33 protein-coding genes and 1 rRNA gene (1 of these 34 cut by a window edge) are annotated in these 46533 nt (G+C 72.7%); 14 read left to right on the top strand and 20 right to left on the bottom strand.

Annotated features, from left to right (window positions below; all coding sequences use genetic code 11):
- Positions 1 to 147: 147 nt before the first annotated feature.
- Positions 148 to 264: ribosomal RNA gene (gene rrf, locus IE316_RS04215) — 5S ribosomal RNA — on the top strand.
- A 102-nt stretch (positions 265 to 366) separates the two neighbouring features.
- Here rrf and IE316_RS04210 read toward each other — a convergent pair.
- Genes IE316_RS04210 through IE316_RS04190 form a run of 5 tightly spaced genes read right to left on the bottom strand, consistent with a single transcriptional unit; the run spans position 367 to position 6115 of the window.
- Positions 367 to 1677 carry a DUF58 domain-containing protein gene (locus tag IE316_RS04210; RefSeq protein WP_190202706.1) on the bottom strand — a complete coding sequence of 437 codons (1311 nt, stop codon included), beginning with the start codon at positions 1675 to 1677 and terminating at the stop codon, positions 367 to 369.
- Positions 1677 to 2666, bottom strand: coding sequence for an AAA family ATPase (locus IE316_RS04205; RefSeq protein WP_190202705.1), 990 nt, complete (start codon positions 2664 to 2666; stop codon positions 1677 to 1679). Before IE316_RS04205 ends, IE316_RS04210 begins: the two co-directional genes overlap by 1 nt.
- Entirely contained in the window at positions 2666 to 3907 is a 1242-nt protein-coding gene (locus IE316_RS04200) for a DUF4350 domain-containing protein (RefSeq protein WP_190202704.1), read from the bottom strand. Before IE316_RS04200 ends, IE316_RS04205 begins: the two co-directional genes overlap by 1 nt.
- Positions 3904 to 4656, bottom strand: a complete 753-nt coding sequence (locus IE316_RS04195; RefSeq protein WP_190202757.1) for a DUF4129 domain-containing protein — start codon at positions 4654 to 4656, stop codon at positions 3904 to 3906. The genes IE316_RS04200 and IE316_RS04195 overlap by 4 nt, the downstream gene beginning before the upstream one ends.
- Before the next feature lie 22 nt (positions 4657 to 4678).
- On the bottom strand, positions 4679 to 6115 hold the full coding sequence (locus IE316_RS04190) for a proline-rich domain-containing protein (RefSeq protein ID WP_190202703.1): 1437 nt from the start codon (positions 6113 to 6115) through the stop codon (positions 4679 to 4681).
- A gap of 140 nt (positions 6116 to 6255) precedes the next feature.
- On the opposite strand from IE316_RS04190, the gene mtnA reads away from it, so the two are divergent.
- From mtnA to IE316_RS04155, 7 genes are all read left to right on the top strand, one after another.
- Positions 6256 to 7398: an S-methyl-5-thioribose-1-phosphate isomerase gene (gene mtnA, locus IE316_RS04185; RefSeq protein ID WP_190202702.1), complete on the top strand. Its 1143-nt coding sequence runs from the start codon at positions 6256 to 6258 to the stop codon at positions 7396 to 7398.
- 168 nt (positions 7399 to 7566) lie between these two features.
- Complete coding sequence (gene mtrA, locus IE316_RS04180; RefSeq protein WP_003975799.1) at positions 7567 to 8256, top strand: two-component system response regulator MtrA; 690 nt, start codon at positions 7567 to 7569, stop codon at positions 8254 to 8256.
- A gap of 1 nt (position 8257) precedes the next feature.
- On the top strand, positions 8258 to 10366 hold the full coding sequence (mtrB, locus tag IE316_RS04175) for an MtrAB system histidine kinase MtrB (RefSeq protein WP_190202701.1): 2109 nt from the start codon (positions 8258 to 8260) through the stop codon (positions 10364 to 10366).
- Positions 10356 to 12185 carry an LpqB family beta-propeller domain-containing protein gene (locus tag IE316_RS04170; protein ID WP_190202700.1) on the top strand — a complete coding sequence of 610 codons (1830 nt, stop codon included), beginning with the start codon at positions 10356 to 10358 and terminating at the stop codon, positions 12183 to 12185. Before mtrB ends, IE316_RS04170 begins: the two co-directional genes overlap by 11 nt.
- Positions 12186 to 12397: 212 nt before the next feature.
- Positions 12398 to 13294, top strand: a complete 897-nt coding sequence (locus tag IE316_RS04165) for a ComF family protein (RefSeq protein WP_190202699.1) — start codon at positions 12398 to 12400, stop codon at positions 13292 to 13294.
- Positions 13295 to 13605: 311 nt separating this feature from the next.
- Complete coding sequence (gene hpf, locus IE316_RS04160) at positions 13606 to 14298, top strand: ribosome hibernation-promoting factor, HPF/YfiA family (RefSeq protein ID WP_190202698.1); 693 nt, start codon at positions 13606 to 13608, stop codon at positions 14296 to 14298.
- Between the two features lie 203 nt (positions 14299 to 14501).
- Entirely contained in the window at positions 14502 to 15248 is a 747-nt protein-coding gene (locus IE316_RS04155) for a response regulator (RefSeq protein ID WP_190202697.1), read from the top strand.
- 19 nt (positions 15249 to 15267) lie between these two features.
- Here IE316_RS04155 and IE316_RS04150 read toward each other — a convergent pair whose 3' ends face one another.
- Positions 15268 to 16443, bottom strand: coding sequence for a winged helix-turn-helix domain-containing protein (locus IE316_RS04150; protein ID WP_190202696.1), 1176 nt, complete (start codon positions 16441 to 16443; stop codon positions 15268 to 15270).
- A 67-nt stretch (positions 16444 to 16510) separates the two neighbouring features.
- Positions 16511 to 17080: a GNAT family N-acetyltransferase gene (locus IE316_RS04145; protein ID WP_190202695.1), complete on the bottom strand. Its 570-nt coding sequence runs from the start codon at positions 17078 to 17080 to the stop codon at positions 16511 to 16513.
- Between the two features lie 287 nt (positions 17081 to 17367).
- Between IE316_RS04145 and secA the strand changes: the two genes are divergently transcribed.
- The gene (gene secA, locus IE316_RS04140) at positions 17368 to 20187 is read left to right on the top strand and encodes a preprotein translocase subunit SecA (RefSeq protein ID WP_190202694.1); all 2820 of its coding nucleotides are present in this window, start codon (positions 17368 to 17370) and stop codon (positions 20185 to 20187) included.
- A 92-nt stretch (positions 20188 to 20279) separates the two neighbouring features.
- Here secA and IE316_RS36375 read toward each other — a convergent pair whose 3' ends face one another.
- On the bottom strand, positions 20280 to 20645 hold the full coding sequence (locus IE316_RS36375; protein ID WP_434094272.1) for an Rv3235 family protein: 366 nt from the start codon (positions 20643 to 20645) through the stop codon (positions 20280 to 20282).
- Positions 20646 to 21368: 723 nt separating this feature from the next.
- On the opposite strand from IE316_RS36375, the gene IE316_RS04130 reads away from it, so the two are divergent.
- The 3 genes from IE316_RS04130 to IE316_RS04120 all read left to right on the top strand — a co-directional run bounded on the left by IE316_RS04130 (position 21369) and on the right by IE316_RS04120 (position 28162).
- Positions 21369 to 21884 (top strand): DUF6912 family protein, encoded by a 516-nt coding sequence (locus tag IE316_RS04130; RefSeq protein WP_190202692.1) that lies wholly within the window; start codon positions 21369 to 21371, stop codon positions 21882 to 21884.
- Between the two features lie 34 nt (positions 21885 to 21918).
- Positions 21919 to 22584 (top strand): HAD family hydrolase, encoded by a 666-nt coding sequence (locus IE316_RS04125; RefSeq protein WP_190202691.1) that lies wholly within the window; start codon positions 21919 to 21921, stop codon positions 22582 to 22584.
- 628 nt (positions 22585 to 23212) lie between these two features.
- The gene (locus IE316_RS04120) at positions 23213 to 28162 is read left to right on the top strand and encodes an NAD-glutamate dehydrogenase (RefSeq protein ID WP_190202690.1); all 4950 of its coding nucleotides are present in this window, start codon (positions 23213 to 23215) and stop codon (positions 28160 to 28162) included.
- An 82-nt stretch (positions 28163 to 28244) separates the two neighbouring features.
- On the opposite strand, the gene IE316_RS04115 is transcribed toward IE316_RS04120, so the two are convergent.
- Positions 28245 to 29222: an ABC transporter ATP-binding protein gene (locus tag IE316_RS04115; protein WP_308438887.1), complete on the bottom strand. Its 978-nt coding sequence runs from the start codon at positions 29220 to 29222 to the stop codon at positions 28245 to 28247.
- Positions 29215 to 30138, bottom strand: coding sequence for an ABC transporter permease (locus tag IE316_RS04110; protein WP_190202689.1), 924 nt, complete (start codon positions 30136 to 30138; stop codon positions 29215 to 29217). Before IE316_RS04110 ends, IE316_RS04115 begins: the two co-directional genes overlap by 8 nt.
- A 324-nt stretch (positions 30139 to 30462) precedes the next feature.
- On the opposite strand from IE316_RS04110, the gene IE316_RS04105 reads away from it, so the two are divergent.
- Complete coding sequence (locus IE316_RS04105) at positions 30463 to 31089, top strand: TetR/AcrR family transcriptional regulator (protein ID WP_190202688.1); 627 nt, start codon at positions 30463 to 30465, stop codon at positions 31087 to 31089.
- Between the two features lie 93 nt (positions 31090 to 31182).
- Here the strand turns inward: IE316_RS04105 and galE are convergent, their stop codons facing one another.
- Together galE and IE316_RS04095 are read right to left on the bottom strand one after the other, a co-directional pair.
- The gene (gene galE / locus IE316_RS04100) at positions 31183 to 32163 is read right to left on the bottom strand and encodes a UDP-glucose 4-epimerase GalE (RefSeq protein WP_190202687.1); all 981 of its coding nucleotides are present in this window, start codon (positions 32161 to 32163) and stop codon (positions 31183 to 31185) included.
- A gap of 137 nt (positions 32164 to 32300) precedes the next feature.
- The gene (locus tag IE316_RS04095) at positions 32301 to 32750 is read right to left on the bottom strand and encodes a MarR family winged helix-turn-helix transcriptional regulator (protein ID WP_190202686.1); all 450 of its coding nucleotides are present in this window, start codon (positions 32748 to 32750) and stop codon (positions 32301 to 32303) included.
- 117 nt (positions 32751 to 32867) lie between these two features.
- Between IE316_RS04095 and IE316_RS04090 the strand changes: the two genes are divergently transcribed.
- Positions 32868 to 33281, top strand: coding sequence for an organic hydroperoxide resistance protein (locus IE316_RS04090; RefSeq protein ID WP_190202685.1), 414 nt, complete (start codon positions 32868 to 32870; stop codon positions 33279 to 33281).
- A 33-nt stretch (positions 33282 to 33314) separates the two neighbouring features.
- Here IE316_RS04090 and IE316_RS04085 read toward each other — a convergent pair whose 3' ends face one another.
- From IE316_RS04085 to IE316_RS04050, 8 genes are all read right to left on the bottom strand, one after another.
- Entirely contained in the window at positions 33315 to 34886 is a 1572-nt protein-coding gene (locus IE316_RS04085) for a hypothetical protein (protein ID WP_190202684.1), read from the bottom strand.
- 81 nt (positions 34887 to 34967) lie between these two features.
- The gene (locus tag IE316_RS04080; protein ID WP_190202683.1) at positions 34968 to 36326 is read right to left on the bottom strand and encodes a hypothetical protein; all 1359 of its coding nucleotides are present in this window, start codon (positions 36324 to 36326) and stop codon (positions 34968 to 34970) included.
- Positions 36323 to 38542, bottom strand: coding sequence for a bifunctional glycosyltransferase/CDP-glycerol:glycerophosphate glycerophosphotransferase (locus IE316_RS04075; RefSeq protein WP_190202682.1), 2220 nt, complete (start codon positions 38540 to 38542; stop codon positions 36323 to 36325). Before IE316_RS04075 ends, IE316_RS04080 begins: the two co-directional genes overlap by 4 nt.
- Before the next feature lie 7 nt (positions 38543 to 38549).
- The gene (locus tag IE316_RS04070; protein WP_190202681.1) at positions 38550 to 40760 is read right to left on the bottom strand and encodes a CDP-glycerol glycerophosphotransferase family protein; all 2211 of its coding nucleotides are present in this window, start codon (positions 40758 to 40760) and stop codon (positions 38550 to 38552) included.
- A gap of 162 nt (positions 40761 to 40922) precedes the next feature.
- Positions 40923 to 43193 (bottom strand): bifunctional glycosyltransferase/CDP-glycerol:glycerophosphate glycerophosphotransferase, encoded by a 2271-nt coding sequence (locus tag IE316_RS04065; RefSeq protein WP_190202680.1) that lies wholly within the window; start codon positions 43191 to 43193, stop codon positions 40923 to 40925.
- A gap of 145 nt (positions 43194 to 43338) precedes the next feature.
- Positions 43339 to 44223: a carbohydrate ABC transporter permease gene (locus IE316_RS04060; RefSeq protein WP_190202679.1), complete on the bottom strand. Its 885-nt coding sequence runs from the start codon at positions 44221 to 44223 to the stop codon at positions 43339 to 43341.
- Positions 44220 to 45503, bottom strand: coding sequence for a carbohydrate ABC transporter permease (locus tag IE316_RS04055; protein ID WP_308438888.1), 1284 nt, complete (start codon positions 45501 to 45503; stop codon positions 44220 to 44222). Before IE316_RS04055 ends, IE316_RS04060 begins: the two co-directional genes overlap by 4 nt.
- Before the next feature lie 67 nt (positions 45504 to 45570).
- Positions 45571 to 46533: the 3' portion of an ABC transporter substrate-binding protein gene (locus IE316_RS04050; RefSeq protein ID WP_190202677.1), read on the bottom strand. 414 nt of this gene lie beyond the right edge of the window; the window shows 963 of its 1377 coding nt (coding positions 415–1377); its start codon lies beyond the right edge, outside the window — the gene reads right to left on this strand; the stop codon is at positions 45571 to 45573.

The raw sequence follows: 46533 nt of genomic DNA, 5'->3' as shown, positions 1-46533 counted from the left end.
GGGTTGATAGGCCAGATATGGAAGCACCGTAAGGTGTGGAGTTGACTGGTACTAATAGGCCGAGGGCTTGTCCTCAGTTGCTCGCGTCCACTGTGTTGGTTCTGAAACCACGAACAGCCGAAGTGCCGGTTGTCAGTTTCATAGTGTTTCGGTGGTCATAGCGTAGGGGAAACGCCCGGTTACATTCCGAACCCGGAAGCTAAGCCTTACAGCGCCGATGGTACTGCAGGGGGGACCCTGTGGGAGAGTAGGACGCCGCCGAACAATTATTCAAGGGAAACCCCGCACCTTCCGGTGCGGGGTTTTTCTGCGTTCCGGGATCATTGCGGGATGGGGGACCTATTCGGGTCCCCCTTTTTGTTGTCTCTACAGGCGTCCCGCTGACTTCAAAGCGAGGTAGGCGTCGGACAGGGCCGGGGCCAGTTCATCCGGGGTCGCGTCGACGACCGTGACGCCGTGGCGGCGGAGTTGTTCGGCGGTGCGATGGCGTTCGTTCTGGGCCTGGGCGGCGGCTGCGGCGTCGTAGATGGATTCCACGGTGCCGCGGGACTTCGCCATGGTGGCGATATGGGGGTCGGCCACCGAAGCCAGGACGACCGTGTGGCGCTGGGTGAGTTGCGGAAGGACGGGGAGGAGGCCCTCCTCGATGGGGGCGGCGTCCAAAGTGGTGAGCAGGACGATCAGGGAACGGCGGGCGGCCGTGCGGAGGGCGGTGGCCGTGAGGCCGCGCGCGTCGGTTTCCAGCAGCTCGGGTTCCAGTGTCGCCATGGCGTTGACCAGGGACGGGAGGACATCGCCTGCTGTGCGGCCCTGGACCAGGGCGCGTACGCGGCGGTCGTAGGCGAGGAGGTCGACGCGGTCGCCGGCGCGGGAGGCCAAGGCGGCGAGGAGCAGTGCCGCGTCCATCGAGGCGTCCAGGCGCGGGGCGTCGCCGACGCGGCCGGCCGAGGTGCGGCCGGTGTCGAGGACGACGAGGATGTGCCGGTCGCGTTCGGGACGCCAGGTGCGTACCGCGACCGTCGTGTGCCGGGCGGTGGCGCGCCAGTCGATGGAACGGGTGTCGTCGCCGGGAACGTACTCGCGCAGGCTGTCGAATTCGGTGCCCTCGCCTCGGGTGAGGACGCTGGTGCGGCCGTCGAGTTCGCGGAGGCGGGCCAATTTGGCGGGGAGGTGCTTGCGGCTGTTGAAGGGAGGCAGGACACGTACGGTCCAGGGGACCTTGTGGGTGCTCTGGCGGGAGAAGAGGCCCAGCGGACCGAACGAGCGGATGGTCACGCGGTCGGCCTGGCGGTCGCCGCGGCGGGTCGGGCGCAGGCGGGTGGTGACACGCCGGCGTTCGCCCGGCGGGACCGTCAGGGCGTGCCGGGAGGCCGCGGTTTCCGTCCCGCGCTGCCAACTGCTGGGCGGCCACGCGTCGCGGAGCTGGGCGCGCAGGGGGCGTCGGGACGGGTTGTCGACCGTGAGGGTGACGTCGGCGGTGTCGCCCAGGCGTACGGAGGTGTCGCCGGAGCGCGTGAGGCGCAGCCGGCGTACGGGAGCGGCCAGGGCGTAGTCGCAGGCGCAGGCCAGGGCGAGGGGCGCGTTGACGGCCAGGATGCCCGTCCAGCCCGGTTCCCAGATGCCGACGGGGAGGGAGCCCAGGGCCGCGAGGAGCGCGGCGCGTCCGGTGGGTGCCATCAGCGGGGAACGGGGACGTGGGTGAGGATCGCGTTGATCACGGAGTCGGCCGTCACGCCCTCCATCTCGGCTTCCGGGCGGAGCTGGACGCGGTGGCGGAGGGTGGGCAGGGCCAGGGCCTTCACGTCGTCGGGGGTGACGTAGTCGCGGCCGGTCAGCCAGGCCCAGGCGCGGGCGGTCGACAGGAGGGCCGTGGCACCGCGCGGGGAGACGCCGAGGGTGAGCGACGGCGACTCGCGGGTGGCACGGCAGAGATCGACGACGTACGCCGTGATCTCCGGGGAGACGGTGGTCTTGGCGACGGCCGCGCGGGCGGCCTCCAGGTCGGCGGCGCTCGCGACGGGGCGTACGCCGGCGGCGTGCAGGTCGCGTGGATTGAAACCCGCGGCGTGCCGGGTGAGGACGTCGATCTCGTCCTGGCGGGAGGGGAGCGGGATGGTGAGCTTGAGCAGGAAGCGGTCCAACTGGGCTTCCGGGAGGGGGTACGTGCCCTCGTACTCGACCGGGTTCTGGGTGGCGGCGACCAGGAACGGGTCGGGGAGCGCGCGGGGGGTGCCGTCGACGGTGACCTGGCGTTCCTCCATGGCTTCGAGGAGGGAGGACTGGGTCTTCGGCGGGGTGCGGTTGATCTCGTCGGCGAGCAGCAGGTTGGTGAAGACCGGGCCGGGCTGGAAGGAGAACTCGGCGGTGCGGGCGTCGTAGACCAGGGAGCCGGTGACGTCGCTCGGCATCAGGTCGGGGGTGAACTGGACGCGCTTGGTGTCGAGCCGGAGGGACGCGGCGAGGGCGCGGACCAGCAGGGTCTTGGCGACGCCGGGGACGCCTTCCAGGAGGACGTGGCCGCGGCAGAGCAGTGCCACGACGAGGCCGGTGACGGCGGGGTCCTGGCCGACCACGGCCTTGGCGATCTCGGCGCGCAGGGTTTCCAGGGCGGCGCGGGCGGCGCCCGGGTCCCCGGTCTGCCCGGCGTTGTCAGTGGTCGGGTCCATCATGGACGGCGTACCTGCCTTTCGAGGGCGTCGAGGTGATCGGCGAGGGAGACGAGGGCGGCGTCGTCGCTGGGCGGCGGGCCGAAGAGGAGGGCGTGCAGGGACTGTCCGTCGCCGTGGAGGTGGGCGGACAGGGCGGGGAGCAGGGCTTCGGGCGCGTGTGCCTGGGCCACGGGGACGCCGACCAGGGGGGCGAGGCGCGTGCGGGTGGTGGAGCGAAGAGCGGCGGCGGCGCGGTCGCGGGCGTCGGCCTTGCGGTAGAGGCGGGCGCGGCCTTCGACGGTCTCGGAGGCGCGGATCGCGACGGGGAGTCTTTCCGGCACGAGGGGGCCGAGTCGGCGTGCCCTCCAGAGGGCGGCGACGGCCGCGGCGAGGAAGAGCTGCAGGGTGCCCCAGAGCCAGCCGGAGGGGAGCAGGTCGAACAGGCCGCGTTCGTCGTCCTGGGCGGTGGGGTCGGACAGTGTGGGGAGGTACCAGACCAGATGCGGGCGGGAGCCGAGGAGTTGCAGGGCGAGCGAGGCGTTGCCGTGCTCGTCGAGACGGTTGTTGAGGAGGATGTCGGGGGCGCCGAGGACGATCGTGTCGCCCTCGGGGGTGTCTCCCGTGGGGTTCCCGTGGTTCTCGTCGTTCCCGTGGTTCTCGTCGGTCGTCTCGGGGAGGCGCAGCAGGGTGGCCAGGCGGTCGCTGGGGTAGCAGGCGTCGGCGTCCGGGCGGATGGCGGTGTAGCGGATGCCGCCGGTGTCGGCGGTGCCCGCGCGGCGGGCGGCGGGCAGGTCGCAGTCGGGGGACAGCGTCGAGTCGAGACTGGTGGCGGGGTCGGCGGTGACGCCGGGGGCGAGCCGTTCGACGGCCGGGCCGCCGGGCGCCACCAGGACGGTACGGCCGCCGGAGCCGGTGATGGCCGCGTGCAGGTCGGTCTGCTGCCGTTCGGTCAGGCGGTCGGGGACGGCCACCAGGAGGGTGGTGTCGGGGCCGGTCGCCGCGCGGGCGGCGGACAGCGTGGTGACGACCCGGGTGGACACGCCCCGGTCGGCGAGGAGTTCGGCGACGGCCCGGCTGCCGTAGGGATCGGCCGAGCGCGGGTCCAGCTCCCCGTGCCGGGCGTCGGAGCGGACGACGGCGATCGCGACGGCCCCGGCGAGGAGCACCACCAGGGCGAGGGCGACTCCGCGCGCGCGGGTCCACACCTGGCGGGCGGTGGGCGAGGCCGAGGTGTCCGGGAGCGTGGCCTCGGTGGTCATCCGGCGGCTCCCTGGCGGGTGTGGTGGTCCGTGCTGTGCGCGGTGCTGTCCGCCGGTCGCGGTCTGGTGCGGGCCAGGTCCTGGTCGAGGCCGGCCATGCGCCGGTACGCCGGCTCGGTGGCCGGGCGGCCGCCGTACGTGACGTCGTCGAAGTCGCGGGCGGCGGCGCGCAGCCGGTCGCTGTGGGCGGGCAGGGCGCGGCCGGCCTCCGTGGCGGCCTCGTCGGCGGTGCGGCCGGGGCGCGGGTCGAGCAGGGCGCGTTCCTCCAGGGACCGGACGATGGCGCGCATGCGTTCCTGGACGGCCCGGTTCCAGTGGCCCTGGACGGCGTGGGCCTCCGCGGCGGCGCGGTGGTCGGCGGCGGTGCGGGGGCGGTCGTCGAAGAGCGCGGCGGCGGAGACGGGCGGGCGGCGGGGGGTGCCCAGGCGCCACCACAGGGCGCCGGCGACCGCGAGGACGGCGACGACGATGACGACCAGGCCGAGCGTGCCGCCGGGGGCCGCCGTCGCGGCGGTGCTGAACAGGTCGTCGATCCAGTCCCAGAAGGCGTTCAGGGCACGCTGGAACCAACTGGGGTCGTTCTCGTGGTACATGCGCTTGGACAGCTCACGCCGGGCCGCCTCGCGGGCGGGGTCGCGCGGGACGGTCAGCGGCGGCCGGTCGTCACCGCGCGACAGTGCGGGCGCCATGTGGTCGCCGGCGCGCAGCAGCCCCCGCAGGGCGGTGCCCGGCAGCACCTCGGTGAGCATTCCCCCCGTCCTGCTCACCGCATCAGCTCCCCGGGGTCGCGCCGGGGGTGCCGTAGCCCTGGACGCCGGCGGCGCGGGCCAGTTCGAGGTCGAGGGCCTCGCGGCGGATGCGCTGGTCGATGTAGAGGAGCACGGTGACGCCCGCCGTGATCGGGAAGGTGAGCATCGAGCCGATCACCGAGCCGATCCCGCTGATCACCAGGAAGGTCCAGCCGAGGCCGCCGGTACCCTCGACGAACCCGCCGACCCCCTCGCCGCTGAGCGCCGCGGCGAGGAAGGTGAACGGGATGACGATGATCGACGCGACGACGTTGGCGATGATCGTGGCGAGCAACTGGATGCCGAAGACCCGCCACCAGGAGCCGCGCACCAGCTTGACGGAGCGGCTCATCGCCTTGGCGATGCTCTGCTTCTCCAGCATCAGCGCGGGCGAGGCCAGCGAGAAGCGGACCATGAGCCAGACGGTGACGACGGCGGCGGCGAGGACACCGAGGACGGTGAGCGCGACGGCCGCGTCGCCGCCCACGGTGAACCCGACGATCAGACCGGGCACGGCGCCGGCGGTGAGGACGGCGGCGATGATGAGCAGCAACAGGACGATCAGGCCGAACAGCCGCAGGATCTGGGGACGGGCGTCCCGCCACGCCTCGGCCGTGGTCACCGGCTTGCCGAGGACGGCACGGCTGGTGACGGCGGTCAGCAGGGCGGTCGCCACCACCGTGCCGACCAGGGAGATCACGAAGACGACAGCCGAGCCGATCATGGCGTCGGCCATGGCGTCGCCCAGTTCGCTCAGAGTGGCGCTCGGGTCGTTGAGGGCGTCGGTGCTCGCGCTGTCCAGGACGAGGCCCTGGAGCAGCACGACGATGATCTCGGTGACGACGGCGACGGTCAGGGAGATGCCGAGGACCGTGCGCCAGTAGGTACGCATGGTGGAGACCGCGCCGTCGAGGATCTCGCCGACGCCGAGGGGGCGCAGGGGGATCACGCCGGGCTTGGCCGCGGGCGGGGGGCCGCCCCAATTGGCACCCCAGCCGCCGTATCCGCCGGGACCGCCGTATCCGCCGGGTGCTCCCCAGCTTCCGCCGGGACCGCCGTAGCCGCCTCCGTTGCCCGGGGCGCCGGGACCGCCGTATCCGCCAGGGCCGCCGGGGCCGCTCGGGCCGCCGGGGGGAGGGGTGCCCCAGCCCGGGCCGGGTGGCGGGGGAGGCGGCGGGGTGGCGGGGCCGGGCGCGGTGGGCGGCGGGGTGCCCGCGGGCGCGGACCACTGGCCGGGGGGCGGCTGCTCCTTGGACCACTTCGTGCCGGGGCCCGTCGGCTCCGCGTCCGGCTGGTCCGCGGGCTGCGCGGGCTGGTCGGTTCCGGGGCGGTCGGCGGGCTCGGCGGGGCCGGACGCGCCGGGCTGCCGCCCGTCGGACGGGGCGGATCCGGGCGAGGCCCAGCCCGGAGTGTCGTTCATCGTCGCTCCTTCACGGTGCCCGTCCGCGTTCGCGGCGGCGGGTTGGCGCCCATCGTGCCATGGGGCGGTGCGGTGCGGACCGGCCGAGGTAGGGGCTGCGCACCTTCAATTGTCCGACGGATAGCGGGCAGACTGACCGCATGGCTGATCAGTACGCGCGAACCGGCGAGGACAAGCGGCCCCACGAGATCCCGGCCATCCGCTGGGAGGAACCACCTGAAGGTCCGGTGCTGGTCCTGCTGGACCAGACCAGGCTGCCGGCCGAGGAGGTCGAGCTGGTCTGCACGGACGCGCCCGCGCTGGTGGAGGCGATCCGTTCGCTCGCCGTGCGGGGAGCGCCGCTGCTCGGTATCGCCGGCGCGTACGGGGTCGCGCTCGCCGCCGCGCGGGGCTACGACGTGGACGACGCCGCGAACGCCCTCGCGGAGGCCCGGCCCACCGCGGTCAACCTCGCCGTCGGCGTGCGCCGGGCCCAGGCCGCCCACCGCGCGGCGCTGGCCAAGGGCGGCGGTGCCGGTCAGGCCGCCGCGGCGGCGCTGGCCGCGGCGCGGGCGCTGCACCGGGAGGACGCCGAGGCCAGCGCCCGCATGGCCGAGCACGGGCTGGCGCTGCTCGACGAACTGCTGCCCGGCGGCGGGCACCGCATCCTCACGCACTGCAACACGGGCTCGCTGGTGTCCGGCGGCGAGGGCACGGCGTTCGCCGTCGCGCTCGCGGCGCACCGGGCGGGGCGGCTGCGGCGCCTGTGGGTGGACGAGACCCGGCCGCTGTTCCAGGGCGCCCGGCTCACGGCGTACGAGGCGGCGCGCAACGACATGGCGCACACGCTGCTCACCGACAACGCGGCCGGTTCGCTGTTCGCGGCCGGCGAGGTGGACGCGGTGCTGATCGGGGCGGACCGGATAGCCGCCGACGGTTCGGTGGCGAACAAGGTGGGGAGCTACCCGCTGGCGGTGCTGGCGCGCTACCACCACGTGCCGTTCATCGTGGTGGCACCGGTGACCACGGTGGACCCGCAGACACCCGACGGCGCGTCCATCGAGGTCGAACAGCGGCCCGCGTACGAGGTGACCGAGGTGTCGGTGCCGCAGGTGCCGGTGACCGGGGCGGGCGGCGGCGTGCCGGTCGCGCCGCTGGGCACGCAGGCGTACAACCCGGCGTTCGACGTGACGCCGCCGGAGCTGGTGACGGCGATCGTCACCGAGGAGGGAGTGGTGTCGCCGGTGACGGCGGAGGGCCTGGCCGAGCTGTGCGCGAGGTCGCGCCGGGTCACCATCGGCTGACGCGGCGGAGCCGGCCCGCCGGACGCGTCCGAGGGACATCCGTCCACGGCTCGTACGCACAGGGGCGCAGGCCACAGGACGGGGGCAGACAGTGACCGTCCCCTACGACTATGGTCACAGGCCAGTGACCTGCCTCACCTGCGCCTCTGTGTCCGTTATGAGAATGGGATGATGTCGTTTATGAAGGGACGAGTCCTTGTCGTCGACGACGACACCGCACTGGCCGAGATGCTCGGCATCGTGCTGCGTGGTGAGGGTTTTGAGCCGTCTTTCGTGGCCGACGGCGACAAGGCGCTGGCCGCCTTCCGTGAGACCAAGCCCGACCTGGTGCTGCTCGATCTGATGCTGCCGGGCCGGGACGGTATCGAGGTGTGCCGTCTGATCCGGGCGGAGTCCGGGGTGCCGATCGTGATGCTGACGGCCAAGAGCGACACCGTCGACGTGGTCGTGGGCCTGGAGTCCGGGGCCGACGACTACATCGTGAAGCCGTTCAAGCCGAAGGAGCTGGTGGCCCGGATCCGGGCCCGGCTGCGCAGGTCGGAGGAGCCGGCGCCCGAGCAGCTCGCCATAGGCGACCTGGTCATCGACGTGGCCGGGCACTCCGTGAAGCGGGACGGGCAGTCGATCGCGCTGACGCCGCTGGAGTTCGACCTGCTGGTGGCGCTGGCCCGCAAGCCGTGGCAGGTGTTCACCCGCGAGGTGCTCCTGGAGCAGGTGTGGGGCTACCGGCACGCGGCGGACACCCGGCTGGTCAACGTACATGTGCAGCGGCTGCGTTCCAAGGTCGAGAAGGACCCGGAGAAGCCGGAGATCGTGGTGACCGTCCGGGGCGTCGGGTACAAGGCGGGGCCGAGCTGACATGCCCGGGGACAGTGCCGCTTCGGCGCCCGGGACGTCCGGGGCCCGCGCCGGGCGGCCTGTCGGCCGGAAGCCGGGCGGTTCCCGCTGGGGACGCCTGGTGGAGGGCGGGTTGTTGCAGGGGGGCGTGCAGGGCAGCCCGGTGCTCCGCCTGTTCATGCGCTGGGTGCGCCGGCCGCTGCTGCCGGTCATGCGGCTGTGGCGGCGCAACATCCAGCTCAAGGTCGTCGTCACCACCCTGCTGATGTCGCTGGGCGTTGTCCTGCTGCTCGGCTTCGTCGTCATCGGCCAGGTGCGCAACGGCCTGCTGGACGCCAAGGTGAAAGCCTCGCAGAGCCAGGCCACCGGCGGGTTCGCGGTGGCCAAGCAGAAGGCCGAGGAGTCGGCGGCCGTGACCGGCGACGACGGTACGGCGGTCGACGGCCGCCCCGCGCAGAACGTCATCCAGTGGATGAGCGATCTGGTCAAGTCGCTGTCCAGCGGCGGTCAGGGCGCCTTCGACGTGGTCACGCTGCCGGTGGGCGGCGAGAGCGGCAGCGGGCGCGGACCGCGCGCCTCCGGTCTGGTCGACCCCTCCTCCAGCGTGCCCGAGGAGCTGCGCGAGCGGATCGACTCCAGTACGGCGGCGGCCCAGAGCTACACCCGGATCGTCTACAACTCCGCCCAGGAGTCCCAGCCCGGCCTGGTCATCGGCAAGCGGGTCAACGACCCCAACGGGGACCCGTACCAGCTCTACTACCTCTTCCCGCTCACCCAGGAGGAGAAGTCGCTGAGCCTGGTCAAGGGGACGCTGGCGACGGCGGGGCTGTTCGTCGTCGTCCTGCTCGGGGCGATCGCCTGGCTGGTGGTGCGCCAGGTCGTCACGCCGGTGCGGATGGCGGCGAGCATCGCCGAGCGGCTGTCCGCCGGGAAGCTGCAGGAACGGATGAAGGTCACCGGCGAGGACGACATCGCCCGGCTCGGCGAAGCCTTCAACAAGATGGCGCAGAACCTCCAGTCGAAGATCAGCCAGTTGGAGGACCTGTCGCGGATGCAGCGGCGGTTCGTCTCCGACGTGTCGCACGAGCTGCGGACACCGCTGACGACCGTGCGGATGGCGGCCGATGTCATCCACGACGCGCGCGTGGACTTCGATCCGGTCACCGCGCGGTCGGCGGAACTGCTCGCCGACCAACTGGACCGGTTCGAGACGCTCCTCGCCGACCTGCTGGAGATCAGCCGCTTCGACGCGGGCGCGGCGGCGCTGGAGGCCGAGCCGATCGACCTCCGCGAGGTCGTACGGCGGGTGGTCAGCGGCGCCGAGCCGCTCGCCGAGCGCAAGGGCACCCGCATCCGGGTCGTCGGCGACCAGCAGCCCGTGGTCGCCGAGGCCGACGCCCGGCGCGTGGAGCGGGTGCTGCGCAACCTCGTCGTCAACGCCGTGGAGCACGGCGAGGGCAGGGACGTCGTGGTCAAGCTCGCCGCGGCGGGCGGGGCCGTGGCGGTGGCGGTGCGCGACTACGGCGTCGGGCTCAAGCCCGGCGAGGCGACCCGTGTCTTCAGCCGCTTCTGGCGGGCGGACCCGGCACGCGCGCGTACCACCGGCGGTACGGGACTGGGGCTGTCGATCGCCCTGGAGGACGCCCGGCTGCACGGCGGCTGGCTCCAGGCGTGGGGCGAGCCGGGCGGCGGTTCGCAGTTCCGGCTGACGCTGCCGAGGACCGCGGACGAGCCGCTGCGGGGCTCGCCGATCCCGCTGGAGCCCACCGACTCGCGGCGCAACCGCGGTGTGGGCGACGCCGGTGCGGCGCAGGCGGGTGCGGTACGGGCCGACGACCGGACCGTCACCGTGCCGGCGCAGGGTACGGCCGGGCCGGCGGCGGGGTCGCCGGGCCGGGACCCGATACCGCCCAGGTCGGCCGCGGCGGCACCGGTGGCCGACCCGACGGCACTGCCCGGCAGCGGCGCGCGCGTGGTGCCGCGGCCCGCCTCGGGCACGGCACCCGGGGAGGCCCCGCGGGCCCAGGACGGTTGTGCGCCCGCCGGGGAGGCGCGGGGCGGCACGGACGCCGGAGCGGAGGGTTCCGCGCAGGAGTCGAGCAGGCAAGGGGAGGCAGCACGTGGGCGCTGACCGCGAGGGGGCCCGCCGGCCGGCGCCGGCGCGCGCGGTGGCGTACGCCGCCTGCGGTGCCGTACTGCTGGCGGGGTGCGCGTCGATGCCCGACAGCGGGGACCTGCGGGGCGTGGAGTCGACGCCGCGGCAGGACACACAGGTACGGGTGTTCGCGATGCCGCCGCCGAAGGACGCCCCGGCCACGGAGATCGTGCAGGGCTTCCTGGAGGCGCTGACCAGCGACGATCCGCATTACGAGACGGCCCGCAAGTACCTCACCGAGGACGCCGCGAAGAGCTGGCGGCCGGAGCTGTCCACGACGGTGCTCGCGGGCGGGCCGGGCGCGCTGTCCGACCACTCCGGGAGCCGCGAGGAGGCCAGCGACTACGCGGTGACCCTGACCGGCACCAAGGTCGCCACGGTGGACGCGCGCCAGTCGTACGCGCCCGCCCAGGGGGAGTACCGGGAGCCGGTGCACCTGTCGCGGGACGCCAAGACCGGGCAGTGGCGCATCGACGTGCCGCCGAAGGGCGTCGTCATGGGCAAGTCGGACTTCCAGCGCAACTACATGTCCGTCAACAAGTACTACTTCGCCGCCGACGCCCCCGACACCGGGGACGGCGCCGGTCCGCGCACCGCGGCCGTCGCCGATCCCGTCTATGTGCGACGGCGGGTGGAACCCGTGACGCAGGCCGTACGTTCTCTCCTCAACGGCCCGACGAGCCTGCTCGGGACCGGGGTCACGTCGAGCTTCCCCGTCGGCACGGCACTGGCCAAGGGCGTCACCTCGCTGACGCCGGACGAACACGGCAAGCTCACGGTCCCGTTGAACGACCGGGCCGTCGGGGTCGGCGCCAAGAGGTGCGACCAGATGGCGGCCCAACTGCTGTTCACCCTGCAGAGCCTGACGGCGGCGGTGGAGGAGGTGCGACTGAGCTCGGGCGGCGACCAGGTGTGCTCGCTCTCGGAGAATCGGGCCGACACCGTGGCGGTGCGCGGTTCGGCGGAGCGCCCCGACTACCTGTACTTCGTCGACGACGAACACCGTCTGGTGCGGCTGCCGTCGGGTAGCGAGGCCACCCGGCCGGAGCCCGTGCCCGGGGCGCTGGGCGAGGGCAGCACCGAGTTGCGCTCGGTGGCGGTCTCGCGCGACGAGCACAGCGCGGCCGGGGTCGGCATCGACGGCAAGTCGCTGTACGTCGGATCGCTGGTGCCGGGCGGTTCGCTCGGGGACCCGCTGGTGGTCAGCGGGGGCGAGACCGAGGAGCAGCGGCTCACGACGCCCAGTTGGGACGCGCGGGGCGACCTGTGGATCGCCGACCGCGACCCCGACGACCCGCGTCTGCTGGTGCTGGAGAAGGGCGCGGGCGAGCCGGTCGAGGTGCGGGTGCCCGGCCTCGACGGCAGCGTCGAGGCGGTGCGGGTGGCCGGGGACGGGGTGCGGATCGCGCTCATCGTGGAGAAGGACGGCAAGCGGTCGCTGCTCATCGGGCGGATCGAACGGGGCGAGAAGGGCGAGCGGCCGACGGTCGTGGAGGCGCGGTCGGCGACACCTGAGCTGGAGGAGGTCACGGCCATGTCCTGGGCCGGTGACAGCCGCCTGGTCGTGGTGGGCCGCGAGCGCGGGGGCGTACAGCAGATCGGGTACGTCCAGGTCGACGGCTCCACACCGGAGGCGTCGGTGCCCGCCGCGCTGACCGGGGTGAAGGACATCGCCGCGGCCGAGGACGACCGTCTGCCGCTGGTGGCGTACTCGGAGGACGGGATCGTACGGCTGCCGTCCGGGATGCAGTGGCAGAAGGTGACCAAGGGGATGGCGCCGGTCTATCCGGGGTGAGTGGCCGGCGGGTGCGGCTGTCGGTCCGTGGCCGTTACGTTCCCGCCGTTACGTCCCGGCCGTTCGGTTTCGGCCGCTACGCCCGGGCCGTCGGGCCAGCTTTCGCCGCCCCGGTCGCCGCGTCCGGCCGGGGACTGGGTTTTCCACAGGCGGTGTCCAGTGGTTTTCCACAGGGCTGGCCGGGCCCGGTGGGCGTTGGCACAGTGGTGGTCATGCGGGGGTGGTGGCGGGACCTCACCGACCTGGTGCTGCCGGCCGACTGCGCGGGCTGCGGCGGGCCGCGTACGGTGCTCTGCCCGGGGTGCCGTGCGGTGCTGAGCGGCACGGGGCCGTGCCGGGTGCGGCCGGTGCCGGAGCCGGCCGGGCTGCCGGTGGTGTACGCGGCGGCACGGTACGCGGACGAGGCGCGGGCCGTACTGCTAGCGCACAAGGAGCGGGGCGCGCTGGCCCTCGCGGCACCACTGGGCGCCGCACTGGCCGGGGCGGTGCGGGCCGCCACCGAGCCCACGGCGCCCGTCGCGTCCGGCGTCGCGGACCCGCGGCGGCCGGTCCTGCTCGTGCCCGTGCCGTCCGCGCGGCGGGCGGTGCGGGCGCGGGGGCACGACCCGGCGCGGCGGATCGCGCTCGCCGCCGCCGGTGAGCTGCGGCGGACCGGGCGGCCGGCCCGGGTGGCGGCCGTGCTGCGGCAGCGCCGTGCCGTGGCCGACCAGTCGGGACTCGGGTCACGGGAGCGGCTGGACAACCTGCTCGGCGCGCTGACGGTGGTCCCCGGCGGCGCCGGGCTGCTGCGGGCCGGGGGTCCCGTGGTGCTCGTCGACGACGTGATGACGACCGGAGCGTCCCTCACCGAGGCGGCACGTGCCGTACGGGCGGCGGTGACGGACACGGCGGCGCGGGAGCGGTGTGAACGGGGGACCGGTGGGGCCGCGTACGGAACGGCGAGGACGCCCGTGTATCCCGGGGCGGTGCGGGAAGGCAGAGAGGAACAGAAGTCCGGAGCGACGGAAGTGGGGCCGGACGGAATGGGAGCCGGTGGTGCGATGCGGGATGTGATCCGGGCGGCTGTGGTCGCAGCATCACCCGATTCCTTCGAAATAAACCGGAACTGACTGAGAACTCGCATCGTTGCAGGTATTGAGAGGTCCAATTCATCGGAACGGAGGTACACCTGAAGAGAGGGTGACGACATCCGCCCGGGCGAGATATGTTCGGTCGTGAGGGAAAGCCGCAGGCCACACCCCTCGAATCCGAATGCCGTGCTGCGGGTTTTTCGGAATCACCCGCACCGGTGGAGTGGAGATCGCGCCCGTGGGGGAGGAGGTGGACGTCACCGAGTCCGAGGTTCCGGGCTCACCGGGACCTGGTGCAAAAAGGAGATGCTCCGCCCGCGAAGCGGAGCGATCCGGGAACGGAGTTCTGCGTGGACATCGTCGTCAAGGGCCGCAAGACCGAGGTGCCCGAGCGGTTCCGGAAACACGTGGCCGACAAGCTGAACCTGGAGAAGATCCAGAAGCTCGATGGCAAGGTGATCAGCCTGGACGTCGAGGTGTCCAAGGAGCCCAACCCCCGGCAGGCGGACCGCTGTGACCGAGTGGAGATCACCCTCCGCTCCCGCGGTCCGGTGATCCGGGCGGAGGCGGCGGCGAGCGACCCCTACGCGGCACTCGACCTGGCCGCGGAGAAGCTCGGCGCACGGCTGCGCAAGCAGCACGACAAGCGCTACTCGCGGCGTGGCTCGCGCCGCATCTCGGCCGCCGAGGTCCCCAACCACGTACCGGACGCCGCGACGCTCAACGGCAACGGTGAGGCGGTCCCGTCGGACGAGCGGGACGGCGTGCCCACCAAGAAGGTCGGCTCGCTGGAGATCCAGGGCGACGGACCCCTCGTCGTCCGCGAGAAGACCCACGTCGCCGCGCCGATGACCCTCGACCAGGCGCTCTACGAGATGGAGCTGGTCGGGCACGACTTCTACCTGTTCGTCGACTCCGAGACCAAGGAACCCAGTGTCGTCTACCGGCGGCACGCGTACGACTACGGGGTGATCCACCTCAGGACGGACACGATGGTCGCCCAGACGCCCTCCCCCGAGGCGGGCGGCGCGCTCGGCGGCTGACCCCGACGGGTGATGGCACAGCGGGTGCCCCTGGAGCGCGCGTGCGCCCCCAGGGGCACCGACGTGCGACCCCTCGCGCCCCGCTCCGTCATCTCGATGTCGGTCGGGCATGGAATCATGGCGGCAGCGGCCCAACAGGTGGGTCGTTGCCTTGGGTTGGCGCCGGCCGGGACCACAGGCCACAGCCTTCAGGGGGAGGAACGATGGCGGACAGCTTCGGACCGATGCGGAACGGGGACGCCGACGGCGGCATCGCCGGCATGGGCCCGGACGCGGGCTCCCCGCGCAAGGAGCCGATCAGGGTCCTGGTCGTGGACGACCACGCGCTGTTCCGCCGGGGCCTGGAGATCGTGCTCGCCGCCGAGGAGGACATCCAGGTCGTCGGCGAGGCCGGGGACGGCGCCGAGGCCGTGGAGAAGGCCGCCGACCTCCTGCCGGACATCGTCCTGATGGACGTACGGATGCCCAAGCGGGGCGGTATCGAGGCGTGCACCTCCATCAAGGAGGTGGCCCCCAGCGCGAAGATCATCATGCTGACGATCAGCGACGAGGAGGCCGACCTCTACGACGCGATCAAGGCGGGCGCGACCGGCTACCTCCTCAAGGAGATCTCCACGGACGAGGTCGCCACCGCCATCCGCGCGGTGGCCGACGGGCAGTCGCAGATCAGCCCCTCCATGGCGTCGAAACTGCTCACCGAGTTCAAGTCGATGATCCAGCGCACCGACGAGCGCAGACTGGTCCCCGTCCCCCGGCTCACCGACCGCGAACTGGAAGTCCTCAAGCTCGTCGCCACCGGAATGAACAACCGGGACATCGCCAAGGAACTGTTCATTTCCGAGAACACCGTCAAGAACCACGTGCGCAACATCCTGGAGAAGCTGCAACTGCACTCCCGGATGGAGGCCGTGGTCTACGCCATGCGCGAGAAGATCCTCGAGATCCGCTGAGCCCCGCCCTCCCGGGCTCTCACCCCAGCAGCCGGGCCAGCTCCACCGTCAGCGGTCCGCGCAGCTCCGGCGCGTCCACCCGCTCCACGCGCACGTCCGTGCAGTCCACCCAGCCCGCCGCCTCCACCAGCGCCCGCGCCACCGCCGGGACCGCCTTGGCACCGTCCAGCGTGACCTGCTTGGCCACCAGCGTGCGCCCCTCCCGGGCCGGGTCCACCCGGCCGACCAGCAGACCCCCGGCGAGGACGGGCATCGCGAAGTAGCCGTGTATCCGCTTCTGCTTGGGGACGTACGCCTCCAGGCGGTGGGTGAAGCCGAAGATCCGCTCCGTGCGGGCCCGCTCCCAGATCAGGGAGTCGAAGGGGGACAGCAGCGTGGTCCGGTGCCGGCCGCGCGGGGGCGTGCGCAGGGCCTCCGGGTCCGCCCAGGCCGGCTTGGACCAGCCCGCCACGGTCACCGGGACCAGACCCGAGTCGGCGATCACCGCGTCTACCTGCTCGGCCTTCAGACGGTGGTAGTCGGCGATGTCCGCGCGGGTGCCGACGCCCAGGGAGCGGCCGGCCAGCCGGACCAGGCGGCGCAGGCACTCGGTGTCGTCCAGCTCGTCGTGCAGCAGCTCCGGCGGAATCGCGCGCTCGGCCAGGTCGTAGACGCGCTTCCAGCTCCGGCGCTCGACGCACACCACCTCGCCGTACATCAGGGCGCGCTCGACGGCGACCTTCTCGCCCGACCAGTCCCACCACTCGCTGGTCCGCTTGGCACCGCCCAACTCGGTCGCGGTCAGCGGGCCTTCGGCGCGCAACTGCTTGATGACCCGCTCGTAGGCGCCCTCGGGCAGCTCGTGGTGCCACTGCGGGCGGGCGCGGTAGGCGCGACGGCGGAACGCGAAGTGGGGCCACTCCTCCACGGGCAGCACACAGGCGGCGTGCGACCAGTACTCGAAGGCATGGGTGCCCGTCCAGTAGGCGTCCTCGACGGTCCGGCGGCCGACCGCGCCCAGACGGGCGTACGGGACCAGCTCGTGGGAGCGGGCCAGCACCGAGATGGTGTCGAGCTGGACCGCGCCGAGCGCGCGCAGCACACCGCGGACGCCGGCGCGGCGGTCGGGGGCGCCGAGGAAGCCCTGGGCCCGCAGGGCGATGCGGCGGGCCTCGTCCGCCGACAGTTCCGTCACGGGACGCGGGAAGGTCGTCATACGTCCGCACGATAAGGGGTGCCACTGACAACGGGCCCGGCCGCGCGATCACCACCGCGTCTGTACGTCACAGCCGCGCCGGTATGTAGGGCGCCGTCGACGGCAGGCCCAGGTCGGACGGCAGCAGGGAGCCGACCCAGCAGTCCCGGCGTACGCCCTTGTTGTTGATCGCGGAGCGCAGGGTGCCCTCCATGGCGAAGCCCGCGCGTGCGGCCACCGCGCGGGAGGCCGCGTTGCCGACCTCGGCGCGCCACTCCACGCGGTCGATCGACACCCGGGTGAAGGCCCAGCGGGAGACGGCGAGCACCGCCTCGGTGACGTAGCCGCGGCCGCGGTGCTCCTTGGTGCCCCAGTAACCGATCTCCGCCGTGCCCAGCGACAGCATCGTCAGGCCCACCATGGCCACCAGGTCGCCGGCGGGCAGGAAGGCGCCGAAGGTGAACATGCTGCCGTTCGCCCAGCCGGCCGGGACCGTCCGCTCCGTGAAGCCACGCGCGTGTTCGAGCAGATACGGAGAGGGGACCGTGGTCCACCGCTGGATGTCGGGGTCCTGACAGGCGGCGTGCACGGCGTCGGTGTCCTGCGGGCCGACCGTGCGCAGCAGCAGGCGGGTGGTGGTGAGCGTGGGGGGTTCCATCGGCCGATTGTGCGCGCCGGGCCCGGCGTACGCCACGGTTTTGCCCTGCGTGCACGCATGATCACGGTCTGCGCATTTCCTCGCCGTCCGCGGCACCATCCGCGGGCGCCGGACGTTGTCCTCTGTGAAAGCGCATGGAGCAGACTGGAAGCGACGGACAACGGCGGAGGTCGCCGTCGCGGCAGCCCTCCCGGGGCGGCGGGGTCCTCGCATACGATGGCCGTTGCTCCGTCACGTCCAATGGAAAACGACCGTCCCAGGCCCGACCGGCAAGGAGACCAACCCCCGTGTCCGTCCTCTCGAAGATCATGCGTGCAGGCGAAGGCAAGATCCTGCGCAAGCTGCACCGCATCGCGGACCAGGTCAACTCCATCGAAGAGGACTTCGTCGACCTCTCCGACGCCGAGCTGCGGGCCCTCACCGATGAGTACAAGCAGCGGTACGCCGATGGCGAGAGCCTGGACGACCTGCTGCCCGAGGCGTTCGCCACCGTGCGCGAGGCCGCCAAGCGCGTCCTCGGCCAGCGCCACTACGACGTCCAGTTGATGGGCGGCGCCGCCCTGCACATGGGGTACGTGGCCGAGATGAAGACCGGTGAGGGCAAGACGCTCGTCGGCACGCTCCCCGCGTATCTGAACGCGCTTTCGGGCGAGGGCGTCCACATCGTCACGGTCAACGACTACCTGGCCGAGCGCGACTCCGAGATGATGGGCCGCGTCCACAAGTTCCTCGGCCTCGACGTCGGCTGCATCCTCGCCAACATGACGCCGGCCCAGCGCCGCGAGATGTACGCGTGCGACATCACGTACGGCACGAACAACGAGTTCGGTTTCGACTACCTGCGCGACAACATGGCGTGGTCCAAGGACGAACTCGTCCAGCGCGGCCACAACTTCGCCATCGTCGACGAGGTCGACTCCATCCTCGTCGACGAGGCCCGTACGCCGCTGATCATCTCCGGCCCGGCCGACCAGGCCACCAAGTGGTACGGCGACTTCGCCAAGCTGGTCAAGCGCCTCAAGCGCGGCGAGCCCGGCAACCCGCTCAAGGGTCTGGAGGAGACCGGCGACTACGACGTCGACGAGAAGAAGCGCACCGTCGCCATCCACGAGTCCGGCGTCTCCAAGGTCGAGGACTGGCTGGGCATCGACAACCTCTACGAGTCGGTGAACACGCCCCTGGTGGGCTATCTGAACAACGCCATCAAGGCGAAGGAACTGTTCAAGAAGGACAAGGACTACGTCGTCATCGACGGCGAAGTCATGATCGTCGACGAGCACACCGGCCGTATCCTCGCCGGCCGCCGTTACAACGAGGGCATGCACCAGGCGATCGAGGCGAAGGAAGGGGTGGACATCAAGGACGAGAACCAGACCCTCGCCACGATCACCCTGCAGAACTTCTTCCGCCTCTACAAGAAGCTCTCCGGCATGACCGGTACGGCGATGACCGAGGCCGCCGAGTTCCACCAGATCTACAAGCTCGGCGTGGTCCCGATCCCCACCAACAAGCCGATGATCCGCAAGGATCAGTCGGACCTGATCTACCGCACCGAGGTCGCCAAGTTCGAGGCGGTCGTCGACGACATCGCCGAGAAGCACGAGAAGGGGCAGCCGATCCTGGTCGGCACCACCTCGGTCGAGAAGTCCGAGTACCTCTCGCAGCAGTTGTCCAAGCGCGGCATCCAGCACGAGGTGCTCAACGCCAAGCAGCACGACCGGGAGGCGACGATCGTCGCCCAGGCCGGCCGCAAGGGCGCCGTGACGGTCGCCACCAACATGGCCGGCCGCGGTACGGACATCAAGCTCGGCGGCAACCCCGAGGACCTCGCCGAGGCGGAGCTGCGCCAGCGCGGCCTCGACCCCGAGGAGCACATCGAGGAGTGGGCCGCGGCCCTGCCCGCCGCCCTGGAGCGCGCCGAGCAGGCCGTCAAGGCGGAGAAGGAGGAGGTCGAGGCCCTCGGCGGCCTCTACGTCCTCGGCACCGAGCGGCACGAGTCGCGGCGCATCGACAACCAGTTGCGCGGCCGCAGCGGCCGCCAGGGCGACCCCGGCGAGTCCCGGTTCTACCTCTCGCTCGGCGACGACCTGATGCGCCTGTTCAAGGCCCAGATGGTCGAGCGCGTGATGTCCATGGCGAACGTGCCGGACGACGTGCCGATCGAGAACAAGATGGTCACCCGCGCGATCGCCTCCGCCCAGTCGCAGGTCGAGCAGCAGAACTTCGAGACCCGCAAGAACGTCCTGAAGTACGACGAGGTCCTCAACCGCCAGCGCGAGGTCATCTACGGCGAGCGGCGCCGCGTCCTGGAGGGCGAGGACCTGCACGAGCAGATCCAGCACTTCATGGACGACACCATCGACGCCTACGTCCAGGCCGAGACCGCCGAGGGCTTCCCCGAGGACTGGGACCTGGACCGGCTGTGGGGCGCCTTCCGGCAGCTCTACCCGGTGAAGGTCACCGTGGAGGAGCTGGAGGAGGCGGCCGGCGACCGGGCCGGTCTGACCGCCGAGTTCATCGCGGAGTCCGTCAAGGACGACATCCACGAGCAGTACGAGGCGCGGGAGAAGCAGCTCGGCTCCGAGATCATGCGTGAGCTGGAGCGCCGGGTCGTGCTGTCGGTCCTGGACCGCAAGTGGCGCGAGCACCTCTACGAGATGGACTACCTCCAGGAGGGCATCGGCCTGCGCGCCATGGCCCAGAAGGACCCGCTGGTCGAGTACCAGCGCGAGGGCTTCGACATGTTCACCGCGATGATGGAGGGCATCAAGGAGGAGTCCGTCGGCTACCTGTTCAACCTGGAGGTCCAGGTCGAGCAGCAGGTCGAGGAGGTCCCGGTCGAGGACGCCAAACCGTCCCTGGACAAGGGCGCGCAGGACCAGGTGCCCGCCCAGACCGGCGGACGCCCGGAGATCCGCGCAAAGGGCCTCGACGCCCCGCAGCGGCGGAACCTGCACCTGTCCGCGCCGACCGTGGACGGCGAGGGCGGCATCATCGAGCGGGACGTCACCGACGAGGACGAGGAGCCGGTGCGCTCCCCGTCCGACGGCCTCACCCGCGCGGAGCGCCGCAAGCAGGCCAAGGGCGGCCGGCGCCGCAAGAAGTGACGACGCGGTCGCCCGCCGCGCGGTAGCGGCGGCGGCAGGACGGTCGGCGAAGGGCCGGGACACCCGAGGGTGCCCGGCCCTTCGGGCTGTCCTCAGCCGCCCTCCCCGCGCGGGGCGCGGACCGCGCCGCCCAGTTCCACGGCGGTGCAGCGCCAGCGCAGGTCCCGGCCGCGCTCCAGCCGGAACGCCATCGCACGCAACTGGTCGCCCGCGCCGATCCGGGCGAAGACCTCCACGGCCCCCGGGCGCGGCTCGAAGTAGCCGATGGCCCGCAGGACGGGATGGGTGCCCCGGGTGCGCAGCGGGCCCCGCTCGGCGAGCCGGGACAGCTCGTCGTAGGCGCGGCCGGCGGTGTGCCGGAGCATCGAGTGCACCGGCCGCTGCCCGCTGAGCACGGCGAGCAGCCGCTCGGCGAACAGGACATCGGCGGGCAGCGGCCGGGAGGCGGCCCGCCGCACGGGGGCGGAGGCCGTCGACGGCCGGTTGTCCCGGGGGCGGGTGTGCGTGGAGGGGGCGGCCGAGGGACGCGGGGGACGGCTGGCGGCGGAGGCGGCGCGAGGGGCGCCGGGGCCGCGCGGGGGAGTACCGGCGGGGCGGGTCTGTGGGGGTGTGGGGCGAGGGGTGCCGCTGGGGCGGGCTTGTGGGGATGTGAGGCGGGAGGCGTCGCTGGGGCGGGTCTGTGGGGGCGTGGGGCGCGAGGCGTCGCCGGGGCGGGCCCGTGGGGGCGCGGGGCGCGAGGCGTCGCCCGGACGAGGCTGTGGGGGTGTGGGGCGGGGGGTGTCGCCGGGGCGGCGGGAGTCGGGGCGGTTGGGTGGGCGGGAGCCGGGGCGGCGGTGCTGCGCCCTGGTCATGACCTTGTGCATGGGATCCCCGTTCGGCGGCCCGAATTACCGGGCGGTAACTTCACTGCTTGCGGACCTTCTACTGGCAGCGGGAGCCAGGAGGCAAGCAGGTGCCGGACGTGACGCGGGGCCACGGGATTCACCTATCCGTGGGACGCGGCCCGGGCCCGGACCGGCCGCCACAGGGGTCGGCCGGGTGAATTCCTGGCGCGAAGTGGACGCTTCCGGCGTCATCCACAGGAACCCGATGGGGGACCCCGATCAGCGCCCCGCACGTATCCTGAGGACTCGCCCGGGGCTCTGCCGACGGAGCCGACCCGACCACGAAAGCGGCCTGCCATGCGCGTCTACGTCCCCCTGACCCTCCCCGGCCTCGCCGAGGCGTACAAGACGGGGGAACTGGGGACCGGACCGCTCCTCGCCTACGCCGTGACGCCCGCCCTGCGCGAGTGGTACCTCTCGGACGACATCGAGGAACTGGAGTACGCGGCCCTCAGCCGCGCCGCGCTGGCCTCGCTGCGCCTGCTGGCCGCGGACGCCGCCGCGCCCCGGCGCCGGGTCGTGGTCGCCGTCGACGTCCCCGACGGCGCGGCCTCGGCCGACCCCGACCGGGGACTGGACCCCGCCGCGCTCGGCGAGGTCCGGGTCACCGGCGCCGTACCCCTGGCCAAGGCGGCCTCGGTGCACGTCGACTCGGCCGACGCCGAGCCGGACGTGACCGCCGCCGCCGAGGCGCTGCCGGCCGCGGACGGCGGGGACGACGACGCCCAGTTCACCGTGGACGGCGCCGAGGACCACGAACTGCTGTGGTACGCCACGCAGGAGATCCCCAACCTCGTGGGGTTCGGCGGCTGACCCGGTTGTCAGTGGCGGCGGGTACGTTCTTGTCATGGGGAAGCAGACAGGGGCGCACATCGTCTGGGACTGGAACGGCACGCTGTTCCACGACAACGACGCGGTCATCGGGGCGACGAACGCGGCCTTCGCCGAGCTGGGCCTGGAGCCGATCACCCTGGAGCGGTACCGGGCGCTGTACTGCGTGCCGGTGCCGAAGTTCTACGAGCGGCTGCTGGGCCGGCTGCCCACCGACGCCGAGTGGCAGGTCATGGACGAGACCTTCCACCGCCACTACGCCGAGCACCGGGTGCGGTGCGGGCTGGCCGAAGGGGCGGCGGAGCTGCTCGCGGGGTGGCGGGCGGCGGGGCGCAGCCAGTCGATCCTCAGCCTGTACGGCCATGCGGAGCTGGTCCCGCTGGTGAGCAGTTTCGGAATAGAGACGCATTTCCTACGGGTCGACGGGCGGACCGGGCCCTCCGGCGGCGGCAAGGCCGAGCACATGGCGCGTCACCTCGCGGCGCTGGCCGGTGTGGAGCCCGGCCGTACGGTGGTGATAGGCGACGCCGCCGACGACGCGCTGGCCGCCCGGCACGTCGGGGCGCGGGCCGTCCTCTACACCGGCGGTTCGCACAGCCGGGAGAGCCTGGAGCGGACCGGGGCGCCGGTGGTGGACACGCTGGCCGAGGCGGTCGAGGAGGCGGCGAGACTGGCGGCCTGAGTGGGCGGGTTCTGACCGGCACCCCCGAGCCGCCCCGCCCTGCGCGCCCGCGCGGTCACCTGCGCGCGCCCGAGCCGTCGTACGCCCCGCGCCCGAGCCGTCGTACCCACCGCGCCCGAGTCCTCGTACCCACCGCGCCCGAGTCCTCGTACCCACCGCGCCCGAGCCCTCGTACCCACCGTGCCCGTGCCGTGGCCGTCGCTGTGCAGAACGTCAAAGTTGCACCCCCGGTTTTGTACACATACGGCTCATGACGACCCCCCTGTGAGGAGCGATAGCCTTATGGCGTGATCAGCGCGATAGTTCGCGGGGGCACCCGTGCCCCTGCCCCGCGCCCGGAGCGCACGGAGCACATCCGTGACCGGGCGGCGGTCGCTGGTCCTCGCGGGCGGGACGGGGCAGCGAAGTTCCCCGGGGCGCCGCACCTCCCCCCGGCGGTGGCACCGATGAGAGCGGCGTCACACCGGGCGGACGCGTCGAACATGGCTGATATGCCCCCGCTCATCTCACCTTGCGGCATAGCGTCGGAGCAGACCGGACACCCCGCGTCTAGGCGTCACGTCGGAAGGCAGGAGACCGTACTTTCCTTCTACGTCACGCAACGGCGCGCGACAGGAGCCAGAGGACAATGCAGACCAAGCTGGACGAAGCCAAGGCCGAGCTGCTCGACAGGGCCGCCCGGGTAGCTGAGAACAGCCCGGTCGGGGGACACCTACCGACCGGGACGACGGACAAGGGCACTCCGGACACCCCGGGAACCCCGGACCGTGAATCCGTGTTCGCGTTCCTCCAGCGCTACTACCTGCACACGGCCCCGGAGGACCTCGGCGACCGCGAGCCGGTCGACGTCTTCGGAGCCGCCGTCTCGCACTACCGGCTGGCCGAGAACCGCCCGCAGGGCACGGCCAACGTACGGGTGCACACCCCGACGGTCGAGGAGAACGGCTGGACGTGCAGCCACACCGTGGTCGAGGTGGTCACGGACGACATGCCCTTCCTCGTCGACTCCGTCACCAACGAGCTGACCCGGCAGGGCCGCGGCATCCACGTCGTCATCCACCCGCAGTTCGTGGTGCGGCGCGATGTGACCGGCAGGCTCATCGAGGTGCTGCCCGGCCCGGCCCACGGCGAACTGCCGCACGACGCGCACGTGGAGTCCTGGATCCACGTCGAGATCGACCGCGAGACCGACCGCGCCGACCTCAAGCAGATCACCGCCGACCTGGTGCGCGTGCTCTCCGACGTCCGTGAGGCCGTCGAGGACTGGGGCAAGATGCGCGAGGCCGCCGTCCGCCTCGCCGAGGGCCTGCCCGCCGAGCCCGCCCCCGCCGACCTGCGCGCCCCGGACGTGGAGGAGGCCCGCGAGCTGCTGCGCTGGCTGGCCGACGACCACTTCACCTTCCTCGGTTACCGCGAGTACGAGCTGCGGGCCGACGACTCCCTCGCCGCCGTCCCCGGCACCGGCCTGGGCATTTTGCGCTTCGACCCGCCGCACGCCGGTGAGGACAGCCAACCGGTCAGCCCCTCCTTCGAGCGGCTGCCCGCCGACGCCCGCGCCAAGGCCCGCGAGCACAAGCTGCTGGTGCTGACCAAGGCCAACAGCCGGGCCACCGTGCACCGGCCGTCCTACCTGGACTACATCGGCGTCAAGAAGTTCGACGCCGACGGCAATGTGATCGGGGAGCGGCGCTTCCTCGGCCTGTTCTCCTCCGCCGCGTACACCGAGTCCGTGCGCCGGGTGCCGGTCATCCGGCGCAAGGTCGAGGAGGTGCTGGAGCAGGCCGGGTTCTCGCCCAACAGCCACGACGGCCGGGACCTGCTGCAGATCCTGGAGACGTACCCGCGCGACGAGCTGTTCCAGACGCCGGTCGACGAGCTGCGCGCCATCGTCACCTCCGTGCTCTACCTCCAGGAGCGCCGCCGCCTCAGGCTCTACCTGCGCCAGGACGAGTACGGCCGGTACTACTCGGCGCTGGTCTACCTCCCCCGGGACCGCTACACCACCGGCGTCCGACTGCGGATCATCGACATCCTCAAGGAGGAACTCGGCGGCATCAGCGTCGACTTCACCGCCTGGAACACCGAATCGATTCTGTCCCGGCTGCACTTCGTCGTCCGCGTCCCGCAGGGCACCGAGCTGTCGGAGCTGTCCGACGCCGACAGGGAGCGCATCGAGGCCCGCCTGGTGGAGGCCGCCCGCTCCTGGGCCGACGGCTTCGCCGAGGCGCTGAACGCCGAGTTCGGCGAGGAGCGCTCCGCCGAACTGCTGCGCCGCTACGGCAGCGCCTTCCCCGAGGGCTACAAGGCCGACCACAGCCCGCGCTCGGCCGTCGCCGACCTCGGCAACCTGGAAGGGCTCGGCGAGGACCGGACGTTCGCGCTCAGCCTGTACGAGCCGGTGGGCGCCGCCCCCGAGGAACGCCGGTTCAAGATCTACCAGAAGGGCGGCTCGGTCTCCCTCTCGCAGGTCCTGCCGGTGCTCAGCCGGCTCGGGGTCGAGGTCACCGACGAGCGGCCGTACGAGCTGCGCTGCGCCGACCGCACCACCGCCTGGATCTACGACTTCGGCCTGCGGATGCCGAAGCGGGTGGCCGGCGGCGCCGAGTACCTCGGGGACGACGCCCGCGAGCGGTTCCAGGACGCGTTCGCCGCGACCTGGACCGGCAAGGCGGAGAACGACGGCTTCAACGCCCTGGTGCTGAGCGCCGGCCTGACCTGGCGGCAGGCGATGGTGCTGCGTGCGTACGCCAAGTACCTGCGGCAGGCGGGCTCGACGTTCAGCCAGGACTACATGGAGGACACCCTCCGCAACAACGTCCACACCACCCGGCTGCTCGTCTCCCTGTTCGAGGCGCGGATGTCGCCCGACCGCCAGCGCGCCGGGCACGAGATCGTCGACGCCCTCCTGGAGGAACTCGACGCGGCCCTGGACCAGGTCGCCTCGCTCGACGAGGACCGCATTCTGCGGGCCTTCCTCACCGTCATCAAGGCGACGCTGCGCACCAACTTCTTCCAGCAGGCGGCGGACGGCCGGCCGCACGACTACGTCTCCATGAAGTTCGACCCGCAAGCCATCCCCGACCTCCCGGCGCCCCGCCCGGCGTTCGAGATCTGGGTGTACTCGCCCCGCGTCGAGGGCGTCCACCTGCGGTTCGGCAAGGTCGCGCGCGGCGGGCTGCGCTGGTCCGACCGCCGGGAGGACTTCCGTACCGAGATCCTCGGCCTGGTCAAGGCGCAGATGGTGAAGAACACCGTCATCGTGCCGGTCGGCGCCAAGGGCGGCTTCGTCGCCAAGCAGTTGCCGGACCCGTCCGTCGACCGCGACGCCTGGATGGCCGAGGGCATCGCCAGCTACAAGACGTTCATCTCCGCCCTGCTCGACATCACCGACAACATGGTGGCGGGCGAGGTCGTGCCCCCCGCCGACGTGGTCCGGCACGACGAGGACGACACCTACCTGGTGGTCGCCGCCGACAAGGGCACCGCGACCTTCTCCGACATCGCCAACGAGGTCGCCGGGACGTACAACTTCTGGCTCGGGGACGCCTTCGCCTCCGGTGGCTCGGCCGGTTACGACCACAAGGGCATGGGCATCACCGCGCGCGGTGCCTGGGAGTCGGTCAAGCGGCACTTCCGGGAGCTGGGCACGGACACCCAGCGCGAGGACTTCACGGTCGTCGGCATCGGTGACATGTCCGGTGACGTGTTCGGCAACGGCATGCTGCTCAGCGAGCACATCCGCCTGGTCGCCGCCTTCGACCACCGGCACATCTTCATCGACCCCAAGCCGGACGCGGCCACCTCCTACGCCGAGCGCCGCCGCCTGTTCGAACTGCCCCGCTCCTCCTGGGCGGACTACGACACGGAGCTGCTCTCGGCCGGCGGCGGGGTCTTCCCGCGCACCGCCAAGGCCGTCCCGGTCAACGCGCACATCCGCGAGGCCCTCGGCATCGAGGAGAAGGTCTCCAAGATGACGCCGGCCGACCTGATGAAGGCCATCCTCAAGGCCCCGGTCGACCTGCTGTGGAACGGCGGCATCGGTACGTACGTCAAGGCGTCCACCGAGTCCAACGGGGACGTCGGCGACAAGGCCAACGACGCCATCCGCGTCGACGGCAAGGACCTGCGCGTCAAGGTGGTGGGCGAGGGCGGCAACCTGGGCCTGACCCAGCTCGGCCGGATCGAGTTCGCCGCGCAGGGCGGCCGGGTCAACACCGACGCCATCGACAACAGCGCGGGCGTGGACACCTCCGACCACGAGGTCAACATCAAGATCCTGCTCAACGGACTGGTCGCGGACGGCGACATGACCGTCAAGCAGCGCAACAAGCTGCTCGCCCAGATGACCGACGAGGTGGGCCGCCTGGTGCTGCGCAACAACTACGCGCAGAACACCGCGATCGCCAACGCCCTCGCCCAGTCCAAGGACATGCTCCACGCCCAGCAGCGCTTCATGAAGCACCTGGTGCGCGCGGGGCACCTCGACCGGGCGCTGGAGTTCCTGCCCACCGACCGCCAGATCCGCGAGCGGCTCAGCAGCGGCCGGGGCCTGACCGGTCCCGAGACGGCCGTGCTGCTGGCGTACACGAAGATCACGGTCGCCGAGGAGCTGCTGCACACCTCGCTGCCCGACGACCCGTACCTCAAGGGGCTGCTGCACGCCTACTTCCCCGCCGCGCTGCGCGAGCAGTTCGCCGACCGGATCGACACCCACCCGCTGCGCCGCGAGATCACCACGACGGTGCTGGTCAACGACACGGTCAACACGGGCGGTACAACGTATCTGCACCGGCTGCGCGAGGAGACCGGAGCGTCGCTGGAGGAGATCGTGCGGGCGCAGACCGCGGCCCGCGCCATCTTCCGCTCGTACCCGGTGTGGGACGCGGTGGAGAGCCTGGACAACAAGGTCGAGGCGGCCGTCCTCACCCGTATCCGGCTGCACTCACGCCGGCTGGTCGAGCGCGGCACCCGCTGGCTGCTCAACAACCGGCCGCAGCCGTTGCAGTTGGCCGAGACGGTGGAGTTCTTCACCGAGCGGGTCGAGCAGGTCTGGTCCCAGTTGCCGAAGCTGCTGCGCGGCGCGGACGCCGAGTGGTACCAGCACATCCATGACGAGCTGACCGCCGCCGGCGTCCCGGACGAGCTGGCCACCCGGGTGGCCGGGTTCTCCTCGGCCTTCCCGACGCTGGACATCGTGTCGGTGGCCGACCGGATGGGCAAGGAGCCGCTGGACGTCGCCGAGGTGTACTACGACCTCGCCGACCGGCTGACCATCACCCAGCTCATGGACCGCATCAGCGAGCTGCCGCGCGCCGACCGCTGGCAGTCCATGGCCCGCGCGGCGATCCGCGAGGACCTGTACGCGGCGCACGCCGCGCTCACCGCCGATGTGCTGGCGGTGGGCAACGGCACGTCGACACCGGAGCAGCGGTTCCAGGTGTGGGAGCAGAAGAACGCGGCGATCCTCGGGCGGGCCCGCGCCACGCTGGAGGAGATCCGCAGTTCGGACGCGTTCGATCTGGCCAACCTGTCGGTGGCGATGCGGACGATGCGGACGCTGCTGCGGACGCATTCGTAGGTTTCGTGTCCTGTCGCGAACGGCGGCCGTCCTGTGGGGCGGCCGCCGTTCGCGTACTTGTACTGCTTGCGCTGACCACCGGTCACGGAGATGCGGTGGTACGTCCGGATGTCGAGTCGGGTGCCTGGCTCTGGGCGGGGGCGGAGTCGGGGGTGGGCTTGGGCTTCGGCTTGGCCTTGGGCTTCGGCTTCGGCTTGTCGGGGCCGCCGGTGAAGGTCTCGTACTCCTTGAGTACCTCGTCCGTAGGGCCGTCCATCCGCAGCTCGCCGCGCTCCAGCCACAGCACCCGGTCGCAGGTGTCGCGGATCGACTTGTTGCTGTGGCTGACCAGGAAGACCGTGCCCGCGTGCTTGCGCAGCTCCCGGATGCGGGCCTCCGAACGCTTCTGGAAGGAGCGGTCGCCGGTCGCCAGGGCCTCGTCGATGAGCAGGACGTCGTGGTCCTTGGCGGCGGCGATGGAGAAGCGCAGGCGGGCCGCCATGCCGGAGGAGTAGGTGCGCATCGGGAGGGTGATGAAGTCGCCCTTCTCGTTGATGCCGGAGAAGTCGACGATGTCCTGGTAGCGCTCCTTGATCTGCTCGCGGGACATGCCCATGGCGAGGCCGCCGAGGTAGACGTTGCGCTCGCCGGTCAGGTCGTTCATCAGCGCCGCGTTGACGCCGAGCAGGGAGGGCTGGCCGTCCGTGTAGATGCGGCCGTTCTCCACCGGCAGCAGGCCCGCGACGGCCTTGAGCAGTGTCGACTTGCCGGAACCGTTGGTGCCGATCAGCCCGATCGCCTCACCCCGGTACGCGGTGAACGACACGTTCCGCACCGCGTGCACCTTGCGTACGCCGGACGCCTTCTCGGTCTGCTTGCGGCGCAGCATCCGGTTGAGGGCGGCGGTGGCGGAACCGCGGCCGGCGCCGGTGCCGTTGACCCGGTAGACGATGTCCACGCGGTCGGCGATGACGGTGGGGATCGGGCCGCCGGCGGCGGAGCCGGTGGTGCCGGTCGTCGCGGCCGGGTGCGGGTTCGGGTGTGTGTTCGGGTTCGTCGTCATGCTCGTCGTGTCAGCCACGGCCGTACGTCTCCTCAGCCTTCCAGAAGTAGATGAAGCCGCCGACGCCGGCCAGCAGCGCCCAGCCCAGGGCGAGCAGCCACACGTGGTCCGGGAGCTGGCTCGCGTGGAAGCTGTCGATGAGGGCGAACCGCATCAGGTCGATGTAGACGGCGGCCGGGTTGGCCTGGAGCACGGGGGCGACCCAGGACGGCAGGTCGCTGTGCTTGCCGACGAGCTGGTCGATGCTCCACATCACGCCGGAGACGTACATCCAGGTGCGCAGCGCGAAGGGCATGAGCTGGGCGATGTCGGGGAGCTTGGCGCCGAGCCGGGCCATGATCATCGAGACGCCGGCGTTGAACGTGAACTGGAGCACCAGCGCCGGTATCGCCAGCACCCAGGAGGCGGCCGGCGGCACGCCGAAGGCCAGCAGGATGACGACCAGGGCGGCCATCGAGAACAGCAACTGCTGCAACTGCTGGAGGCAGAACGAGACCGGCAGCGCCGCCCGCGGGAAGTGCAGCGCCCGCACCAGGCCGAGGTTGCCGGAGATCGCCCGGGTGCCCGCCATGATCGAACTCTGCGTGAAGGTCCAGATGAACACGCCCGTCACCAGGAACGGAACGTAGTCCGGGATGCCCTTCTTGGTGCCCAGTAGCACGCCGAAGATCAGGAAGTACACCGCCGCGTTCAGCAGCGGGGTCATGACCTGCCAGACCTGGCCGAGCTTCGCCTGGCTGTACTGGGCGGTGAGCTTGGCGGTGGCGAAGGCGCCGATGAAGTGCCGGCGCGCCCAGAGCTGTCGGACGTACTCCGGCAGCGAGGGGCGGGCGCCGCTGACCGACAGGCCGTGCCGGGCGGCGAGGGCCGCGAGGTCTTCTTCGGCGGCCGGTGGGGCCGTCGTCGGGGGCGGTGTGTGGAGGACCTGGCTCACATCCGCTGCTTTCGCTCGGGGGAGGGGCGAGACGGGGAGTGCGCGGACGATCACGGTGGATTACGTCGGGACGGCACCGTATCGTCGCAACGGGAGCGTACGACCAGTCGACGTCGGAACGCAACCGTTTCGTCGTAACGCGGGCAGCGCCGGGACGCGACCGTATCGTCGTGACGCCCGTCGACCGGCGGAACGTGAGCGTGTCGGTCGGGACGGGCCCGTCCCGTCGTGACGTCCGCGTCGCCGGAACGCAACCGTTTCGTCGTCACCCTCCCGACGTCGGAACGCAACCGTTTCGTCGCAACGCCCCTATGCTTGGTACGCATGACGACGAACCCCGACGAGCCCCAGTCGCCTCCGCGCCGCCGGGCCCCCGCGGGGGCGGCCGTACTGCGCCAGGAGGTGACGGAAGCCATCCGGGCGGCCGTCTTCGAGGAACTCGCGGCGGTCGGCTACGCGCGGATGTCCATCGAGGGGATCGCGCGCCGCGCGGGTGTGGGCAAGACCGCGGTGTACCGGCGCTGGCGCTCCAAACTGCACCTCGTGCTGGACATCGTCTCCGCGCTCGCGGTGCAGGGCCTGCCCGCGCCGGACACCGGCACCCTGGAGGGCGACCTGCGGCTGCTGTACGAGGTGACGTCCCGGGCGCTGCGGCACCCGGTCGCCTCGCAGATCATCCCCGACCTCCAGGCCGAGGCGGCCCGCAACCCCGAGATCGCCGAGGCCCTGCAGAAGGCCCTGCGCGAGGGCCAGGAGGGCGTCGCCAGCAAGATCCTGGCGGCGGCGGACCGGCGCGGTGAGCTCCGCGACGACTTCGACGAGGACCTGGCCCTCGACCTGATCTCGGGGCCGCTGTACTGGCGCTCGGTCGTGATCCGCGACCGGAAGCTGCCCAAGGGCTACCTGGCGGCCCTGACCCGCTCGACGGCGGCGGCCCTCAAGGCGCTGTAGCCGCGCGGTGGCGGCTGTGGGCGCCCGGGGCGCCCAGGAGCCGTCGTAGGCGCCGACACGCCCCCCGGCCTCGCCCCGCCCCCCGCCGCACGCTCAGTCCCGGCCCGCCTCCGGGTGCCGGTGGAGCCAGCCTGCCCACGCCGACGTGATCATGTCCTGGACGTCGTACTTGGCCTTCCAGCCCAGTTCGGCGGCGGCCCGGTCGGCGGAGGCGACGACGCGGGCCGGGTCGCCGGGGCGGCGGTCGGTGACCGCCGGAGGCCGCTCGTGACCGGTGACGGCGTTGACGCGGTCGATCATCTCGCGGACGGAGACGCCCTCGCCGCGTCCGATGTTCAGGGTGAGGGCGGTGCCCGGCGCGGAGCGCAGCGCGCGGGCGGCGGCGACGTGGGCGTCGGCCACGTCCAGGACGTGGATGTAGTCCCGTACGCAGGTGCCGTCGGGGGTCGGGTAGTCGTCGCCGAAGATGCGCGGGGGCGCGCCCGCGGTCAGTTGCTCGAAGACCATGGGGACCAGGTTGGAGACGCCGGTGTCGGCCAGCTCGGGGGCGCCCGCGCCGGCCACGTTGAAGTAGCGCAGCGACGCCGTGGACAGTCCCGTGGCCCGGCCGGTGGCGCGGACCAGCCACTCGCCCGCGAGCTTGGTCTCGCCGTAGGGCGACAGCGGCACGCAGGGCGTCTCCTCGGTGACCAGGTCCACGTCCGGCATCCCGTACACCGCCGCCGAGGACGAGAAGACGAACGAGGGCACCCCGGCCGCGGTGACCGCCTCCAGCAGGACGCGCAGGCCCTCGACGTTGTCCCGGTAGTAGCGCAGCGGCTGCTCCATCGACTCGCCGACCTGCTTCTTCGCCGCGAGGTGGACGACGCCGGTGACGTGGTGGTCGGTGAGGGCGCGGCGGACCCGTTCGCCGTCCAGGATGGAGCCCACCACCAGGGGGACGCCGTCGGGCACGCGCTCGGCGATGCCGGTGGACAGGTCGTCGTACACCACCGCCTGTTCGTCCGCCTCGGTGAACGCCCGTACGACGTGCGCTCCGATGTAACCGGCGCCGCCGGTGATCAGCCAGGTCATGGTGGCCGTCCCCTCGTCAGTTGCACAGGGCCTGGTGCAATGGTGATCCAGTGGTGGTCGCCCTCAGTCAACCAGGCGCTGGCAACTGCCGCGGACGATCATGGTGGCGCCCCGCGGTCCGGGCCCGGGCGGGAGCCTCAGGGCGTGGCCGAGTCCAGGGCGGCGGTGAGCCGGTCCAGGCGGGCGCGCAGGTCCTGGATCTCGTCGAGGTCGAAGCCGGTCGCGGCGGCGATCCGGCGGGGCACCTCCGCCGCCCGCTCGCGCAGCGCGAGGCCCTCCCCGGTGGGCCGCACCCGCACCGAGCGCTCGTCGTGCGCGCTGCGCTCCCGCTGCACCAGCCCGGCCGCCTCCAGCCGCTTGAGCAGGGGCGACAGCGTGCCGGAGTCGAGCCGCAGATGTTCGCCGAGCCGCTTCACCGGCAGCTCGCCGTGCTCCCAGAGCACCAGCATCACCAGGTACTGCGGGTAGGTCAGCCCGAGGTCCTTGAGGATCACGCGGTAGACGCCGCCGAAGGCGCGCGAGGCGGCGTTCAGCGAGAAGCAGATCTGCTGGTCGAGGCGGAGCCAGTCCGCTGCGGGCGTGGTCATGCCTCCAGGGTAGCCGCACGGGCCGATGAGCAATTCAATTGCGCACAACTCAATTGCGTGCTCTACTGGAGTCCGTCAGGTCGTCAGGACACCTCTCCCCTTCGAGGACGGTTTGCCATGAACCCGCTCTACACCGCCGCAGCCACCGCCACCCACGGCCGCGAGGGCCGCGCCGTCACCTCCGACGGCAAGCTGGACCTCGACCTCAGCGCCCCGGTCGAGCTGGGCGGCGACGGACGGGGCACCAACCCGGAGCAGTTGTTCGCCGCCGGGTACGCGGCCTGCTTCGGCAGCGCCCTCGGTGTCGTCGGCCGCCAGGCCAAGGTCGACGTCAGCGACGCCGCCGTGACCGCCGAGGTGGTCCTCGGCAAGGAGGGCGAGGGCTTCGCGCTCGCCGTCACCCTCCGCGTCGAGCTGCCCGACGGCCTCGACGAGGAGACCGGCCGCAAGCTGGTCGAGCAGGCCCACCAGGTCTGCCCGTACTCCAACGCCACCCGCGGCAACATCCCGGTCGACCTCGTCATCGAGTAACGGCGACCGGGCACGGACGGAGGACGGCACCGGTCACCGCTGGTCCCGGTTACCCACCCGCGCCAGCACCTCCCCCGTCCGCCTGCTCCACGCCACCACCACCGCCTCCTCGGGCACCGGGTGCCAGCGCGTCAGCAGCAGCCAGCGCACGTCGTAGCGGCGGGCGATGGCGGCCCGCTCGGCGCGGGTGGAGTCACCGGCGAGATAGGCGGCCACGTCGGCCAGGCGCCGCCTGCGCTCCCGCTCGTCGAGGGACGGGTCGGGCCAGGCGGGCGCGGCCAGGTTCGGCCCGTACCCGGCGATGGCGTGCACGGCGTAGTAGCCGTCGGTGATCACCACCTCGCCCGGCGCCATGTGCCGGGCCGCCCAGGTGTACGTCGGCCAGTGCGGCGGCTGCAGGAAGCCGACCGGGTCGAGGGCGCGCGGCACCACCGCCCCCGCCTGCACGGTGAGGAACCCGAGGCAGGCCCCGGCCGCCGCCGCGCACCCGAGCACCCTCCGCCCCGCCCGCCACGGCCGGGGCGCCGCCAGCTCCACCGCGAGGGCGAACTGGAGCGGCACCAGGGTCAGCCCGAGGATGCGGCCGTAGGTGTAGTGGCCGCTGACCCAGCCGTACGCCACCACCAGGCAGTCCAGGGCGAACATCAGCACGAGCGGGTCCCGGGCCGAGCGGCGTCCGCGCAGCCACAGCGCCGGCAGCCCGACCGCCACGGCCAGCCAGAACTGCCCGGCGAGACGCAGGTAGAGGACGCGGTGCATCCCGTCCACGCTGTCGTTCCCGGCCAGCGTGAGCACGTCGTACCAGGGCCAGGACAGTGCGACCGCCAGGGCCGTCGCCGCCGTCACCGCCCAGCGGCCCAGCACCGCCCGGTCCCAGCGCCGCTGCCACCCGGCGACCAGCGCCACCGCGCCGATCACCGCCGCCACCGCGGTGATCGGGTGGACCAGCGCGATCAGCCCGTACAGCGCGCCCACCCCGGCGTACCCCGCGAAGCCGCGCAGGCCGCTGGGGCCCACGTACCGCACCCGGCGGGTGTCGCGGGCCCGGGGGCCGGTCAGCGACCAGGCCCAGAAGGTCAGGCCGATCGCACAGGTGGACGGATAGCCGAGGTTGCCGGTCAGGGACATCAGGCCCAGGTAGCCGCTCCACCAGGCCCGTTCGGTGCCCCACAGCAGCGTCATCGCGGCCAGCGCCAGCACCGGCGCCCACGGCCGGGGCGACAGCACCCGGACGAACCGGCCGATGCCGGTGAGCAGCACCAGCAGGTTCACCGGACCGGCCAGCCGCACCACCGCCCAGCCGCTCAGCCCGGTCAGCCGGGCGAGGGCGCCCTCGGCGACGGCGTACGGGGAGTAGTACGCGCTGCCCGCGCCGGGCAGGTCGGCCATCGGGTGCCGGGGGCGCAGCAGGTGCGCCTTGAGGCGTTCGACCACGGCGGCGTGCTGCCCGGCGTCGCAGCACAGCGGCACCCGCCAGTAGGCCAGCGACATCACCAGGAAGAACAGGAAACCGAACACCTGGTACGGGGTGGGGCGCCAGGTGCCGCCGCCGCACAGCGCCGTCGCGCCGCGCACGGTCCGCCGGACGAGGACTCCGGCGCTCACCGGACTGATCGCAAGGGGAGCGTCTGGGGCATTTGCGGTATGTTCCCGGCCGCGTCAGCGGCATGACCCCAGGTCACCCCATCAGGTGATCGCGCGGGCCGTCCGGCCGGTGGGCCCCTGGGCCGGCAGCGGCACCCGGCCGCGTCCGGCCGGCTCCAGCAGCAGCGGCAGCCCCACGGCCGGCAGCAGCCAGGCCAGCACGATCAGCCGCTCGCCCCAGATGTTGATGTCGGGGTGCCCGGCCTGGGTGAGGATGCCGGTGAACGCCGCCCCGACCAGGAACGCGCCGAACGCGGGCCGCCGCAGCGCGCCCCACGCCCCCGCCAGCAGCGCCGCGGCGAACAGCGGCTCGCGGCACTGGCGGCGGGTCCACTCCAGCCAGAAGTTGCCCTGCAACTGGAGGAACTCCGGCCAGGGGTCCGCCCGGTCGGGCCGGGCGAAGTGGCCGGTGAGCAGGTCCTGGAGGCTCTCCGACTCGGAGGGGTAGTGCAGCAGCCGGGCCAGGGCCGCGGTGAGCAGGGCGGCGCCCAGGCCCGTCGCCGCCAGCGCCAGCACGTCCCGGCCGGGCGGCCGGCCCCGCCGGTGACGCCACAGGGCGACCGCCGCGCCCGCCGCGGCCAGACAGACGCCGAGGAAGAGCGCCTGGGAGTGCTTGACCGCGAACAGCAGCGCGAGCGACCCACCCACCAACGCGTACCCGCCCCGCGCGCCCCGGCCCCGCGCCTGCGCCGCCCGCTCGCGCCCGGCGTACGCGGCCCGCACGCCCTCACCCCCTGCTCCCCGGCCCCCGCGCCCACCCCGCAGCACCACCGCGCACCCCCACACCGCCGTCAGCGTCAGGGCCAGCAGCAGCCCCTCCGTCATGGGGCGCATCGCGGTCGTCCCGCACGGCAGGGCGTAGTACAGGGCCTGTCCGGTCAGGGCGAGCGGTACGGACACCGCCAGGGTGCGCAGGATCAGGAAGACCAGCACCCCGCCCGCGACCGCGACCACCACGCTCGCCGCCCACACCCCCCAGGTCACGCCGAGGACGGTGAGGAACGGCACCAGGTACAGCGGGTAGCCCGGCCGCACCTCGAAGATCCGCATGAATCGTTCCGGCATGAACGGCACCGTGTGCCCGCCGGTCTGCCCGTCCGCGAGCCGCCGCTCCACGTTCCGCCACTCCCGTTCCCGGCAGTCGGCCGTCACGGCGGCGGTGGGGTCGGCGCGGTGGAACCGCACCACGTGCACGCTCTGCGCCCGCTTGGCGCTCGCCGCCACGCTGGCGCAGTAGTGCTCGATGGCGCCCGCCGCCGCGCCCCGCTTGCCCTCGCCGGACAGGCTCAGGGCGTACGAGAGGTAGTTCTTGCTGTCGGGGGTGTCCCGGCCGGTGACGTTGGCCAGTTGCAGCACGGCGAAGGCGGCGGCCAGCAGCAGCACCCAGGTGCGCGGCCTCACGACGAGGTCAGCAGGTCGTGGCCGGCGGCGACGGCCCGGCCGCCGGGGGCGGAGGCCGGGTCCGGCATCGGCTCGCCCAGCATCAGGGTGCGCACCACCCGCTCGGCGGCCCGCCCGTCGTCGAACTGGCAGAACCGTTCCCGGAACGCCGCCCGCCGCCGCCCGGACTCCTCGTCCCGCCAGTTGCCCGAGGCCAGCAGCCGGGCCAGTTCGGGGTAGGAGCGGGTCACCGGGCCCGGCGCCTCGGCGGTGATGTCGAAGTAGGCGCCCCGGCTGGCCGCGTACGCCGCCCAGTCGTCGGCGTGCACGACGATCGGCCGGTCCAGGTTGGCGTAGTCGAACATCAGGGCGGAGTAGTCGGTGATCAGCACGTCGGCGGCGAGCATCACCTCCTCGACGTGCGGTTCCCCGGTGGCGTCGACGAGGACGCCGCGCCGGTGCAGCTCGGCCAGGCCGAAGCCGCGGGCGGGGCCGGTGGCCAGGGACGGGTGGAGGCGGACCACCAGGGTGTGGCCCGCGCCGAGGTCGGCGGCGAGCCGGGCCGGGTCGAAGCGGTCGACGTGGCCGCCGCGCCGGTAGTCGCGGCGGGTCGGCGCGTACAGCACGACGGTGTGCTCCGCCGGGATGCCGTGCCGCAGCCGGAAAGCGGCCCCGTCCCCGGGGCGGGCCCGCACCAGGGCGTCGTTGCGGGGGCTGCCGGTGCGCGCCGAGGTGAAGTGGCAGGGGTAGGCCCGCTCCCAGACGCGCTCGGAGTGCAGGTTGGCGACCAGGCTGTAGACCCAGCGGTCGGCGCGGCGCAGCATCTGCGGTACGTCGACGCCGTACCGGGCGCCGGGCTTGTCCAGCAGGTCGGCGCCCATGTACTTCAGCGGGGTGCCCTGGTGGGTGTGGATGTGGACGCTGCCGGGCCGCTTGCGCACCGCCCCGGGCCAGTTGACGTTGTTGACGAAGTACGTGGCCCGTTCGGTGACCCGGCGGTAGGCCGCGCTGCCGAGGAGGACGTGCTCCACGTCCGCCGGGAGCAGCGGCACCTGCTCCTCGTCCTTGAGCACCCACACCCCGCGCAGCCCCGGGGCGATCCGGCGGGCCGCGTGGTAGATCGCCGCGGGGTCGCCGAGCACGCCCCGGTGGGAGAAGGCCGAGTACACCGCGAGGTCCGGGTCCAGCGGCCGGTAGGCCCGCGCCGCCGACCGGACGCGGCCCAGCTTCCCGGCCGCCGCCGTACGGACCCGGCGCGCCCGGCGCCCCAGCTCGCGGGTGGCCCGGCCGGTCTGCCTGCGGGCCTGGTAGACGGCGTAGCCCTGCTCCAGGACGCGCAGTTCGGCCGGGACCCGGGCGCCCTCCGGTTTGTGCGCGCGAAACAGCTCGGCGGTGCGGTGGAAGAACTCGGCCTTGTCGGACGGGGGCAGCCGGTCCGGCTTGGCGAGGATGTCCAGGCAGTGCTCGCCCATCTTGGCGTGCAGGAACGGCCGCCAGGACGCCAGCTCCGGCCGCTGGTCGAGGAAGGCGAAGACCCGCTCGTACTGCTGGTGGACGTCGAAGTGCTTGCGGCTGGTGGTGGACAGGATGTTGCCCTGGCGGCGCTGCCGGTAGTTCAGGCAGATCCGGTCCAGCACGGCGATCCGCTCGGCGCTGAGCAGCACCGGGAAGGTCCAGGGCGTGTCCTCGTAGTAGCCGGGCGGGAAGGTGAAGCCGCCGGCCTCGACGAAGCCGCGCCGGTAGACCTTGTTCCAGACCACCATCAGCAGGTCGAGGATCTCGGGGTGCTCGGCGGCCGTGAAGGTGCCGTCCCCGGCCTCGGTGAGGACGTGCGCGAGGACGTTGCGCCGGGTGCCGCCCCACCAGTAGGTGCGGGCGTAGTCGAAGACCAGCACGTCCGGGTCGCCGGTCTCGGTGAGCCGGTCGGCCAGGGCGCGCAGCGCGCCCGGGGTGAGCGTGTCGTCGCTGTCCAGGAAGAGCAGGTAGTCGCCGGTGGCGTGCGGCAGCCCGGCGTTGCGGGCCCGGCCGAGGCCGGCGTTCTCCGCCAGGTGCAGCACCCGCACCCGGTCGTCGCGGGCCGCGTACTCGTCCAGGATCGCGCCGGAGCCGTCCGGGGAGCAGTCGTCGACGGCGATCACCTCGATGTCCCGGTGGCACTGCCCCAGGACCGAGTCGAGGCACTCGCGCAGGAAGCCCTGCACCTTGTAGCAGGGGATGATGACGGTGAAGCGGGGCACTTCGGGTTCAGCTCCTTACCAGGGGGGCGGCGGCGGGCGCCGGGACGCGCTCGGCCAGCGGCGTCACGGGCGGCAGCGCCTGCGGGGGCTCGCCGAGCAGGACCCGGCGCACGACGCGCTCGGCGGCCCGGCCGTCGTCGAACTCGCAGAACCGCTCCCGGAACGCGGCCCGCCGCGCCGCCGACTCCGGGCCCGCGTACGTGCCGTCGCGGAAGACGCGGGCCAGTTCCCCGGGGGTGCGGGCGACCGGGCCGGGCGGCGCCGCCATCAGGTCGAAGTAGACGCCCCGGGTCTCCCGGTAGACGTCCCAGTCGTCGGCGTACACGACGATCGGCCGGTCCAGGTTGGCGTAGTCGAACATGATCGAGGAGTAGTCGGTGACCAGCGCGTCGGCGGCCAGGCACACGTCCTCCGAGGAGCGGTGCCCGGTCACGTCGATGATCCGGCCGCTGCTCCGGCGCCCGCCGCGGTCGTAGAAGTAGTGGGCGCGCAGCAGCACCACCACGTCCTCGCCGGCCGCCGCGCAGAACGCCTCCAGGTCCAGGCCGCCCGCGTCGAACCCGGTCGCGTAGTCGCGGTGGGTCGGCGCGTACAGCACCGCCGTCCTGCCCTCGGGGACGCCGAGTTCGCGCCGCACTCGGGCCACGTCCTCGGCGGTCGCCCGGTAGTAGACGTCGTTGCGCGGATAGCCGTACTCCAGGTGCTCGTAGGAGCCCGGGAAGGCGCGCTCCCACATCTGGGTGGAGTGCCGGTTGGACGACAGGTTGTAGTCCCAGCGGTCCACCCGGCCCAGCAGCTTGGCGAAGCTGCCGGTGGCCGCCGCGACCACCGGGTACGTCGACTGGTCGACGCCCATCGTCTTCAGCGGGGTGCCGTGCTGGGTCTGTACGTGCACGCTGCCGGGGCGTTTGACCACGCCCTCGGCGAAGTTGGCGTTGTTGACCAGGTACTTCGCGCGGGCCAGCACCTCCCAGTAGCGGCGGCTGCCGATCACCGCGTGGTCGACGCCCTGGGGCATCGAACGGACCTGGTCGGCTTCGACCAGGAACACCGAGCGGATGTGCGGGGCGAGTTCGCGGGCCTTGGCGTGGATCGCGGCCGGGTTGCAGGCGTAACCGCGGCCCCAGTAGGCGCAGTACACCGCCAGATTCGGGTCCAGGGGGCGGCGCAGGTGCCAGCGGTAGAGCAGCCGGGTGCGCAGGCCGCGCGGGACCGGGAGCGCGTGCAGCGCGCCCGTCGCCACCCGGTTGCCGCCCCGCAGCGCGCGGAACGCCGCGTACGCCCCCCGTTCCAGCAGCCGGTGCTGCACCCCGAGGCTGCCGCCCGGCGGCCGGTACCCGGCGGGGCGGTGCCGCCGGTACAGCAGCCCCGCCCGGCGGAAGAAGGCCCGCCGCCCGGACGGCAGCTTCCGCGGATGCGCGGCCGTCTTCAGCGCCGCCGCCATCAGGTGCTCGAACAGCGCGCCGCGCCGTTCCTCGGACAGGCCCAGCTCGGCGGCCCGGGTCAGCACCAGCTCGGCCTGGTCGAGCAGCTCGGCGTGGTGGGCGCCCGGCAGGTTCAGCCGGTTGCCCTGCCGCCGCACCAGATGCCGTACGACGACCTGGCGCAGCACCGCCATCCGCTCGGCGGCCGCCGCGACCGTGCCGCCGAAGCCGATGTCGGTGAAGTGCCCGTCGGGGAAGACCAGCGGCCGCTCGGACCCGGTGAGGAAGGCCCGGCGGTAGGCGGCGCTCCAGGCCGGCAGTCGCACGCCGGTCAGGTGCGGGGCCCGGTCGGGCGCGAAGGCACCGCCGGGGGCGCCGGCCAGCAGCGTGGCGGCCGGGTTGGCGGGCTCGCCCTCCCACCAGGGCACCCGCTCGTGCTCGAAGTACAGGACGTCCACGTCACCGGTGCCGGCCAGGCGCCCGTCCAGCGCCGCCAGCGCGCCCGGCACCAGCGTGTCGTCGCCGTCCAGGAACAGCAGATACGTGCCGGTCGCCGCGCGGACACCGGTGTTGCGCGCCCCGGCCAGCCCGGCCGACGGCGGCGAGTGCACGGGCGCCACCCGGGAGTCCCGGCCGGCCCGCGCGGCGGCGACCTCGGCCGCGGCCGGGTCCGGGGCGTCACAGACCGGGATCACCTCGAAGTCGCCGAAGGACTGGGCGAGGACGGAGTCCAGGGCCTGGGCCAGCCTGCCCGCGACCCCATGGGACGGGACGATGATGCTGAAGCGGGGCATACTGCTCTCTCTGTCGTCGTGCGGTCGGCGCGGTGCCGACATCTGTCCGGCGGCGGCCCGGCCGCCCGCTGGGCCGCTGGACCGGGGGTCCGCCGGGCGGCCGGGTCGGAACGGGCCGCGACGGGCTGCGGTGCATGGGCGGGCTCCCGGTGCGAACGACGGTCAGAGGCGGTCGGAAACGGGGCGGGCGGCGGCGGCCGGACCGGGCACCGTCGTCAGCGGGGAACCCGCGGCGGAGGGCGCCGGGCGGCGCTCGTGGTACGGCACCACCGGCGGCAGCGCGCTCTCGTCGGCGCCGCACACGATCCGGCGCACCACCCGCTCGGCGGCCCGTCCGTCGTCGTACGGGCAGAACCGCTCCCGGAACGCCGCCCTGAGCCGGGTGCAGCGCGCCCCCCGCCAGTACCCGCTGGTGAACACGTCGATCAGCTCGTCCTCGTCGCACGCGACCGCGCCCGGCGGACAGGACCGCAGGTCGACATAGGTGCCGCGGGCCGCCCGGTACGCCTCGTGGTCGGGGGTGTGCAGCACGATCGGGCGGTCCAGGCCCGCGTAGTCGAACATCAGGGGCGCGTAGTCGGTGAGCAGCACGTCCGAGGCGAGGCAGAGCGAGGTCAGGGCCGGGTGGCCGGTGACGTCCACGATCCGGCCGGCCGCCGACGCCAGCGGGTGGGCGGGCCGGGCCTGCTCGCCGCGGGCCAGCACCAGGAAGCGGGGGCCGAGGCGGCGCAGGACCCGCTCCAGGTCCAGGACCGGGCGCTGGGTGCGCCGGTAGTCGCGGGGGGCGGGGACGTACAGGATGGCGACCGTGCCCTCGGGGACGCCGAACAGCTCGCGCAGCCGGGCCACGTCGGCGGGCGTCGCCCGCTGGAAGGCGTCGGTACGGGGCTGGCCGTACTCCAGCACGGTGTAGCGGCCGGGGAAGACGCGCTGCCAGGTCAGGGTGGAGTGGCGGTTGGCGGACAGCACGTAGTCCCAGGTGTCGACGTCGCGCAGCAGCGCGGGGAAGTCGGTGTCCCGGGCGGCGGCCGGACGGTCCAGCAGGTCCAGGCCCATGTGCCCGAGCGGGGTCCCGGCCAGGGTCTGCACCAGCACCTGGCCGCGCCGCTTGACCAGTCGGCGGTCGAAGGGCGCGTTGTGCACCACGTACTTGGCGCGGGCCAGCTCGGTGAAGTACCCGGCGGTGCCCGGGGTGACCCGGCGGGTGCCGGGCGGGACGGTGTGGCGCAGCGCCGGGCCGGTCGCCCACGCGGTGCGGATGTGCGGGGCGACCTCGCGGAACGCGGCCTCCAGCGCCCCCGGGTTGCAGCCGTACCCGGCGCCGTCGTCGGCGGCGAACACCGCGCGGTCGGCGCGCAGCGGGAGCAGCCGCTGGAGGCGGTAGTGGAAGCGCAGGGCGGCACCCCGCGCGGCGCGCGCCGACCGGACGGCGGCCCGGGCGGTACGGCGGCGCAGCGCGGCGGCCAGCCGCAGCATCCGGTAGGTGCGGTGCAGGCCCAGCCGGATCAGGGCGTGCCGCAGCTTCACCGGGAGCGGGGCGGGGGCGCCCGGGACGCGGTGCCGGCGGCAGTGGGCGCGCGCCCGGCGCAGGAACTCCGCGTGCGAGCCGCGCGGCAGGCGGTCGCGCCGGGAGTACACCACCGTCAGGTGGTCCAGCATCCGCCGGTACAGCACCGGCCGCCAGCGGTCCGCCTGCACCGGCTCCGGCGCCGACTCCAGGAACGCGAACACCCGGTCGTACTGGGCGAACACATCGAAGTGCCGGGCGTCGGGGGTGCCCAGGATGCTGCCCCGGCGGCGCTGCCGGTAGTGCACGCAGACGTGGTCCAGGGTGGCGATCGACCCGGCGCTGATCAGCAGCGGGTAGGTCCAGGGGGTGTCCTCGTAGTAGCCCGGCGGGAAGGCCAGGCCGAGGCGCTCGACGAACTCGCGGCGGCAGGTCTTGTTCCACGCCACCATCAGCAGGTTCAGCAGTCCCGGGCGGTCGGCGAGCCGGAACGGGGCCGGGCCGTCCTCGCCGAGCCGGGCCGCGGCCCGGTTGCGCACGGCCTCGCCGGTCCAGTCGGTGCGCGCGTAGTCGTACACCAGGACGTCCGGCTCGCCGGTCTCCTTCAGCCGGTCCGCGATCAGCCGCAGCGCGTCCGGGGTCAGGGTGTCGTCGCCGTCCAGGAAGACCAGGTAGTCGCCGGTGGCCGCGCGCATCCCGGCGTTGCGGGCGGGGCCCAGGCCCTGGTTCTCGGGCAGGTGCACGGCCCGTACGCGCGGGTCGCGGGCCGCGTACTCGTCGATGATCTCGCCGCAGGCGTCCGGGGAGGCGTCGTCGACCGCGAGGAGTTCCAGGTCCGGGTACGACTGCGACAGCACCGACTCCAGGCAGGCGGGCAGGTACGCCTGGACCTGGTGGGCGGGGACGATGACACTGAACCGGGGCACGGGGACATCCATGGGTCGGCGCGGGCGTTCGGCCCGGGAACGGCCAATGGAGTGACTTGGTTACGGCGGCTGCGGCATTCGGGGGACGCCCGGAAACGGAACGGGGCGGACCGTGAAGTCCGCCCCAACGATCCGTGACCGTCCGTTACTTGACCGCGCCCGCCATCACCCCGGACACGAACTGCCGCTGGAAGGCGAAGAACACCGCCAGCGGCACCACCATGGAGATGAACGCACCGGGCGCCAGCACGTCCACGTTGTTGCCGAACTGCCGCACCTGGGTCTGGAGGGCGACCGTGATCGGCTGGTTCCCGGAGTCCGCGAAGATCAGCGCGACCAGCATGTCGTTCCACACCCACAGGAACTGGAAGATGCCCAGGCTGGCGATGGCCGGCCCGCCCAGCGGCATCACCACCCGGGCGAACAGCCGCAGTTCACCGGCGCCGTCCAGCCGGGCCGCCTCCAGCAGCTCGCGGGGGATCTCGGCGAAGAAGTTCCGCAGCAGGAACACCGCGAACGGCAGTCCGAAGCCGACGTGGAACAGGATCACGCCCAGCAGCGAGCCGAACAGGCCGATGGTGCCGAAAAGTTCGGCGATCGGAATGAGCGCCACCTGCACCGGCACCACCAGCAGCCCCACCACGCCCAGGAACCACCAGTCGCGGCCCGGGAACTCCATCCAGGCGAACGCGTATCCGGCCAGTGAGCCGATCACGACGACGAGGACCGTCGCCGGGACCGTGATCAGCACGGTGTTGACCAGGGAGTCGGTGATGTCGCCGTTCTCCAGCAGGTCCGCGTAGCTGGCGAAGGTCAGCTCGGAGGGCTTGCTGAACACATGCCACCAGCCGTCGGCGCCGATGGCCTCCGGGGTGCGCAGCGAGGACAGCAGCACCCCGATCGTCGGGACCAGCCAGAACAGGCCGACCACGATCAGGAACACCCGCACCAGACCGCCGCTGACCCCCTCGGCCAGGCGGGACCCCAGCGGGCGCCGGGCCCTGGTCGCCGTACCCGTGTCCGTCGTCATCGCCGCACCTCCCGCCGCAGCCGCCGGATGTTGAACCACATCACCGGGATCACCAGGAGCAGCAGGAACACCGAGATCGCGCTCGCGACGCCCGGCTGGTCCTCGGAGAAGCCCTTGCGGTACAGCTCCAGCGCCAGCACGTTCGCGTCGTCCTGGGAGGAGCCGGGGGCGATGATGAACACCAGGTCGAAGATCTTCAGTACGTTGATCATCAGGGTGACGACGACGACCGCGAGGACCGGCGCCAGCATCGGCACGGTGATCCTGCGGAAGACCTGCCACTCGTTGGCCCCGTCGACCCGGGCCGCCTCCAGCAGCTCCCGGGGCACCCCCGCCAGCCCGGCCGCGATCAGCACCATCGCGAAACCGGCCCACATCCACACGTACGACCCGATGATCGCCGGGGTGACCAGGGACGGGCCGAGCCAGTCCAGGCCGTTGTACGGCTCCTTGAAGTTGCCGGCGGGCAGTTGCAGCCGCGCCCCGTCGGCGGCGGCGGGCAGCGTGAACGAGCCGTCGTCGCCGGCCGTCGTGGACGCCACCACCTTGCCGTCCTTGACGGCCTCGATCCGCATGCCGGGGTAGCCCAGCTCGCCCGGGTCGACGCCGCCCAGCTTCCCGACGCCCTTGCCGCGGGTGAAGTCCTGCCAGGTGGTGCCGGTCACCTTGCCCGGCTCGGCCTTCGGCGCCGCCGCGTCCCGGGCGTCGTCGGGCATCAGGTCGGGGGCGACCCCGACCAGGGGCAGGGCGACCGGCGTACCGGCCCGGACCGGGTCCTTGGTGATGAACGCCCCGCCGCCCGCCGCCCGCAGCGGCGACTCGCGGCCCGGGTGCGCCTTCGGGAACGCCGAGGACTCGGCGAAGGTGTCGTGCACCCCGACCCAGACCGCGTTGGCGACGCCCTTGTCCGGGTCCTGGTCGTACACCAGCCGGAAGATGATGCCCGCGGCCAGCATGGAGATGGCCATCGGCATGAAGACGACCAGCTTGAACGCCGTGCCCCAGCGCACCCGTTCGGTCAGCACGGCGAAGACCAGGCCGAGCGCGGTGGCCACCGTCGGCGCGAACACCACCCAGATGACGTTGTTCTTCAGCGCGGTGCGGATGCCGTCGTCGGTGAAGAGCGCCTCGTAGTTGTCGAACCCGGCGAAACCGTCGCCGGACTGGTCGTAGAAGCTGCGGAACAGCGAGTACCCGATCGGGTAGACCACGAGCGCGCCGAGCAGCACGAACGCGGGCAGCAGGAACAGCGCCGCCACCGTTCTGCGCGTGCCGGTCACGCTCTTGCGCGCCTCGGGGGCGACGGGGCCCGGCGGGGCCCCGGTCGCCGCGGTCGACGCCATCGGGTCAGTCCCCGTAGGCGGCGGAGGCGTCGGCCTCCAGCTTCGCCTGGGTGCCCGCGATGTCCTTCGGGTTCTTCAGGAAGTCCTGGAGGGCCTTCCACTCGCCCTTGCCGGGCGTGCCGCCGAACGCCTGCGGGGCCTGGTCGGACATGTCGAAGCGGAAGTCGTCGCCGGCCGCGATCAGCGCCTGCGCCATCTTGCGCTGCACGTCGTTCGGGTACGCCGACGCGTCCACGCTCTTGTTCGGCGAGAGGTAGCCGCCGAGCTTCGCCTGGATCGTGGCCGCGTCCGGCGAGGCCAGGAAGGTCGCCAGGGCCTGCGCCGCCTTGGAGTCCTTCAGGATCACCGCCGCGTCACCGCCGGAGACCACCGGCGCGTCGCCGCCGACGGCCGGGAACGGGAACACCTTGGCGTCCGTGCCGACCTTCGCCTTGGTCTCACCGATGTTGACCTGCACGAAGTCGCCCTCGTAGACCATGCCCGCCTTCGGCTGGTCGCCGCCGGTGAAGGTCTGCGTCACCGACGCCGGGAACTCCGTCTGCAGCGCGCCCTTCGCGCCGCCCGCGATGTAGTCCTTCTTGCCCCATATCTGCGCGAGCGTGGTCAGCGCCTCCTTCACGGAGGGGTCCGTCCACTTGATCTCGTGCGCGGCCAACTGGTCGTACTTCTCCGGGCCCGCCTGCGAGAGGTAGACGTTCTCGAACCAGTCGGTCAGGGTCCAGCCGTCGGCGCCGCCCACCGAGAACGGCGTCACCCCGGAGTCGTAGACGGTCTGGGCGGCGGTCAGCAGCTCGTCCCAGGTCTTCGGCTCCGACGCGCCCGCGTTCTCGAAGACCTGGGTGTTGTACCAGATCAGCGACTTGTTCGCGGCCTTGTAGTAGACGCCGTACTGCTTGCCGCCGACCTTGCCGATGTCCTGCCAGCCCTGCGAGTAGTTCTCGCTCAGCTCCTTGACGGCCTCCGCGCC

Source organism: Streptomyces fumanus (genome assembly GCF_014655295.1).
In the GTDB taxonomy this organism is placed as follows: Bacteria; Actinomycetota; Actinomycetes; order Streptomycetales; family Streptomycetaceae; genus Streptomyces; species Streptomyces fumanus.
This window is presented reverse-complemented; position numbering and strand designations above follow the sequence as displayed.

What these genes read in the sequence shown, in the direction of transcription:
- IE316_RS04210 (WP_190202706.1), bottom strand. Translation starts at nt 1,677, where the DNA reads ATGGCACCCACCGGACGCGCCGCGCTCCTCGCGGCCCTGGGCTCCCTC.
- IE316_RS04205 (WP_190202705.1), bottom strand. Translation starts at nt 2,666, where the DNA reads ATGGACCCGACCACTGACAACGCCGGGCAGACCGGGGACCCGGGCGCC.
- IE316_RS04200 (WP_190202704.1), bottom strand. Translation starts at nt 3,907, where the DNA reads ATGACCACCGAGGCCACGCTCCCGGACACCTCGGCCTCGCCCACCGCC.
- IE316_RS04195 (WP_190202757.1), bottom strand. Translation starts at nt 4,656, where the DNA reads ATGCTCACCGAGGTGCTGCCGGGCACCGCCCTGCGGGGGCTGCTGCGC.
- IE316_RS04190 (WP_190202703.1), bottom strand. Translation starts at nt 6,115, where the DNA reads ATGAACGACACTCCGGGCTGGGCCTCGCCCGGATCCGCCCCGTCCGAC.
- mtnA (WP_190202702.1), top strand. Translation starts at nt 6,256, where the DNA reads ATGGCTGATCAGTACGCGCGAACCGGCGAGGACAAGCGGCCCCACGAG.
- mtrA (WP_003975799.1), top strand. Translation starts at nt 7,567, where the DNA reads ATGATGTCGTTTATGAAGGGACGAGTCCTTGTCGTCGACGACGACACC.
- mtrB (WP_190202701.1), top strand. Translation starts at nt 8,258, where the DNA reads ATGCCCGGGGACAGTGCCGCTTCGGCGCCCGGGACGTCCGGGGCCCGC.
- IE316_RS04165 (WP_190202699.1), top strand. Translation starts at nt 12,398, where the DNA reads ATGCGGGGGTGGTGGCGGGACCTCACCGACCTGGTGCTGCCGGCCGAC.
- IE316_RS04155 (WP_190202697.1), top strand. Translation starts at nt 14,502, where the DNA reads ATGGCGGACAGCTTCGGACCGATGCGGAACGGGGACGCCGACGGCGGC.
- IE316_RS04150 (WP_190202696.1), bottom strand. Translation starts at nt 16,443, where the DNA reads ATGACGACCTTCCCGCGTCCCGTGACGGAACTGTCGGCGGACGAGGCC.
- IE316_RS04145 (WP_190202695.1), bottom strand. Translation starts at nt 17,080, where the DNA reads ATGGAACCCCCCACGCTCACCACCACCCGCCTGCTGCTGCGCACGGTC.
- IE316_RS04130 (WP_190202692.1), top strand. Translation starts at nt 21,369, where the DNA reads ATGCGCGTCTACGTCCCCCTGACCCTCCCCGGCCTCGCCGAGGCGTAC.
- IE316_RS04125 (WP_190202691.1), top strand. Translation starts at nt 21,919, where the DNA reads ATGGGGAAGCAGACAGGGGCGCACATCGTCTGGGACTGGAACGGCACG.
- IE316_RS04120 (WP_190202690.1), top strand. Translation starts at nt 23,213, where the DNA reads ATGCAGACCAAGCTGGACGAAGCCAAGGCCGAGCTGCTCGACAGGGCC.
- IE316_RS04105 (WP_190202688.1), top strand. Translation starts at nt 30,463, where the DNA reads ATGACGACGAACCCCGACGAGCCCCAGTCGCCTCCGCGCCGCCGGGCC.
- galE (WP_190202687.1), bottom strand. Translation starts at nt 32,163, where the DNA reads ATGACCTGGCTGATCACCGGCGGCGCCGGTTACATCGGAGCGCACGTC.
- IE316_RS04095 (WP_190202686.1), bottom strand. Translation starts at nt 32,750, where the DNA reads ATGACCACGCCCGCAGCGGACTGGCTCCGCCTCGACCAGCAGATCTGC.
- IE316_RS04090 (WP_190202685.1), top strand. Translation starts at nt 32,868, where the DNA reads ATGAACCCGCTCTACACCGCCGCAGCCACCGCCACCCACGGCCGCGAG.
- IE316_RS04070 (WP_190202681.1), bottom strand. Translation starts at nt 40,760, where the DNA reads ATGCCCCGCTTCAGCATCATCGTCCCGTCCCATGGGGTCGCGGGCAGG.
- IE316_RS04060 (WP_190202679.1), bottom strand. Translation starts at nt 44,223, where the DNA reads ATGACGACGGACACGGGTACGGCGACCAGGGCCCGGCGCCCGCTGGGG.